At 60.1% G+C, this 57,671-nt stretch carries 52 protein-coding genes (2 of these 52 running past the window's edge); 25 read left to right on the plus strand and 27 right to left on the minus strand.

Features of this window, described 5'->3' with window-relative positions; translation table 11 throughout:
• Nucleotides 1–1,550: the 3' portion of a PglL family O-oligosaccharyltransferase gene (locus tag ACJ8J5_RS14760; protein WP_414104542.1), read on the plus strand. The gene continues 133 nt to the left of window position 1, outside the view; the window shows 1,550 of its 1,683 coding nt (coding positions 134–1,683); its start codon lies off the left edge, out of view; its stop codon occupies nt 1,548–1,550.
• A gap of 60 nt (nt 1,551–1,610) precedes the next feature.
• Here the strand turns inward: ACJ8J5_RS14760 and ACJ8J5_RS14765 are convergent, their stop codons facing one another.
• From ACJ8J5_RS14765 to csrD, 10 genes are all read right to left on the minus strand, one after another.
• On the minus strand, nt 1,611–2,360 hold the full coding sequence (locus ACJ8J5_RS14765) for a CDP-diacylglycerol diphosphatase (protein WP_394948097.1): 750 nt from the start codon (nt 2,358–2,360) through the stop codon (nt 1,611–1,613).
• Between the two features lie 120 nt (nt 2,361–2,480).
• Nucleotides 2,481–3,926: a metalloprotease TldD gene (tldD, locus tag ACJ8J5_RS14770; RefSeq protein WP_025304416.1), complete on the minus strand. Its 1,446-nt coding sequence runs from the start codon at nt 3,924–3,926 to the stop codon at nt 2,481–2,483.
• A 25-nt stretch (nt 3,927–3,951) separates the two neighbouring features.
• The gene (nit1, locus tag ACJ8J5_RS14775) at nt 3,952–4,794 is read right to left on the minus strand and encodes a deaminated glutathione amidase (protein WP_414104543.1); all 843 of its coding nucleotides are present in this window, start codon (nt 4,792–4,794) and stop codon (nt 3,952–3,954) included.
• On the minus strand, nt 4,791–8,594 hold the full coding sequence (gene yhdP, locus ACJ8J5_RS14780; RefSeq protein ID WP_414104544.1) for an AsmA2 domain-containing protein YhdP: 3,804 nt from the start codon (nt 8,592–8,594) through the stop codon (nt 4,791–4,793). The genes nit1 and yhdP overlap by 4 nt, the downstream gene beginning before the upstream one ends.
• A gap of 87 nt (nt 8,595–8,681) precedes the next feature.
• On the minus strand, nt 8,682–10,151 hold the full coding sequence (gene rng / locus ACJ8J5_RS14785) for a ribonuclease G (protein WP_025304418.1): 1,470 nt from the start codon (nt 10,149–10,151) through the stop codon (nt 8,682–8,684).
• Between the two features lie 38 nt (nt 10,152–10,189).
• A complete protein-coding gene (locus ACJ8J5_RS14790; RefSeq protein WP_004936921.1) occupies nt 10,190–10,774 on the minus strand; it encodes a Maf family protein in 585 nt (194 codons plus the stop codon).
• A gap of 10 nt (nt 10,775–10,784) precedes the next feature.
• Nucleotides 10,785–11,273: a rod shape-determining protein MreD gene (mreD, locus tag ACJ8J5_RS14795; RefSeq protein WP_004936918.1), complete on the minus strand. Its 489-nt coding sequence runs from the start codon at nt 11,271–11,273 to the stop codon at nt 10,785–10,787.
• On the minus strand, nt 11,270–12,286 hold the full coding sequence (gene mreC, locus ACJ8J5_RS14800; RefSeq protein ID WP_025304420.1) for a rod shape-determining protein MreC: 1,017 nt from the start codon (nt 12,284–12,286) through the stop codon (nt 11,270–11,272). Before mreC ends, mreD begins: the two co-directional genes overlap by 4 nt.
• A gap of 94 nt (nt 12,287–12,380) precedes the next feature.
• Entirely contained in the window at nt 12,381–13,424 is a 1,044-nt protein-coding gene (gene mreB / locus ACJ8J5_RS14805; RefSeq protein WP_003855260.1) for a rod shape-determining protein MreB, read from the minus strand.
• A 413-nt stretch (nt 13,425–13,837) separates the two neighbouring features.
• On the minus strand, nt 13,838–15,772 hold the full coding sequence (csrD, locus tag ACJ8J5_RS14810) for an RNase E specificity factor CsrD (RefSeq protein WP_414104545.1): 1,935 nt from the start codon (nt 15,770–15,772) through the stop codon (nt 13,838–13,840).
• Between the two features lie 204 nt (nt 15,773–15,976).
• On the opposite strand from csrD, the gene acuI reads away from it, so the two are divergent.
• The 11 genes from acuI (at nt 15,977) to fis (ending at nt 25,713) form a co-directional block, all read left to right on the plus strand.
• A complete protein-coding gene (gene acuI / locus ACJ8J5_RS14815) occupies nt 15,977–16,954 on the plus strand; it encodes an acrylyl-CoA reductase (NADPH) (RefSeq protein WP_004936902.1) in 978 nt (325 codons plus the stop codon).
• A 156-nt stretch (nt 16,955–17,110) separates the two neighbouring features.
• On the plus strand, nt 17,111–18,112 hold the full coding sequence (msrP, locus tag ACJ8J5_RS14820; RefSeq protein ID WP_025304423.1) for a protein-methionine-sulfoxide reductase catalytic subunit MsrP: 1,002 nt from the start codon (nt 17,111–17,113) through the stop codon (nt 18,110–18,112).
• Complete coding sequence (gene msrQ, locus ACJ8J5_RS14825; RefSeq protein WP_414104546.1) at nt 18,113–18,712, plus strand: protein-methionine-sulfoxide reductase heme-binding subunit MsrQ; 600 nt, start codon at nt 18,113–18,115, stop codon at nt 18,710–18,712.
• Between the two features lie 287 nt (nt 18,713–18,999).
• Complete coding sequence (gene aroQ, locus ACJ8J5_RS14830) at nt 19,000–19,452, plus strand: type II 3-dehydroquinate dehydratase (protein WP_004936891.1); 453 nt, start codon at nt 19,000–19,002, stop codon at nt 19,450–19,452.
• Nucleotides 19,453–19,484: 32 nt separating this feature from the next.
• The gene (accB, locus tag ACJ8J5_RS14835) at nt 19,485–19,952 is read left to right on the plus strand and encodes an acetyl-CoA carboxylase biotin carboxyl carrier protein (RefSeq protein WP_004936889.1); all 468 of its coding nucleotides are present in this window, start codon (nt 19,485–19,487) and stop codon (nt 19,950–19,952) included.
• A gap of 12 nt (nt 19,953–19,964) precedes the next feature.
• Entirely contained in the window at nt 19,965–21,314 is a 1,350-nt protein-coding gene (accC, locus tag ACJ8J5_RS14840) for an acetyl-CoA carboxylase biotin carboxylase subunit (RefSeq protein WP_019453177.1), read from the plus strand.
• Nucleotides 21,315–21,466: 152 nt separating this feature from the next.
• Nucleotides 21,467–21,709: a YhdT family protein gene (locus tag ACJ8J5_RS14845; protein ID WP_043141891.1), complete on the plus strand. Its 243-nt coding sequence runs from the start codon at nt 21,467–21,469 to the stop codon at nt 21,707–21,709.
• Entirely contained in the window at nt 21,699–23,144 is a 1,446-nt protein-coding gene (panF, locus tag ACJ8J5_RS14850) for a sodium/pantothenate symporter (protein ID WP_049208301.1), read from the plus strand. The genes ACJ8J5_RS14845 and panF overlap by 11 nt, the downstream gene beginning before the upstream one ends.
• An 11-nt stretch (nt 23,145–23,155) precedes the next feature.
• On the plus strand, nt 23,156–24,037 hold the full coding sequence (gene prmA / locus ACJ8J5_RS14855) for a 50S ribosomal protein L11 methyltransferase (RefSeq protein ID WP_016930246.1): 882 nt from the start codon (nt 23,156–23,158) through the stop codon (nt 24,035–24,037).
• A gap of 393 nt (nt 24,038–24,430) precedes the next feature.
• Nucleotides 24,431–25,435, plus strand: coding sequence for a tRNA dihydrouridine synthase DusB (gene dusB / locus ACJ8J5_RS14860; protein ID WP_025304426.1), 1,005 nt, complete (start codon nt 24,431–24,433; stop codon nt 25,433–25,435).
• A complete protein-coding gene (gene fis / locus ACJ8J5_RS14865) occupies nt 25,417–25,713 on the plus strand; it encodes a DNA-binding transcriptional regulator Fis (protein WP_000462905.1) in 297 nt (98 codons plus the stop codon). Before dusB ends, fis begins: the two co-directional genes overlap by 19 nt.
• 451 nt (nt 25,714–26,164) lie before the next feature.
• Here the strand turns inward: fis and ACJ8J5_RS14870 are convergent, their stop codons facing one another.
• Nucleotides 26,165–26,506: a hypothetical protein gene (locus tag ACJ8J5_RS14870; RefSeq protein ID WP_016930249.1), complete on the minus strand. Its 342-nt coding sequence runs from the start codon at nt 26,504–26,506 to the stop codon at nt 26,165–26,167.
• Between the two features lie 249 nt (nt 26,507–26,755).
• On the opposite strand from ACJ8J5_RS14870, the gene lpxO reads away from it, so the two are divergent.
• The 4 genes from lpxO (at nt 26,756) to ACJ8J5_RS14890 (ending at nt 34,331) form a co-directional block, all read left to right on the plus strand.
• A complete protein-coding gene (gene lpxO, locus ACJ8J5_RS14875; RefSeq protein ID WP_025304427.1) occupies nt 26,756–27,661 on the plus strand; it encodes a lipid A hydroxylase LpxO in 906 nt (301 codons plus the stop codon).
• Between the two features lie 303 nt (nt 27,662–27,964).
• Nucleotides 27,965–28,885, plus strand: a complete 921-nt coding sequence (lpxP, locus tag ACJ8J5_RS14880) for a kdo(2)-lipid IV(A) palmitoleoyltransferase (RefSeq protein WP_016930250.1) — start codon at nt 27,965–27,967, stop codon at nt 28,883–28,885.
• A gap of 113 nt (nt 28,886–28,998) precedes the next feature.
• Complete coding sequence (locus tag ACJ8J5_RS14885; RefSeq protein ID WP_414104547.1) at nt 28,999–29,694, plus strand: CTP synthase C-terminal region-related (seleno)protein; 696 nt, start codon at nt 28,999–29,001, stop codon at nt 29,692–29,694.
• A 698-nt stretch (nt 29,695–30,392) separates the two neighbouring features.
• Nucleotides 30,393–34,331: a non-ribosomal peptide synthetase gene (locus ACJ8J5_RS14890; RefSeq protein WP_414104548.1), complete on the plus strand. Its 3,939-nt coding sequence runs from the start codon at nt 30,393–30,395 to the stop codon at nt 34,329–34,331.
• Between the two features lie 43 nt (nt 34,332–34,374).
• Here ACJ8J5_RS14890 and ACJ8J5_RS14895 read toward each other — a convergent pair whose 3' ends face one another.
• Together ACJ8J5_RS14895 and ACJ8J5_RS14900 are read right to left on the minus strand one after the other, a co-directional pair.
• The gene (locus tag ACJ8J5_RS14895; protein ID WP_004936833.1) at nt 34,375–35,064 is read right to left on the minus strand and encodes an LrgB family protein; all 690 of its coding nucleotides are present in this window, start codon (nt 35,062–35,064) and stop codon (nt 34,375–34,377) included.
• A complete protein-coding gene (locus ACJ8J5_RS14900) occupies nt 35,057–35,479 on the minus strand; it encodes a CidA/LrgA family protein (protein WP_004936830.1) in 423 nt (140 codons plus the stop codon). The genes ACJ8J5_RS14895 and ACJ8J5_RS14900 overlap by 8 nt, the downstream gene beginning before the upstream one ends.
• Nucleotides 35,480–35,619: 140 nt before the next feature.
• Here ACJ8J5_RS14900 and ACJ8J5_RS14905 point away from each other — a divergent pair, with 140 nt between their 5' ends.
• Complete coding sequence (locus ACJ8J5_RS14905) at nt 35,620–36,507, plus strand: LysR family transcriptional regulator (protein WP_025304429.1); 888 nt, start codon at nt 35,620–35,622, stop codon at nt 36,505–36,507.
• 76 nt (nt 36,508–36,583) lie between these two features.
• Here ACJ8J5_RS14905 and ACJ8J5_RS14910 read toward each other — a convergent pair whose 3' ends face one another.
• From ACJ8J5_RS14910 to ACJ8J5_RS14930, 5 genes are all read right to left on the minus strand, one after another.
• The gene (locus ACJ8J5_RS14910; protein ID WP_033636184.1) at nt 36,584–38,233 is read right to left on the minus strand and encodes a Na+/H+ antiporter; all 1,650 of its coding nucleotides are present in this window, start codon (nt 38,231–38,233) and stop codon (nt 36,584–36,586) included.
• A 197-nt stretch (nt 38,234–38,430) separates the two neighbouring features.
• Complete coding sequence (locus tag ACJ8J5_RS14915; RefSeq protein ID WP_025304431.1) at nt 38,431–39,792, minus strand: NCS2 family permease; 1,362 nt, start codon at nt 39,790–39,792, stop codon at nt 38,431–38,433.
• 317 nt (nt 39,793–40,109) lie between these two features.
• Nucleotides 40,110–40,517: a VOC family protein gene (locus tag ACJ8J5_RS14920; RefSeq protein ID WP_193402389.1), complete on the minus strand. Its 408-nt coding sequence runs from the start codon at nt 40,515–40,517 to the stop codon at nt 40,110–40,112.
• Nucleotides 40,518–40,564: 47 nt separating this feature from the next.
• Nucleotides 40,565–41,233, minus strand: a complete 669-nt coding sequence (locus tag ACJ8J5_RS14925; protein WP_197836277.1) for a glutathione S-transferase family protein — start codon at nt 41,231–41,233, stop codon at nt 40,565–40,567.
• Nucleotides 41,230–41,673: a lipocalin-like domain-containing protein gene (locus ACJ8J5_RS14930; RefSeq protein ID WP_334273866.1), complete on the minus strand. Its 444-nt coding sequence runs from the start codon at nt 41,671–41,673 to the stop codon at nt 41,230–41,232. The genes ACJ8J5_RS14925 and ACJ8J5_RS14930 overlap by 4 nt, the downstream gene beginning before the upstream one ends.
• Nucleotides 41,674–41,869: 196 nt before the next feature.
• Here ACJ8J5_RS14930 and bhsA point away from each other — a divergent pair, with 196 nt between their 5' ends.
• On the plus strand, nt 41,870–42,130 hold the full coding sequence (gene bhsA, locus ACJ8J5_RS14935) for a multiple stress resistance protein BhsA (RefSeq protein ID WP_025304435.1): 261 nt from the start codon (nt 41,870–41,872) through the stop codon (nt 42,128–42,130).
• A 149-nt stretch (nt 42,131–42,279) separates the two neighbouring features.
• Nucleotides 42,280–43,029: a 3-oxoacyl-ACP reductase family protein gene (locus ACJ8J5_RS14940; protein WP_025304436.1), complete on the plus strand. Its 750-nt coding sequence runs from the start codon at nt 42,280–42,282 to the stop codon at nt 43,027–43,029.
• 48 nt (nt 43,030–43,077) lie between these two features.
• Here the strand turns inward: ACJ8J5_RS14940 and ACJ8J5_RS14945 are convergent, their stop codons facing one another.
• A complete protein-coding gene (locus ACJ8J5_RS14945; RefSeq protein ID WP_060434693.1) occupies nt 43,078–43,554 on the minus strand; it encodes an Rrf2 family transcriptional regulator in 477 nt (158 codons plus the stop codon).
• 157 nt (nt 43,555–43,711) lie between these two features.
• Between ACJ8J5_RS14945 and ACJ8J5_RS14950 the strand changes: the two genes are divergently transcribed.
• Both ACJ8J5_RS14950 and ACJ8J5_RS14955 read left to right on the plus strand, forming a co-directional pair.
• Nucleotides 43,712–44,092, plus strand: coding sequence for a hypothetical protein (locus ACJ8J5_RS14950; RefSeq protein WP_060434695.1), 381 nt, complete (start codon nt 43,712–43,714; stop codon nt 44,090–44,092).
• 11 nt (nt 44,093–44,103) lie between these two features.
• The gene (locus ACJ8J5_RS14955) at nt 44,104–44,799 is read left to right on the plus strand and encodes a class I SAM-dependent methyltransferase (RefSeq protein ID WP_060434750.1); all 696 of its coding nucleotides are present in this window, start codon (nt 44,104–44,106) and stop codon (nt 44,797–44,799) included.
• Nucleotides 44,800–44,847: 48 nt separating this feature from the next.
• Here ACJ8J5_RS14955 and ssb1 read toward each other — a convergent pair whose 3' ends face one another.
• Nucleotides 44,848–45,381, minus strand: coding sequence for a single-stranded DNA-binding protein SSB1 (gene ssb1 / locus ACJ8J5_RS14960; RefSeq protein ID WP_063988542.1), 534 nt, complete (start codon nt 45,379–45,381; stop codon nt 44,848–44,850).
• Nucleotides 45,382–45,658: 277 nt separating this feature from the next.
• Here ssb1 and uvrA point away from each other — a divergent pair, with 277 nt between their 5' ends.
• Together uvrA and ACJ8J5_RS14970 are read left to right on the plus strand one after the other, a co-directional pair.
• On the plus strand, nt 45,659–48,487 hold the full coding sequence (uvrA, locus tag ACJ8J5_RS14965) for an excinuclease ABC subunit UvrA (RefSeq protein ID WP_147823175.1): 2,829 nt from the start codon (nt 45,659–45,661) through the stop codon (nt 48,485–48,487).
• A gap of 229 nt (nt 48,488–48,716) precedes the next feature.
• Entirely contained in the window at nt 48,717–49,769 is a 1,053-nt protein-coding gene (locus tag ACJ8J5_RS14970; RefSeq protein ID WP_043139692.1) for an NAD(P)-dependent alcohol dehydrogenase, read from the plus strand.
• Nucleotides 49,770–49,801: 32 nt separating this feature from the next.
• On the opposite strand, the gene maa is transcribed toward ACJ8J5_RS14970, so the two are convergent.
• The 5 genes from maa to ACJ8J5_RS14995 form a co-directional block, all read right to left on the minus strand.
• Nucleotides 49,802–50,359: a maltose O-acetyltransferase gene (gene maa / locus ACJ8J5_RS14975; RefSeq protein ID WP_147823173.1), complete on the minus strand. Its 558-nt coding sequence runs from the start codon at nt 50,357–50,359 to the stop codon at nt 49,802–49,804.
• A 151-nt stretch (nt 50,360–50,510) separates the two neighbouring features.
• Nucleotides 50,511–50,864, minus strand: a complete 354-nt coding sequence (locus ACJ8J5_RS14980; protein WP_025304442.1) for an MmcQ/YjbR family DNA-binding protein — start codon at nt 50,862–50,864, stop codon at nt 50,511–50,513.
• Nucleotides 50,865–50,868: 4 nt separating this feature from the next.
• On the minus strand, nt 50,869–51,285 hold the full coding sequence (locus tag ACJ8J5_RS14985; protein WP_004936779.1) for a secondary thiamine-phosphate synthase enzyme YjbQ: 417 nt from the start codon (nt 51,283–51,285) through the stop codon (nt 50,869–50,871).
• A 126-nt stretch (nt 51,286–51,411) separates the two neighbouring features.
• Entirely contained in the window at nt 51,412–52,605 is a 1,194-nt protein-coding gene (locus ACJ8J5_RS14990) for an amino acid aminotransferase (RefSeq protein WP_049195296.1), read from the minus strand.
• Nucleotides 52,606–52,685: 80 nt separating this feature from the next.
• Complete coding sequence (locus ACJ8J5_RS14995; RefSeq protein WP_038874314.1) at nt 52,686–53,159, minus strand: Lrp/AsnC family transcriptional regulator; 474 nt, start codon at nt 53,157–53,159, stop codon at nt 52,686–52,688.
• A 215-nt stretch (nt 53,160–53,374) separates the two neighbouring features.
• Between ACJ8J5_RS14995 and ACJ8J5_RS15000 the strand changes: the two genes are divergently transcribed.
• Nucleotides 53,375–54,142 (plus strand): transporter substrate-binding domain-containing protein, encoded by a 768-nt coding sequence (locus tag ACJ8J5_RS15000; protein ID WP_060434701.1) that lies wholly within the window; start codon nt 53,375–53,377, stop codon nt 54,140–54,142.
• Nucleotides 54,143–54,186: 44 nt separating this feature from the next.
• On the opposite strand, the gene alr is transcribed toward ACJ8J5_RS15000, so the two are convergent.
• A complete protein-coding gene (alr, locus tag ACJ8J5_RS15005) occupies nt 54,187–55,266 on the minus strand; it encodes an alanine racemase (protein ID WP_414104549.1) in 1,080 nt (359 codons plus the stop codon).
• Between the two features lie 17 nt (nt 55,267–55,283).
• Complete coding sequence (dnaB, locus tag ACJ8J5_RS15010; RefSeq protein WP_025160134.1) at nt 55,284–56,708, minus strand: replicative DNA helicase; 1,425 nt, start codon at nt 56,706–56,708, stop codon at nt 55,284–55,286.
• Between the two features lie 167 nt (nt 56,709–56,875).
• On the opposite strand from dnaB, the gene ACJ8J5_RS15015 reads away from it, so the two are divergent.
• Nucleotides 56,876–57,671, plus strand: partial view of a quinone oxidoreductase gene (locus ACJ8J5_RS15015; protein WP_173889856.1) — the 5' portion only. Its footprint extends 188 nt past the window's final position; only the first 796 of its 984 coding nucleotides appear in the window; the start codon lies at nt 56,876–56,878; its stop codon lies off the right edge, out of view.

Here is a 57,671-nt window from a genome sequence, read left to right on the forward strand (position 1 = left end):
TGGCCTGGGCCGTCATGGCGCTCACCACGCTGATAGTGACGTTCACCGTTTGCCTTGGCCGTACCCGTCTTTCGCTGACCCCCACCGCACGCCTGTTGCTGCTCGGCATCGCCGTGCTGGCGCTGCCGCTGCTGTATACTCGCTCCGAGTGGCGCGAAGACGCCCTGTGGCGCTGCGCCGGTCTGCTCGGTGGTTGGCTTTTCTATGTCGCCTGCCTGCAGCTGCGCCTAACCCCCAGGCAGCGCAACCTGTTGCTGTACGGTCTGCTGTTCGCCGTCGGCGTTCAGGCACTGCTGGCGGCTCTGCAACTGTTCGCCCCCACGCTGGCTTGGGTATCCCCTAACGGCAGCCGGGTCTACGGCGTCTTTCAGCAACCGAACGTGCTGGGCAGCTTTATCGCCACCGGGTTGGCTTTGGCGCTCTGGCAGCTGCTGGCTCCCCTCTCTGCGCCAACGCGGCGGCGGCAAATCCCGCTGCTCGCGCTGCTGGCCGCTTTCTCAGCCCTGCTGGTGCTGATCCAGTCGCGCGCCGCCTGGTTGGGGGCCGCATTGGCGGCGCTGCTACTGCTGTGGCGCTTTGCCCGCCACCGCACGCTCGAAAGCCGCTGGGCGGGTGGCGCGCTGCTGCTGGGCGCCGCGATCGGTCTGACGGTGCTGTTCACCGGCTTTGGCCTGGATGGCCGCGCAGGTCTCATCGCACGCGAAGGTTCTAATTATTCACGTCTGACCATGCTGCAAGACACCGTCGCCATGATTTTCGCCAAACCGCTGCTGGGCTGGGGCTATGGCGGCTTTGAATACAGCTTCGCGCACTTCCGCCTGCAGACAATGCCCTGGCGAGAAGTGCTGGAAGTCGCCGGGCATCCGCACAATGAAATCCTGCTGTGGTGGGTTGAGGGCGGCCTGCCGGCGCTGGCAGGTATCGCTATCGTCATCGTCGCCGGCGCGCTGCTGCTGAAACGCGCCTGGCAACGGGATCGCGAAGCGCCGGCCGGTGCGCGCGTCGGGCTGTTTCTGGTGCTGCTGCCAATGTTGATACACACCCAACTGGAATACCCTTTCTATCTGTCTGCGCCGCATTGGCTGGCGTTTCTGCTGCTGCTGGCACTGTTGGACGGCCAAACCGGCGCCCCACGCCCGCTGCCGTTAGCCAAAGCCCTGAGTCTGCCTGTAGCAATGGCGGCGCTCGGCGTGTTAGTGATGGCGGTCTTCGCCTGGCAAGGGCGCATGGCGCTCACCCAATCGGAGCGCACGATGCTGGCCACCATCGACAGCATCGAGCAGATGCCGCCGCCGGCCGCCTGGATCTATCGGGAGCGCAAAACGTTCGACGAGCAATCTCACGCGCTGCTGGTCTATAACCAAACGCGCGATGATGCCCTGTTGACCGGCTATCGGCAGTGGGCCAATGCCTATCTGCAGCGCCGTATCGACGCCAACGTCTACGCCACGCTGATCATGATCTTGCGCTATCAGGGGGATCAGGCACAAGCCGAGGCTCGCCTGCGGGAAGCCGCTTTTCTGTTTTCTCGGGATGCGCGGTTCAGGTAGGGACAACAAGGTGAGAGCGAGACCTCGTCGCTCTCACCTGTGTCATTTTATGTAGCAAAATCAACGCGGCAATATCGCGCACTCTTTATCCAGCAGCGACTCTACCGACGCGCGGTTGCCAACGTCCCAGCCGCGCTTCGAGGCCAGCAAGATAAAACCCCGTTGGCCGGCAAACGTGGTGGGCACTAACGCCACGCCATATTCCGCCAGCTGCGGCGGCGACAGATGGAAATAATCCGCCAGATCCTTAATCGGGTAAATGCCCATCGCGGTTGGCTGCATCACGCGTCGGGCATAGTAAGTGTGGCGCAACAGCTTATCCGGCAAAGGCCGCCATTGTTCCTGTATGTAGGGGCGTTCCGCCTGCAATTGACGCCGAACATCTTCGCGCAGACAGGTCAGGTGAATATGCAATTGGTTCTGGCTACGGCCGTAAGCGGAGTTGATCGCCATGCCCAACATATCATCCGGCACCGGCCCGCCATACTCGGCGGCCAACCGGTAACGCATCAGCCATGCATAGCCAAAATAGTCCGTCCGTTCCCCGGCCAGCAGCTGCGGGCTTTCAATACCGGAGAGCGGCGCCGTCGGCACCAGGATGAAGTGATAGGGATAACGCGGGTTTTGCAGCACGCTGAAGCCTTGCGCTTTCCCCTGCGGCATATAAATCTGCTCACACGGGGCCGGATCGCGCTTTTGCTGATAGTTGGCCATGCAGAGCTTATCGACCACGCCCCACAGCGCATCGGAACGGGCGCACCCCGTCAAGGAGAGAACCCCCAGCACCAGCAGCCAACGCCGGGTAGACACACCAAAGCACGCCATCGTCATCTTTCTCGGCATCATCGCCGCACAGCACTCTTTGCGCGAGCGAGAGAAAACTCAAAATGGGGAATGAACAAGGGGCCAATGCGGCCCCTTGAGGAAAAATTACGCCGTGCCGCCGACGGTCAGCGTGTCCAGTTTCAGCGTCGGTTGGCCGACGCCCACCGGCACACTCTGGCCTTCCTTGCCGCACACACCCACGCCTTTATCAAGCGCCAGATCGTTGCCGACCATCGAAATCTGCTGCATCGCCTCGATGCCGGAGCCGATCAGCGTCGCCCCCTTCACCGGCTTGGTGATACGCCCTTTCTCGATCAGATAGGCTTCGGTGGTGGAGAACACGAACTTGCCGGAGGTGATGTCCACCTGGCCGCCGCCAAAGTTCGGCGCGTACAGGCCGTACTCGACGCTGGCGATGATCTCTTCCGGCGTCGATTGGCCCGCCAGCATGTAGGTGTTGGTCATGCGCGGCATCGGCAGATGCGCATAGGACTCGCGGCGGCCGTTGCCGGTCGGGGCGACGCCCATCAGCCGCGCGTTGAGCTTGTCCTGCATGTAGCCTTTCAGCACGCCGTTTTCGATCAGTACGTTGTACTGGCCCGGCACGCCTTCGTCGTCGATCGCCAGCGAGCCGCGGCGCCCTTGCAGGGTGCCGTCATCCACCACGGTGCACAGCTCGGACGCCACCAGCTCGCCCATATGGCCGCTGAACACCGAGGTGCCGCGCCGGTTGAAGTCGCCTTCCAGGCCGTGGCCCACCGCCTCGTGCAGCAGCACGCCTGGCCAGCCGGCCCCCAGCACCACCGGCATATTGCCGGCCGGCGCCGCCACTGCGCCAAGATTGACCAGCGCCATGCGCACCGCCTCTTGGGCATAGATATCGGCGCGCACCTCGCCGTCGACGGCTTCCAGGAAGTAGTCATAGCCGAAACGGCCGCCGCCGCCGCTGGAGCCGCGCTCACGCTTGCCGTCCTGCTCCACCAGCACGCTGACGGAAAGGCGCACCAGCGGGCGAACGTCCGCTGCCAGCGTGCCGTCGGTGGCGGCTACCAGCACCTGCTCGTAAACGCCGGTGATGCTGGCGTTCACTTCCTGCACCCGCGCATCGGCGGCGCGCGCCACCTTGTCGACGCGGTGCAGCAGAGCGATTTTCTCTTCGCGCGGCAGGCTTTGCAACGGATCGAGCAGCGGGTACAGCGCCTGATAACCGATTTCGCCCAGAGTATGCGCCCGCCCGTCGCCCTGCTCGCGCACGATGCTGCGCGCCGCCTGGGCGCTTTGCTGCAGCGCATTCAGGGTGATCTGATCGGCATAGGCGAAGCCGGTCTTCTCGCCGCTGACGGCGCGCACGCCGACGCCCTGATCGATATTGTAAGAGCCATCCTTGATGATGCCGTCCTCGATCACCCAGGCTTCGTGATAGCTGGACTGGAAATAGAGATCGGCATAGTCGATACGGCGTTCTGCCAGTTGACCCAATACCCTGTACAGGTCTTGATGACTCAGCTTGTTGGTAGCGAGTAACTGCTCACTGACAAACGTCAGGCTCATAATGGTTTCACTCTTGATTGGAGGATTACTTGTCAGACGGCGCCGTCAGCGACGTCTGGAATCGGTTGTGCTGCAGCACCGGCATCTGCGCACGAATATTTTTCAGGCTTGCGGCGTCCACACGCACCTTCAGTGCCGCCACGGCGTCCGCGTTCTCGGCCAACACCTTGCCCCAGCCGTCGACAGCCATCGAGTGGCCCCAGGTGCGGCGGGTCGGCCCGTGGCGCCCCACCTGCGCCGGCGCCAGGATCATGCACTGGTTCTCGATCGCTCGGGCGCGCAGCAGGATTTCCCAATGCGCCTCGCCGGTTACCCGCGTAAAGGCCGCCGGCACCGAAATCAGTTCGGCGCCCTGCGCCCGCAGCGCCTGGAACAGCGCAGGGAAGCGCAGATCGTAACATATGGTCATGCCCAAACGCCCGACCGGCGTATCCACCACCGTCAGGTACTGCCCGTGCTGGTAGGTATCCGACTCGCGGTAATGGCCGTGCGCGTCGTTGATGTCCACATCGAACATGTGCAGCTTGTCGTAGCGGGCGCGGATCTCGCCCTGCTCGTCGAACAACAGGCTGCTGGTGGTGATAAGCTCCGGGTTCTCACGGCTGACGAGCGGCATCGAGCCCACCAGCAACCACACGCCATAACGGCGCGCCAGTTCGCGCACCGCGTTCTGCAGCGGACCATCGCCCTGTTTTTCCGCCTGTTGGCGATAGGCCGCGGAGTTGGCGAACAACAACGCGTTCTCCGGCGTCATGACCAGTTTTACCCCGGCATTGAGCTGCTTGATCTGCTGTTCAATCTGGGCCAGGTTATCGCGCACCTGATCGCCACTGCACAACTGCAACAACGCAACGTTAGCATTCCTCATGACGCCTTATCCTCCTTTGCCTTACGAAGTACCTCATTGATCTTCGGCTGGTCGAGATCGCCGCCGATATGGTAGCGAATCAGCGAAATCTTGCTCCACAGCGGCCCCAGCACCTGCGAGGCGGCAAATACCGCCGCGCCGACGATCGGGTTGACGACAAACGCCGTGGCCACGCCGACGGTCGCCGAAATCGCCGGCGCCACCACCGCCTCCATATCGATGCGGCGGCGCGCCAGATCGATCTGGCCGTTCATAGCGATATCCGCCGCCAGGCCGTCGATCAATAGATTATCAGTATGCATTATGCCATCTTTCAGCCAGGCGGTACTGCGGATGGAATCAAAGTAGAAGCCTTTGCCAAAGGTATCGCTGAAATCGAACTGCAGCTTGCGCAGCAGGGCGTCGAAGCTGACCAGCCGCAGCAGCTGACCGGCACGGCCACCGCCCATACTGTCGATTTCACCCTTGCCCATCTTGACCTGCAGCGCACCGCTCAGCGTATCGACCCGTGGCTGCCACGGCGTGCCATGCCAGTACAGATCGAAATCCACGTCATAAGGCGCGCCCTTAAGCGGAATGGTGATGTCGAAGAAGGCGGCGGTTTCATCGATCTTGCCGCCAAGCAGCTTGCCTTTCAGCGAGCTGCGCTCTTCCTGCGCATTTTGTTTCCACAGGCCGGTGGCGGTCATGCGCCCTTGGCCGGTATCGACCAGGCCGTGATCCAGCGTCAGGGTATCGCCCCGATTGGTCAGATCCGCCTCGACCCTGCCGAGGTTCTGCCCCAGCACCCAGCACGATTTGCAGCGCAGCATCAACGAAGGCCAGTCGCGGAAGGAAACGTTCTCGGTCGACGGCGGCGGCGTGCCCGCCGCGTTTTTCGTCTCTGCGAACTGCGGGTTGTAATACAGGTAGTTGATATCGGCGCGCCACGGCCCGCGATCGGCCACCCGCAGGCTACCATCCACTTCGTCGCTCTTGGCGCTCACCAGGGTAGCGCCAAGCTGTTTCTCGGCCGACAGCGTCAGCTTATGCCAGGCCTGGCCGCCCAACAGCAGCTGCGGCGTGGTCAGCGCCACGGTGGTGGGGAAGCTGAAACCGCCCACCTGACCGCTGCCGCCGCCCTGTTTCAGCGCCGGTGCCAGCAGCGCCAGCCACTGCTCGCCGTCCAGCGCCGGCAGGTTCAACGTCATCGACTTGCCGGCCGGCAGAGGCGGGGTGCCGCCCCCGTTGGTTTGCCAGGCGGCGCGCGCCAGGTTCACCTGTTTTTTATCGAAGTTCCATTCGCTGTTGAAGCGGTTCTGTTTGCCCGCGCTGCCGGTCAACATAAAGCCGTTCAAACCGCCTTTGACCTTGACGTTCACCGGCAGCGCCTCTCCCGACGCCTTGTCCAGTGGCGAAGGTAAGTGACTGCTCACTTTCTTCAGGTCTGCGTCAAGGCCGATATCGTAGCTGGCCGAGCCCTGATGCGGCAGCGTGATGGCCACCTGGCTCTGCCAGGGCGCACTGCCGCTGAGCGCATCGGCGGCCTCTTTTGGCAGGCCGGGGAACTTGCCCGGCTGCCAGTCTCCTTTCAGACCGACGTTGACCTTGTAGTCACGCTCGCCTTCCTGCGTAGTGAAGTTGACCGCCACCGGTTGCCCGAACCAGTTGGCCGACAGGGTGTCGCTCTCCAGATTGCCATTGTCGAAGCGGAACTTGCCGCTGAGCTTCTGCAGCTCGCTTTCCAGCGGTTTTATCAGCAACGAATTGTTGTTCAGCGCCACTTCACCGGTGGCTCTGACCTGCTCGCCGTCCAGGGGGATATCGAGATGTAAGCGCCCACTGACATCACCGCCAATCTGCAGCTGATCCAGCGCCGCCCCCAGCGAATCGTGCAACGGTGTCTGCATGAAGTAGTCATGTACGTCGCTGCCCGCACCCGCGACTTCGGCGTCGATCAGCAACCGCTCTTTCAGGTAATCCGGGATCACCGCGCTGATATTTTTGCCCGCCACCTTGCCCAAGCGGGTTTGCGGCGCATGCATCCACAGCCCCTCGTTGGCGAAATCGAGATCGATCGCCAAATCGGTCAGCGCCGGCCAGCCCGGTTGGAACTGGAAGGTGGCGTGACGCAGCGGTACGAAGACTTCGAACTGCCCTTCGTTTTTGCGGTACGGGAAATGCTGCGGATCGCCGGAATAAATCAGCGTGGCGTTATCCACCTGGCCGCCCTGAATGGCGCCGCCCAGGTAGTCCACCAGATGCTTGCCCATCAGCGGTTCCGGGAAATAGCGCCAGGCGTCGGCGCCGTCATACAGGCGGATGCCCGCCAGGATATTCAGCCACGGATCGCCCTTGGCCGGCTGCTGATAACGGAAATCGCCGTTGACCCACAGCGACTTCGCCTTGACGTCCAGCCCCTGACTCGCCAGCTCCCAGCCTTGATCGTTGTAACGCCAGGTCAGCGCGCCACGCGCGCTGCTGATTTCAAGCGGGGCGCGGAACATGTCGCCGTAAGGCAGGGTGCTGTCGGTGAGCCCCAGCGTCAGGCGGCCGTTCTCCACCCCGCCACTCAACGCGCCGGAGAAGTGGTTGACGCCCGGCAGCAGTTCCCAACGCTGCCAGCTGACATCGCGCCACAGCGCCTGAAAACGGCTCTTTTCCGGCTGCTTGAGCGGGATGTCCAGCGCCAGCGCTTCCATCTTCCCCTGCGGCTGCAGATCGTTCCAGCGATCGAGCACGTCCGGGCTGAGGAACGAGAAGGTCGGCAGCAACGCCGATAGACGCTCCAACTGAAGATGGGTCGCGCGCACCCGCAGCTCTTCATTCTGCGCCGGCCCCATAAATTCGGTGTTTTCCGGCAGCCACAGCGCAGAAAGCGCGCCCTGCGGCCAGGCCTGGCCGTCGGTGCTCAACCGCAGCTGCGGCACGTCGAGCTGCCAACCGGTGCCCTGGCGGCGCAGCGACAGCGCCAGATTGTCTACGTCCAGCCGGTGCTGCGCGGCGCCGGTATTCCAGTTGGCCGCCCCCTGCTTGAGCAACGCATGGCCGCCGGCGATCTCGCCGTTTTGCACCTGCAGCCAGGCTGCCAGGCTGAAGTCTGCGCTTTCCAGCCCGGTGTTGGCGCGCAGCCAGCGGGTAAACCAGGGTTTCATGTCGATGTTATCGGCCTGCAGATAGACCGTGCCGGTGTCCAGCAGGCCCTGATTATCGCGCAGGTCCATGCGCAGCTGCACCACGCCGTGTTGGCCGTTCAGCGTCGACAGGCTGATCTGCCCCTCGGCGCGGTGGCGATCGCGGCCGTTGAGCCAGGTCAGCTGAGGAATGTCGAATTCGGCGCGCGCGCCGGCGGGCGTCAGGAACGAGATACGGCTGTCGCGCAAATCGAAGTGATCGAGCTGGCGCAGCATCAGATCGCTGATTTTGCCCGGCTCAAGGCCGTCGCCCTCACGATCGCCGCCCAGCGTGGCGTTCAGATCGAGGCGGAATTGATAGAAGGTCAGATCGCGGAACTGCCAGCGCCAGTGCAGCAGCGATTGCCACACGTCCAGCGCCAGCGTCACGCGTTCGATATGCACATCGCTTTTGGGCAGCGTAACGCTCAGGTTACGCACTTCAAGCTGTGGGCCGAACGTTTCCCAACTGCCCTGCACGAAGTCCATTCGCACAGGCACGCCGGACAGCTTCTCCACCTGCGCCAGCAGTTGGGGACGGTAGTCGTTCAGCTTCGGCAGCATCAGGCGCAGCCCGCTGATCAGCAGCGCCACAATCACAATTAGGGTGGCGCCTGTTGCTAACAGAATCCCAGGCAGTCGCCTCACGCAGTTCTCCTTGATCCGCTGCCTGGCAACGGGAATATCTATGCACTGACGGGCCCGGCGTGCGGGCCCCTACCGATGTCGGACGGGCTACATCATGACGACGTCGAACTGCTCCTGGCTGTACAACGGTTCGATCTGCACCTTCACCTGTTTGCCGACGAAGATCTCCACTTCGGCCAGCGCATGCGACTCTTCGCTCTTCAGCGCTTCGCCAACCGCCGCGGAGGCGTACACCAGGAAGCGATCGGAATCGTAAGCATGGTGCACGCGTACAATCTCGCGCAGGATCTCGTAGCACACGGTTTCCACCGTTTTCACGGTGCCGCGCCCATTGCAAGTAGGACAATCGTGACAGAGCACATGTTCAATGCTTTCACGCGTGCGTTTACGCGTCATTTCAACTAAGCCTAGCTGAGAGAAGCCGTTGATCGTGGTTTTTACCCGATCTTTACTCAATGCCTGCTCCAGCGAGTGCAGCACCCGGCGGCGATGCTCTTCGTTGTTCATATCGATAAAGTCGATGATGATAATGCCGCCCAGGTTGCGCAGCCGCAGCTGGCGCGCGATGGCCTGCGTCGCCTCGATGTTGGTATTGAAGATGGTTTCGTCGAGGTTGCGGTGGCCGACGAAGGCGCCGGTATTGATATCGACGGTGGTCATCGCCTCGGTCTGATCGATGATCAGATAGCCACCGGACTTTAGCTCAACCTTGCGCTCCAGCGCGCGCTGGATTTCGTTTTCCACGTCGTACAGATCGAAAATTGGCTGGCTGCCGGTGTAGAGTTCGAGCTTGTTGGTAATGTCCGGGATGTACTCGCCGGTAAACTCCACCAACAGATCGTGCGTCAGCCGCGAATCGACGCGAATGCGATCCAGCGCCGCGCCGGCGAAATCGCGCAAGATGCGCTGCGCCAGCGCCAGCTCGCCGTACAGCTTGTATTTGGTCTGGTTGCGCTTCTTGCGCTCCATCACCTTGGTCCACAGGCGTTTGAGGAACGCGGCATCCTGCGCCAGCTCTTCCTCGCCGATGCCTTCCGCCGCGGTGCGGATAATAAAGCCGCCCAGCTCGTCGCAGTGCGGCGCAACGATGGACTTCAGGCGCTCGCGCTCGGCTTCGCTGTCGATGCGCTGCGAAACGCCGACGTGCGCCGCGCCCGGCATGAAGACCAGATAGCGCGAAGGCAGCGTAATGTCGGTAGTCAGACGCGCGCCCTTGGTCCCGAGCGGATCTTTCACCACCTGCACCATCAGGTCTTGCCCCTGGCGCACCAGCTCGGCGATATCGCGCACATGAAAGTTTTTCCGCTCGTCGCCGGCGACGCATTCGGTATGCGGCATGATGTCGGAGGCGTGCAGGAAGGCGGCCTTGTCCAGGCCGATGTCGACGAACGCCGCCTGCATCCCCGGCAGGACGCGGCTGACGCGCCCTTTATAGATATTGCCGACGATGCCGCGTTTGGATTCGCGTTCGATATGAATCTCTTGCAGAATGCCGCCATCGATATAGGCGACCCGCGTTTCAGACGGTGTGATATTAACCAGTAGCTCAGCTGTCATGCCTTCTCCTCAGAGCCGGTCGATAATGGCAGCGCCCATCAACCGGTTCTTACATCACGTAATGCGACAAAATTACTGAGCAGCTCATGTGTTTCGACCAGCGGCAGACCGACCACCGCGTGATAACTCCCGGTTATCGTTCTGACGAAACAACCACCCTTTCCTTGAATTCCATAGGCGCCCGCTTTATCCATCGGTTCGCCCGTAGCAATATAGTCGCGGATATCCTGTTGTGACAGGCTGCGGAACGTCACGTCGGTCACCACCAGCTGGCAGCGCACGTCGTGGCGATCGGCGATCGCCACCGCCGTCATCACCTGATGCTGTTTGCCCGACAGAGCCGCCAGCATGTCCGCCGCATGGGCTTCGTCGCGCGGCTTCTCCAGCACCCGGCCGTTGAGCACCACGATGGTGTCTGCGCCCAGCACCGGCCGATCTTCCTGCGCCAGCGCCACGCCCGCCTTGGCCTTGTCCTGCGCCAGACGGCGCACATAGGCCTCTGCGGCTTCGCCTTCCCGGCGCTGCTCTTCGGTATGCGTCAGCAGAATGTCAAACGACACGCCCAACAGGGTCAACAGTTCACGTCGACGTGGGGAGCCGGAGGCCAGATAAAGCGAAGTCATTGATATACCCTTACTGTACGGCGAACTGACGGCGGATTTTGCGCATCAACAGGAATAACCACGGCCACAAAATGCCGTTTACCACACTACTCCAGAATACCTCTGGGCGGAAAGAGACGTTGATCACTAAAAACTCAGCCCAGAACACCACCACATCCATCGACAGCGACAGCAGCACGACGATCAGCGCCTGTTGCCACAGCGCCATATTGCGGAACAGTTGGAATTTGAACGCCACCAGATAGGCGATGATGCCCAGCGCCAGCGCGCGTACGCCCAGCGTAGAGCCGAGGATCAGATCCATAATCAACCCCAGCACGAAGCCGGTACCGACGTTGACACGATGCGGCAAGGCCATTACCCAGTAGATCAGGATCAGCACCAGCCAGGAAGGCCGGAACATGTAGATCTGCTCCGGCCACGGCATGATTTGCAGCACCAACGCCACCAGGAACGACAGCCAGATGATCCAGCGCCCGTGGCTGCGGTAACTGTTCATTGCACCACTCCCGCCGCGGCAGGCTGAGCCGATGGCGTAGCGCCGGCGGGTTGCGGCGCCACGCCGGTGGCCGGTGCGGGCAGCTGCGGCCCAACGGAACCGGCAGGCGGCAACACCTGCGGCATCATCTGCATCAGGCGCTCATTGGCGACGCGGTGCACTTCGTCCGGCGGCAGCGGCATGTCGCCGTTGCGATCGGCGCCCCACAGCAGCAGCAGGTAGCGCAAGCGCTGCAGACCGGCGGTCGGCCGCGCCTGAATCACGGTGTAAGCGCGCTGATTGTCGACCTTGACCGAGGAAACGACCGCCACCGGATAGCCTTCCGGGAAGCGGCCGCCGAGGCCGGAGGTCACCAGCACGTCGCCAACGCGGATATCGGTGTTGTTCGGCAGATGCTCCAGTTGCAGATCGTCGGCGCAGCCGCTGCCCGCGGCGATCACTCGAATATCGTTACGCAGCACCTGAATCGGCAGCGCGTGCGAGGCATCGCAGATCAGCAGCACGCGGCTGGTCACCTTCGCCACCGCCACGACCTGGCCAACCACGCCCTTGTCGCTGATCACCGGCTGGCCTTCATAGACGCCGTTGTCCGACCCTTTGTCGATAACGACCTGGTCGCTATACGGATCGGAACCGGTGGAGATCACCTGGGTGACCATCTTGTGTTCGTCCTGGCGCAGCGGAGAACCCAGCAGCTCGCGCAAGCGGGCGTTTTCCTGCTTGAATTGGCCAAGAAGAAGAATATCGCTGTTTTTCAGCAGCAGTTCCTGCCGCAGAGCGCGGTTTTCCAGCTCCAGCTGTTGGCGGGTGGCCAGCGTCTCTGACACGCTGTCCAAAACTTTACGTGGCCCGTTGGCCAGAAAATAGAAAGGGCTGACTGCGGTGTCCATGTAGTTGCGTATCTTCACGAACGTGCCGAGCCGGCTGTCGGCAACGATCAGGCCAATGGCCGCAATCACCGCCAAAAAAAGTCGCAGTTGCAGGGAAGGCCCCCTGCTAAAAATCGGCTTCATAAATTATGCGAGTTCCTCGACAACAGAAAGAGGAACCGTACCCGATTTTCGCTGTGCGCATTCATCCGATACGATTCCTCCTTCCTGGGGCTGACTATTCTTCGCTGAACAAATCGCCGCCGTGCATGTCGATCATTTCCAACGCCTTGCCGCCACCGCGCGCCACGCAGGTCAGCGGATCTTCCGCCACCACGACCGGAATGCCGGTTTCTTCCATCAGCAGGCGATCGAGGTTGCGCAGCAGCGCGCCGCCGCCGGTCAATACCATGCCGCGTTCGGAAATGTCGGAGGCCAATTCTGGCGGGCACTGCTCCAGCGCAACCATCACCGCGCTGACGATACCGGTCAGCGGCTCTTGCAGGGCTTCGAGGATTTCATTGGAGTTCAGGGTAAAGCCGCGCGGTACGCCTTCAGCCAGGTTACGGCCGCGCACTTCGATTTCGCGCACTTCGTCGCCCGGATAGGCAGAACCGATTTCGTGCTTGATGCGCTCTGCGGTGGCTTCGCCGATCAGCGAGCCGTAGTTGCGGCGCACATAATTGATGATGGCTTCATCGAAACGGTCGCCGCCGATGCGCACGGAAGAAGAGTACACCACGCCGTTCAGCGAGATCACCGCCACTTCAGTGGTACCGCCACCGATATCCACCACCATGGAGCCGGTCGCTTCGGAGACCGGCAGACCTGCGCCGATCGCCGCCGCCATCGGCTCTTCAATCAGGAACACTTCACGCGCGCCGGCCCCTTGGGCGGACTCGCGGATAGCGCGGCGTTCAACCTGGGTCGCGCCGACCGGCACACAGACCAGCACGCGCGGGCTTGGGCGCATAAAGCTGTTGCTGTGAACCTGTTTGATAAAGTGCTGCAGCATTTTTTCAGTCACGAAGAAATCGGCGATCACGCCGTCTTTCATCGGGCGAATAGCCGCGATGTTGCCGGGGGTGCGGCCCAGCATCTGTTTGGCGTCATGACCGACGGCCGCGACGCTCTTTGGGGAGCCGGCACGATCCTGACGAATGGCAACCACCGAAGGTTCATTCAGTACGATGCCTTGCCCTTTAACATAAATCAGGGTATTGGCGGTACCCAAGTCGATGGACAAGTCGTTGGAAAACATGCCACGAAATTTCTTAAACATAACGAAAGGATAATCCTGCAAGCTGGGGGCGGAAAATAAAATCCGCCTACTTTACCAACCACACGAAGCAGCGACAAGGCGCAAAAACGTTCTACTTCGGTGAAAAATAGTCTGTATTGTTTCTGCTCGAATGCACGGAAATTGGATGAGGCCTGAATTCCCTGAACAAAGGCTCAGTTTACCACCCTGTCAACGCACGAAACGGCGTAACACAGCTCATAAAATCTAACATATTCCCTGATTGCCGCCGATGGTAAGCACCTACCAACGCCAACCAGATAAAAGCTGACAAGAGCCTATCTCAAATAGGCGTCGTTGTCGCAGGCAGATTGGAGAAAACTCCAAAATGACGGGTGACATGGCCCAGATGGATCCGGCGCTCATTCTACGTCAATTTTTGTCCGGCAATCAGCTTAAACACGATAACGACGTGAATATTTTTTACGCCCCGCGTCGATAGGTTCCGGCGATGCGAAAAAGTCGCCCTGCCCGCCGTGGATCCCCCGCTCTTTCAGCGTCTGCCATTCGTTGCGCGTACGTACGCTGGCGGCGAACACCTGAGCACGCGTGCCCGCGCAGGCGCCGGTCAGGCTCTGCACGAACAGCTGGTTTTCGTCCCGCTTATCGATGCTCCGCACCAGCCCCGGGTGGAGCTTGACGATCTCCACCTGCAGCGACTTGATATAGGACGTACTGACCACGGTTAAACCCGCTTTGGACACCGCGAGACGGCAGCCCAGCCCTGACAACAGCCTCAGCACCGGACGCAAACGGTCGATATGTTGACACACATCTGCCTCCGCAAGTTCAATCAGAATTCGCCGACGTTGGCTTTTTTCGCATTGCAACAGCGTATCGCGCAGCCAGCGCTGGAAAGAGCGCTGCAAAATCGAGTCCACGCACAGCGGAAACGCCAGCGTTTCCTCGGGCCACTGCGCCAACAAGGGAATGATGCGGCTCACCTGTTGGCGATCGTAACTCTCCGCCAACCCCAACTGCTGCACCAGCGGCATATATTCCGCCGGCAGCAATTCCTGGGTGCCGTCATAGATCCGGCTCATGATCTCACGATGGTGCACCTCGCCTTCCACGGTCACCGCCGGTTTCTGATACAGCCGCGGGCCGCCGCGCGCCAGCACCTGTTCCAGCAGCGTGCGCCACTTGACGCTGCCGCGCCCCTTTTCCGGCACCTGGCTGTCGTACACATACCACCCGTTTTCGCCCTGCAGCGTAGCGTGGCGCGTCGCCTGCTCCGCATAGTCGATTACCTGCTCGGTGGTTTGACCGCTGCGGTACGCCACGATGCCGATGTGCAGGAAGGCCTCGCGATCGATCAGCGCCGTGGAAGGCAAGGCATCGATGGCGTTGACCAGCTGTGAAGCGATGCCGTCGGCTTCCTTCAGGGTTCGATGCGGCAACAGTACGGTAAAATCGCTGTGGAAGTAGCGCGCCAGCAGCGCCGACGGGTAGCGCATCACGAAGGTAGACAGCAGGTTGACCAGCGAATACATCAGCTCTTGCACCGCCATGCTGCCGTGCGTCTCGCGCAGGGTCTCGAAGTCGGGCAGCCACACCATCATCACGATGCCGTGCGAGCCTTCATCTTCCAACTGAGTGGTCAATTGATTATCGAAAAACAGGCGATTATTCAGCCCGGTTTTGGCATCCTGCGCGGCGAAGGCGCGGATCAGCGTATCGACCCGGCTCCGCTCTTCCCGCGCTTCCGCCAGATCGGCCAGCAGGCGGTCGAGCGCGCCGCTGACGTTGGCTGGCCACTCACGCACGTCGCCCTGCATGACGTTTTCACGCTCGCCGTTCAGAATGCGCCGCGCACGGCGTTCCAGACGATCTTCGCCGTCGGCCTGCTCACGCAGCCAGCGCAGGCTGAACAGCAAAACCACCACCATGACGACGATCGACAGCGTGACGGCGGCGGTGGATTGCAGCGTGCGCACGTCGCTGGCGAAGGGATCGAGGTAGGTGATGTGCAGCGTACTGCCCGGGTGCTGCAACAGAGTTCGCGAGACCTGACGATAGCCGTTCAGCGCATCCCAGGGCTCTTTTTTCAGCGTCGGCAATTTATAGTCGAGGAGCTTGCTGGTACCGGCCTCTACGCGGATCGACACAATGCCGAGCGGACGCATGACAATCGGCAACCATTTCTCCTGATCGCGCGGCGATTCCTGCAACATGGCTTGATCGAGAGAGGTGACCAGCGAATCAAAGCGGCGCTCCTGGCGATCCTGGGTAACGTAAAAGAAGCTGTATGAGCATCCCATCAGCATCAAAAACATCGCCAGCGCGACCAACAGAGTGATCAATGCAGAGAGTTTGGTGGTAAATCGCATCCCTGTGCCTTGTCCGCTATGGTTAAGTGAGTGTTCACCCTTTAGCTAAAAGGGGCCGTCCAACCCTAACAAGCCTTGCCGAGGAATTAAACCTGCAAGCGCCGTTTTTGTCCTTTATCAGGACTTGGGCCGCTTATTATGCATATAGTCAAATAAATGTGATTCAGCCATTGATAGAAAAGTGTAAACGAGAGGAAGAGTGACATGCGTGCACTGTTATTGGAACAACAAGACGACCAAACTCTGGCTCATATCAAAGATATCGGCAGCGATCGGTTGCCGGAAGGCGATGTCACCGTCGACATCAACTGGTCAAGCCTGAACTATAAAGATGCGCTGGCGATCACCGGCAAAGGCAAGATCGTGCGCAACTTCCCGATGGTGCCGGGCATCGACTTCGCCGGCACCGTGCGCCACAGCCGCGACGATCGCTTCAAAGAGGGGCAAAGCGTGGTGCTCACCGGTTGGGGCGTGGGCGAACACCATTGGGGCGGCCTGGCCGAGCAGGCGCGCGTCTCCGGTGAGTGGCTGGTGCCGCTGCCGAACGGCCTGGATGAGCGCAAGGCGATGATCATCGGCACCGCCGGCTTTACCGCCATGCTGTGCGTGATGGCGCTGGAAGAAGGCGGCGTACACCCGGACGACGGCGATATCCTGGTCACCGGCGCCAGCGGCGGCGTGGGCAGCACCGCCATCGCCCTGCTGGCGGCGCTGGGTTACCGGGTGACCGCCATCAGCGGCCGCGACAGCAATACCGAGTACCTGAAAGCACTCGGCGCCAAAGAGGTCATGTCGCGCGATGGCTATATCGACACGCCGCGCCCGCTGGAGAAACAGCTGTGGGCCGGCGCGGTGGACACCGTCGGCGACAAACTGCTGGCGCGGGTGCTGGCGCAGATGAACTATAACGGCACCGTCGCCGCCTGCGGCCTGGCGGGCGGTTATCAACTGCCGACCACCGTGATGCCGTTCATTCTGCGCAACGTGCGCCTGCAGGGCGTGGATTCGGTGCATACGCCGCTGCACCGCCGCCAAACCGCCTGGGAACGGCTGGCCGGCATTCTGCCGGACAGCTTCTATCAGCAGGCCACGCATGAAATCGCCCTCGAGCAGGCGCCGGCCACCGCCGCCGCACTGCTGAACAACCAAATCACCGGCCGCACCCTGGTGAAAATCCGCTGACCTTCTCCCCCCGGCAACGGGGGGTTCGCCCGCATCTGCGAAATTTCATATTTTCCCGCGCCCCCTCGCTTCCGGCCGGCTTTAACGCCATGCTTATTTCATGAAGACCCGTCAGCCGCTCGCGGACGGCGGGCATCAGTCGCGGAGAGCATAAGCATGAACAAACACCCGAAATTAACTGAGGCCGACGTCACGCCGGAGAGCGTGTTCCACCAGCGGCGCAAGGTGCTGCAGGCGCTCGGCATCACCGCCGCTACGCTGGCGCTGCCTACCGGCGCGCAGGCGGACCTGCTGTCGTGGTTCAAGGGCAACGATCGCCCCAAGGCGCCGCCGGGCAAAGCGCTGGAATTCAGCAAACCGGCCGCCTGGCAGGCGCAGCTGGCGATGACGCCGGAAGACAAGGTCACCGGCTACAACAACTTCTATGAGTTCGGTCTCGACAAAGCCGATCCGGCCGCCAACGCCGGCGGGCTCAAGACCGAAGGCTGGAAAGTGCGCATCGACGGCGAAGTGGCGAAACCGATCACGCTGGATATCGACGATCTGATGAAGCGTTTCCCGCTGGAACAGCGCATTTACCGCATGCGCTGCGTCGAGGCCTGGTCGATGGTGGTGCCGTGGATCGGTTTCGAACTGGGCAAGCTGCTCAAGCTGGCTGAACCGAACAGCAACGCGCGCTACGTGGCCTTCCAGACGCTGTACGATCCGGAGCAGATGCCCGGCCAGAAAGATCGCTTTATCGGCGGCGGCCTGAAATATCCCTACGTCGAAGGGCTGCGGCTGGACGAGGCGATGCATCCGCTGGCGCTGCTGACCGTCGGCGTGTACGGCAAAACTCTGCCGCCGCAAAACGGCGCGCCGCTGCGGCTGATCACGCCGTGGAAATACGGTTTCAAAGGCATCAAATCGATCGTGCATATCCGTTTGGTACGCGATCAGCCGCCGACCACCTGGAACCAATCTGCGCCGAACGAGTACGGTTTTTACGCCAACGTGAATCCGCACGTCGATCATCCGCGCTGGTCGCAGGCCACCGAGCGTTTTATCGGCTCCGGCGGCATTCTCGACGTCAAACGGCAGCCGACGTTGCTGTTCAACGGCTATGCCGATCAGGTAGCGTCGCTGTATCGCGGCATGGATCTGCGGGAGAATTTCTAAGTGCACCTGACGCCTGTTCATATCCAATGGCTGAAAGCCGCCCTGCATCTGGCGGCGTTTTTGCCCTTTCTCTGGCTGGTGTTGGCGGTGGATCAAGGCTGGTTCAGCGCCGATCCGTCCAAGGACATTCAGCATTTTACCGGCAGGATGACGCTGAAACTGCTGCTGGCCACGCTGATGATCGCCCCGCTGGCGCGCTATGCCCGTCAGCCGCTGCTGATCCGCTGTCGCCGTCTGGTGGGGCTGTGGTGCTTTGCCTGGGGCACGCTGCACCTGATAAGCTACTCCACGCTGGAACTGGGGCTGAGCAACCTCGGCCTGCTGGGCAGCGAGCTGGTGAACCGCCCTTATCTGACGCTCGGCATCCTCACCTGGCTGATCCTGCTGGCGCTGGCGGCCACGTCAACGCTGTGGGCAATGCGCAAGCTGGGGGCCAAATGGCAAACGTTGCACAACTTCGTCTATCTGGCGGCGATCCTCGCCCCCATCCACTACCTGTGGTCGGTCAAAACATTCTCCCCCCAGCCGTTCATTTACGCGCTGTTGGCGGTGGCGCTGTTGGGCCTGCGTTACAAGAAATTCCGCGCCTGGTGGCGCTGAATCGCGCGGCGGTGCGCGTTATTGGCGCGGAAAAACGCGCGCCGCCGGCGGGAACTTTTTCTGTGTTCCAGCGCTCATATTCCTGTCACGGATCCCCCAGTTCCTCGATTTGGGGTTGAATATCTTCGCTGATAAGACCAGTATTTAGCTGCGAATTGCTACGATATCGTTATAATGCCCGACCTTGTTTCTGTTCTCAGGGTGAATTTGCCCCTTAACAGGTGACAAATCGGTAACATCGGGTTATTTTCTACGATGATGGTTTTATTGCCGGAGATACCAGCACAATGGCGGATAAGTTTCACATTTTGCTTCTGAACGGCCCCAATCTCAATCTGCTGGGGACGCGTGAGCCGGAGAAGTACGGCAGCACGACGCTGACAGAGATTGTTAACGGATTGGAAAACCAGGCATCCGCATTGGATATTACCCTGAGCCATCTGCAATCCAACGCCGAGCATCAGCTGATCGATCGCATTCATCAGGCGCGCGGCAACACCGATTTCATTCTGATAAACCCGGCGGCGTTCACGCATACCAGCGTGGCGCTGCGCGATGCGTTGCTGGCGGTGCAGATCCCGTTCATCGAGATCCACCTGTCCAACGTGCACGCCCGCGAACCTTTCCGCCATCACTCTTATCTCTCAGACGTAGCGGTAGGCGTGATTTGCGGCCTCGGCGCGGATGGCTACGCTTTCGCTTTACAGGCAGCGGTTAACCGTCTGTCGAAAACCCACTAATTGCTCCACAAAAAGAGTACGGAATCACACTCATGGATATTCGTAAAATCAAGAAACTGATCGAACTGGTTGAAGAATCAGGTATTTCTGAACTGGAAATCTCTGAAGGCGAAGAATCGGTTCGCATCAGCCGTGCCGCACCGGCGCAGGCTTATCCCGTCATGCAGCAGGCCTACGCGATGCCGGCACAGCAGCAGCCAGCCCTGGCTACCGCCGTTGCCACCGCGCCTGCGGCAGAAACCCCTGCAGCACCGGCGGCCGTGAGTGGCCATGTCGTTCGTTCCCCAATGGTAGGCACCTTCTACCGCACCCCAAGCCCGGACGCGAAAGCCTTCGTGGAAGTGGGCCAGAAAGTGAACGCCGGCGATACCCTGTGCATCGTTGAAGCCATGAAAATGATGAACCAGATCGAAGCGGACAAGTCCGGCGTCGTGAAAGCCATCCTGGTGGAAAACGGCCAGCCGGTCGAATATGACGAGCCGCTGGTCGTCATCGAATAACGAGGCGCCCCCATGCTTGATAAAATTGTTATCGCCAACCGCGGCGAGATCGCGCTTCGCATCCTGCGTGCCTGTAAAGAATTGGGCATCAAGACCGTTGCGGTTCACTCCGCGGCCGACCGCGATCTGAAACACGTTCTGCTGGCCGACGAGACCGTCTGCATCGGTCCTGCGCCATCGGTAAAAAGCTACCTGAACATCCCGGCCATCATCTCGGCGGCGGAAATCACCGGCGCCGTGGCGATCCACCCGGGCTACGGCTTCCTGTCGGAGAACGCCGACTTCGCCGAGCAGGTTGAACGCTCCGGCTTCATCTTCATCGGCCCGAGAGCCGAAACCATCCGCCTGATGGGCGACAAGGTTTCCGCGATCAACGCCATGAAAAAAGCCGGCGTGCCCTGCGTACCGGGCTCCGACGGCCCGCTGACCGACGACATGGATAAAAACCGTGCCTTCGCCAAGCGCATCGGTTATCCGGTGATCATCAAGGCCTCCGGCGGCGGCGGCGGTCGCGGCATGCGCGTCGTGCGCAGCGACAAAGACCTTGAGCAGTCCATCAACATGACGAAAGCGGAAGCCAAAGCGGCTTTCAACAACGACATGGTGTACATGGAAAAATACCTGGAGAATCCGCGCCACATCGAGATTCAGGTATTGGCCGACGGCCAGGGCAACGCCATCTATCTGGCCGAGCGCGACTGCTCCATGCAGCGCCGCCACCAGAAAGTGGTCGAAGAGGCGCCGGCGCCGGGCATCACCAGCGAAATGCGCCGCTACATCGGCGAGCGCTGCTCGAAAGCCTGTGTGGAAATCGGCTACCGCGGTGCGGGCACCTTCGAGTTCCTGTATGAAAACGGCGAGTTCTATTTCATCGAAATGAACACCCGTATTCAGGTAGAACACCCGGTTACCGAAATGATCACCGGCGTGGATCTGATCAAAGAGCAGCTGCGCATCGCTGCCGGTCAGCCGCTGTCGATCAAACAGGAAGAAGTGAAGATCCACGGCCACGCGGTAGAATGCCGCATCAACGCCGAAGATCCGAACACCTTCCTGCCGAGCCCGGGCAAGATCACACGCTTCCACGCGCCAGGCGGTTTCGGCGTGCGTTGGGAATCTCATATTTACGCCGGTTATACCGTACCGCCGTACTATGACTCCATGATCGGCAAACTGATCACCTTCGGCGAAAACCGTGACGTGGCGATAGCCCGCATGAAAAACGCCTTGGCTGAACTGATCATCGACGGCATCAAAACCAACGTTGAGCTGCAGCAGAAGATCATGAACGACGAAAACTTCCAGCACGGTGGCACCAACATCCACTATCTGGAGAAGAAGCTGGGTCTGCAGGAAACCTAAGGCAGCCACGCAGCATCGTCTGACGAAAGGCCGGTTAATCACCGGCCTTTTTCTTTGGCGCTGCCGCCAGTAACGGCTTGGCAAAACGCCGTCATGCCGTAAAATTCCCTACCTTTGATGAATCCATCACCGTAAACCTATGGGAGACACGGATGGACAAACGCTTTATTCAGGCGCACCGCGAAGCGCGCTGGGCGCTGGGGCTGACGCTGCTCTACCTGCTGGCCTGGGGGCTGGCAGCCTACCTGCCGGACAGCGCCATCGGCGTCACCGGCCTGCCGCACTGGTTCGAAATGGCCTGCCTGCTGGTCCCGCTGCTGTTCACCGGCCTGTGCTGGCTGATGGTGCGCACGGTGTTCCGCGACATTTCGCTGGAGGACCGCGATGCAAACTGAAGTGATCCTGCCGCTGGTCGCCTACCTGTTGCTGGTATTCGGCCTGTCGGTGTATGCCTACAGCCGCCGCCAGAGCGGGAATTTCCTCAGCGAATACTTTCTCGGCAACCGCTCGATGGGCGGCTTTGTGCTGGCGATGACCTTGACCGCCACCTACATCAGCGCCAGTTCGTTTATAGGCGGCCCCGGCGCCGCCTATAAATACGGCCTGGGCTGGGTGCTGCTGGCGATGATCCAGCTACCGGCGGTGTGGCTGTCGCTCGGCGTGCTGGGCAAGAAATTCGCCATCCTGGCGCGGCGCTACAACGCCATCACCCTCAATGACATGCTGTATGGCCGCTACCAGAGCCGCCTGCTGGTGTGGCTGGCCAGCCTTAGCCTGTTGGTGGCGTTCCTCGGCGCCATGACGGTGCAGTTTATCGGTGGCGCCCGCCTGCTGGAGACCGCCGCCGGCATTCCCTACGACACCGGCCTGCTGATCTTCGGCATCAGCATCGCGCTGTACACCGCCTTCGGCGGCTTCCGCGCCAGCGTGCTGAACGACGCCATGCAGGGGCTGGTGATGCTGCTCGGCACCGTACTGCTGCTGGTGGCGGTGATCCACGCCGCCGGTGGGTTGCACAGCGCGGTGGACAAGCTGCAGCAGATCGATCCGGCGCTAGTGTCGCCGCAGGGCGGCGATCAAATCCTCAGCCTGCCGTTTATGGCGTCGTTCTGGATCCTGGTGTGCTTCGGGGTGATCGGCCTGCCGCACACCGCCGTGCGCTGCATCTCTTACAAAGACAGCAAGGCGGTGCATCGCGGCATTCTGCTCGGCACCGTGGTGGTGGCGGTGCTGATGTTCGGCATGCACCTGGCCGGCGCGCTCGGCCGCGCGGTCTTGCCGGACCTCAAGATCCCCGATCAGGTGATCCCGACGCTGATGATCACCGTGCTGCCGCCGTACGCCGCCGGGATCTTTTTGGCGGCGCCGATGGCGGCGATCATGTCGACCATCAACGCCCAGCTGCTGCAATCCTCCGCCACCATCATCAAGGATCTCTATCTGGGCGTACGCCCACAGCAGATCCACAACGAGCGGTTGATCAAGCGCTTCTCCAGCCTGACCACGCTGATCCTCGGTCTGCTGGTGCTGCTGGCGGCCTGGCGGCCGCCAGAGATGATCATCTGGCTCAACCTGCTGGCTTTCGGCGGGTTGGAGGCGGTCTTCCTGTGGCCGCTGGTGCTGGGCCTGTATTGGGAACGCGCCAATGCTCAGGGAGCGCTTAGCTCAATGGTGTCGGGTGCGGTATGCTATACGCTATTGGCCAGCTTCAACCTGCAACCGGCGGGGCTGCATCCTATCGTGCCTTCGCTGTTGCTCAGCCTGTTGGCGTTTTATCTCGGTAACGTCGTCGGCGAAAAGCGCCGGGCGGCGTCATCATTACCCTCTTAAAGAGAATTGCTATGCCTTGGATCCAACTCAAACTGAACACCACCGGCAGCCAGGCGGAAGACCTGAGCGACGCGCTGGTGGAAAGCGGCGCCGTGTCGGTGACCTTCCAGGACACCCACGACAACCCGGTGTTCGAACCGCTGCCGGGTGAAACCCTGCTGTGGGGCGATACCGACGTGATCGGCCTGTACGACGCCGAAACCGATATGGCCGAGGTGGTGGCGATGCTGGAACAGCACCCGCTGCTGGGCGCCGGTTTCCGCCACAAGATAGAACAGCTGGAAGACAAGGACTGGGAGCGCGAGTGGATGGACAACTTCCACCCGATGCGCTTCGGTGAGCGCTTGTGGATCTGCCCGAGCTGGCGCGACGTTCCCGATCCCGACGCGGTTAACGTGATGCTCGATCCGGGCCTGGCGTTCGGCACCGGCACCCACCCGACCACCGCGCTGTGTCTGCAGTGGCTGGACGGCCTCGATTTGGCGGGCAAAACCGTCATCGACTTCGGCTGCGGTTCCGGCATCCTGGCAATCGCCGCGCTGAAGCTGGGTGCGGCGCGCGCTATCGGCATCGACATCGATCCCCAGGCCATTCAGGCCAGCCGCGACAACGCACAGCGTAACGGCGTTTCAGAGCGTCTGGAGCTGTATCTGCCGAAAGACCAGCCGGCGGACCTGCTGGCGGACGTGGTGGTCGCCAACATCCTCGCCGGCCCGCTGCGCGAGCTGGCGCCGCTGATTGGTTGCCTGCCGAAGGCCGGCGGTCATCTGGGGCTGTCCGGCGTGCTGGCCAGCCAGGCGAGCAGCGTAGCGGAAGCCTACGAAGAGAAGTTCACGCTCGATCCGGTCGCCGAGCGCGAAGAGTGGTGCCGTATCACCGGCCGCCGCAAGTAAGCGTCACGGTCTATTGCCCCCTCATCCACCGGCCCTGCGCCGGTGGTTTTTTTTTGTCCGGCGATCGCCAGACGGACGAGACAAAATTTTATGCAATTTTTTGCCGTTCAACGACGGATCGCCCTGACAATGCGCCTTCCAGACAGGCTATACCAGCAAAAATAGCGGGCGAATGCAGATAATATTCTGCACAAAGGCGAATATTTTGCCGCACACAAAATAAGCACTTTTCGTCAACTCATTGTAAAATATATATAATATTTTTATGAATCGCCGCGTAGCGCATTTTTCGCCCTAATACAGGGCCAATTGGTTAAAGTTTGGCCTTTCATCTCGACGCAAAAATGCGTAATATACGCGCCCTTGCGGACACAGTATGGTCACTCTTTGTCTATGCGCATTGGACACCACCAGCTTACTAATTGCCTGATTGCGGCCCCGATGGCCGGTATTACAGATCGCCCGTTCAGAACCCTCTGTCATGCAATGGGTGCTGGGATGGCTGTATCCGAAATGCTCTCCTCCAACCCGGAGGTGTGGCGGACGGATAAGTCGCGTCTGCGTATGGTGCATAGCGATGAACCAGGGATCCGCTCCGTGCAGATTGCCGGATGCGATCCTGATGATATGGCCGCCGCCGCGCGTATCAACGTGGCCAGCGGCGCGCAGATCATCGACATCAATATGGGATGCCCGGCCAAAAAAGTGAACCGGAAGCTTGCCGGGTCCGCTTTGTTGCAGTACCCGGATCTGGTTAAACGGATCCTCCACGCGGTGGTTGACGCGGTGGATGTGCCGGTAACGCTGAAGATTCGCACCGGCTGGGCGCCAGAGCATCGTAACTGTGTAGAGATTGCCCAACTGGCCGAAGACTGTGGTATTCAGGCCCTGACGATTCACGGCCGAACCCGCGCCTGTCTGTTTAACGGCAACGCGGAATACGACAGCATTCGGGCAGTTAAGCAGAGTGTTTCCATTCCGATTATCGCGAATGGGGATATTACTGACCCGCATAAAGCCAGAGCAGTGCTCGACTACACCGGGGCCGATGCCCTGATGATAGGCCGCGCTGCTCAGGGGAGACCCTGGATCTTCCGGGAAATCCAGCATTATCTGGACACTGGGGAGTTGCTGCCGCCGCTGCCGCTTGGCGAGGTGAAGCGCTTGTTGATTGGGCACATTCGGGAATTGCACGGCTTTTATGGCCAAGGCAAGGGATTCCGGATTGCTCGTAAGCACGTGTCCTGGTATCTCCAGGAACACGCTCCGAATGACCAGTTTCGGCGCACATTCAACGCCATAGAGGATGCCAGCGAACAGCTGGAGGCGTTGGAGGCATATTTCGAAAATCTTAGCGTAAAAAAAGAGCTGACAGAACTATGTTCGAACAACGCGTAAATTCTGACGTACTGACCGTTTCTACCGTTAACTCACAAGATCAGGTGACTCAAAAGCCTCTGCGTGACTCGGTTAAACAAGCACTGAAGAACTATTTTGCTCAACTGAACGGTCAAGACGTAAATGACCTGTATGAGCTGGTACTGGCTGAAGTTGAACAGCCACTGTTGGACATGGTGATGCAATACACCCGTGGCAACCAAACCCGCGCAGCCCTGATGATGGGCATCAACCGCGGCACGCTGCGCAAGAAGCTGAAAAAATACGGCATGAACTGATACTAGTCAGTTAACGTGTTGAAAAGGCGCTTTATCTCATTTGATAAGCGCCTTTTTCTTTGTCTGATTTATGCCTACATTGGCGGGGCTTTGCGCGGAATGCGCTTATCAATATATCCGGCAATGAAATAGCAAATACCCGCCACGGCCGCGACCATCACGGAGCGCTTCCACCCGTCCAACTCCACACCCAGGCTATCCAGCCCGCTCAACACCCCAAACACCAGCAGACCCAAGATAACCGATGCTCTGCCTGTCCAGGTTGGTGAGGGTGTAAATAAACGCCTTACCCAGTGGGATCTCATAGAGCTTCCTCCTTGCTTACGATTGAGTCGCCAATCGATGAAGAATACTCTCACGTTTTACTCGGGGCGACAAAGCGGGGGCATAGGCTCTGGTTTGCGGGCAATAAAAAAGGCCGCAGCGCGGCCCTTGGGGTAAAGCGGAGACCTTATTCGGTCGCTTTGTTCTTGAGGCTTTCCGCCCCTTGCTTGGTCTTGTCCCAAGCCTTCTCCGTACCCTGTTTGGTGGAGTGCCAGGCCTTTTGCGAGCCTTCGCTCACTTTGCTGCCGACGCTGTCGCTCTTGCCTTCGGCGGCGTGCTTGGCTTTCAGCTTCAGCTCTTCACCCTTGTCCTGAGACTGGTGCAGCTTTTCTTTGGCGGTATCCGCCCCTTTATGCGCCTCAGCGACGACCTCGTTGCTGGCGTGAGCGGCGGTGTCGGTCGCAGTTTCAGCAGCGAACACCGGGGAAGCGAGCAGCAGTGCAGACAAGGCAATGATTGATTTCTTCATAAGTCCCTCTTTTCTCAGATACGTGCCATTCGTCATGAAACAAGATGGCATGAAATGCCCCTTGAACGATTTAAGAATAGGACTAAAACCAAAAAAATCGATACAAAATTTTATTACCAACGGTTTTATTGATTTTTTATGCCACCAAGCAGTATGAGCGGGGGAAAGCGCACGAAAAAGTTAAATTTTTCCTGTCACAAAACTATAATTTGTACGAATTTTTAACAAGCACCAACAGGGATGGATTCTATGGTTGCCGCGATCATTATCGGCATTTTTATCATCAGCTTCCTCTACGCACACTCCCGCGGCAAAGAGAAACAAAAGCTTACCCGCCAACTGTTCGATCACTCCACCTTTATGGGGCCGATCAACATGTTTATGACCGGCTTCTCCCGTTTGCCCGCCAAACAGCCCTATTTCGACGAAAAAGGCTTCCCGGAGCTGCAGACGCTGACCGACAACTGGCAGGTGATCCGCGAGGAAGCCGTGCGCTTGCAGGATCACATCAAAAAGGCGCAGTCGCACAACGACGCCGGATTCAACACCTTCTTCAAGCGCGGCTGGAAACGTTTTTATCTGAAGTGGTACAGCGACAGCCACCCTTCGGCGCAAACGCTGTGCCCGAAAACCGTCGAGCTGCTCAACCGCATCCCGTCGGTCAAGGCCGCGATGTTCGCCGAGCTGCCGCCCGGCAGCCATTTAGGTAAACACCGCGATCCTTACGCCGGCTCGGTGCGCTACCATCTGGGGCTGATGACGCCCAACGACGATCGCTGCTTCATCGAGGTCGATGGCGAGCAGCACAGTTGGCGTGACGGCGAGGCGGTGATCTTTGATGAAACCTACGTGCACTGGGCGCAGAACGCCACCGATCAGACGCGCATCATTCTGTTTTGCGACGTCGAACGGCCGATGAAATGGCGCTGGGCGCAGGCGGTCAACCACTGGGTCGGCGCCACGCTGATGTCGGCAGCCAGCTCGCCGAACGACGATCAGGACCGCACCGGCGGCATCAACCGCATCTTCAAGTACGTCAACGCAGTGCGCGATGCCGGCCAACGCCTGAAAGCGCGCAACCGCCGTGGTTACTACCTGCTGAAGTGGCTGGTGATCGTCGCTATTTTCGCCGCCATCATCCTCCCCAGCCTGTAAACCGTCGCCAATCGTCAACACAGGGGCAACGCGAATGAGAATATTCGCATGCCCCTCTTCCGCCACACCCCGTACCCTGTGTTAACATACACGTTCCTAGAGCCGCCTCCGCTGGCCAACAGCTATCCCTCCGAAGCCTGATAGCAGCGCAAACCGCCCTTCGAATGTAAATGTTTAGTCAATTATGGAATTCCGACTAAACCCTGGCCGTACCTGGGTGTCTGAGTAGTCGTATCGCTATCGAGTGGAACCTTTATATGCGTTACAGCTTGCTGCCCCTTTTAACGTATAAAAAGAGTTTCTATGAAATCAGCCAAAGCATTTCAACTGGCCTTGCTGCACCCGCGCTACTGGTTAACCTGGTTCGGCCTCGCCCTGCTGTTCCTGCTGGTCCAGCTCCCCTACCCGTTGCTCAATCGGCTGGGAGTGTGGATGGGGCGTACCTCGATGCGATTTCTCAAACGCCGCGTCACCATCACTCGTCGCAACCTCGAGCTGTGTTTCCCCGAGATGGACGAAGCGCAGCGCGAGCGCAAGGTGGTGGGCAACTTCGAATCGCTCGGCATGGGCCTGTTGGAAACCGGCATGGCCTGGTTCTGGTCGGATAAACGCGTCAAACGCTGGTTCAACGTCTCCGGCATCAACCACCTCAAAATGGCGCAGCGCGACGATCGTGGCGTGCTGGTGATCGGCGTGCACTTCATGTCGCTGGAGCTGGGCGGCCGGGCAATGGGCCTGTGCCAGCCGATGATGGCGATGTACCGTCCGCACAACAATAAAGCGATGGAGTGGGCGCAGACCAAAGGCCGCATGCGTTCCAACAAGGCGATGATCGACCGCAAAGATCTGCGGGGCATGGTGCACGCGCTCAAGCGCGGCGAGGCGGTATGGTTCGCGCCGGATCAGGACTACGGCCCGCGCGGCAGCGTATTCGCCCCGCTGTTCGCCGTCGATCAGGCCGCTACCACCAGCGGCACCTTTATGCTGGCGCGCATGGCCAACCCGGCGCTGGTGCCGGTGGTGCTGATCCGCCGCGAAGGCGGCCGCGGCTACGACCTGCTGATCCAGCCGGCCCTGGAAGACTATCCACTCAGCGACGAACAGGCGGCGGCGGCTTACATGAACAAAGTGATCGAGAAAGAGATCATGCGAGCGCCGGAGCAATACATGTGGCTGCACCGCCGTTTCAAAACCCGACCGGCTGGTGCGCCCTCGCTGTACTGACCTTTTTTTTCAGCCCGGCCAATGCCGGGCTTTTTTGTGCGCCACCTTTAAAAAACGGCGGCTCGACACTCTACTTTCCTGTAATCTCCTTCTTTACCCGCACAGGAACGGAAATGATGAAAGCTCAAGTTCGCATTGCTCTGGTCGGTGATTACAACCCGCAAGCCGTGGCCCATCAGGCCATCCCCGTGGCGCTCCAGCTCACCGCCGCCCATCTCGATATTGACGTGCAGCCCCAGTGGCTACCGACCGAAACCTTGATCTCCCCCGAAACGCTGCAAAATTTCGACGCCATCTGGGTGGTGCCAGGCAGCCCGTATCGTTACGATGACGGCGCCTTTATGGCGATCCGTCATGCGCGGGAAAACGACGTGCCGTTCCTCGGCTCCTGCGGTGGTTTTCAATACGCCATCGTCGAATACGCCCGCAACGTGATGGGCTGGCACGACGCCGGCCATGCGGAAACCGACAGCGGTGGCCGGCTGGTGATCGCCCCGCTGAGTTGCTCGCTGGTGGAAAAAACCGGCGACATCGTTTTTCAGCCCAAGACCCGCGTCGCGCAGGCCTACGGCAGCCTGAACACCCATGAAGGCTACCACTGCAACTTCGGCGTGAATCCGGAATTCGTCGCCGATCTTAAGCGCTTCCCGCTGATGATCAGCGGCCACGACACCGAAGGCGACGTGCGCGCCATCGAACTGCCGGGCCGGCGTTTTTACGTCGCCACGCTGTTCCAGTCGGAACGCGCCGCGCTGCGCGGCGAGCTTTCACCGCTGGTGGTGGAACTCGTCAAAACCGCCGCCAGCTAACTCGCTCTTTCCTCCCCACATACCGGGGTACTGCGGCGCAACGAGACACCGTTCGCGTTGCGCCTTTTCATGTCGAATTTCAATCAGCGACAACGCCTTCCATTATTATCTCATTAAAGTTAATCAATTAATCATCCAATAACAGATCATTCATCTCAGTTTAATTTAATCGTCATACTAACATGGCCGTTAACCGCAAAATTAACGATTGAAGAAATACATAAAGTGGCAATAAACGTTACTTTCATTATTTCGCTTAGAATAATATATGATAAGAAATTCTTTATAATTTTTTATGATTCAGTCTGTTGTCCCAGCCAGAGAAGCGAAAGCCCATATTCCCCCCAATAACTGCTCTATCTTCCGCAACCAGTTATCGTCATACTTCCTTATACCAACAAAAAATAAAATACATCAAAAACAGTTGGATAGATAAACACACATTAACCAAATCCTCGTAAAAACAGTAATCCACGATTGGCAGCCTATAAAAAACAGCAAGAAAATCAGATTAAAAATAAATGATATCGAAATAATTAATTAAAAAATCACTACAAATGTAATAATTTAGCTGAACTATTAAAAATATTTAATGTAAAACCGGGCTAATTTAAAAACCACCTTTTATAATGTTCGAGTACTTGGCTACGACTCACTTTATTTAATTCGCTTAATTCCTTATTTTTGGAGGTGGTTCCGTGTCCGCTTATTCCCTGACGACCGTGCAACAAGCCGTGTGGCTAGATCAATCTTTAAACCCCGACATACCCTTATATAACGTTGGGTGTTTATGGCGCGTAGAGCGCGAGATTTCGCTGCCGCTGTTTCAAGAGGCCATACGGCAAATACAGCAACAACATGATGCGCTGCAAACCACGCTGAAAGAAACGCCGCAAGGCATTACTCAGGAACCCCGCGACCGGGCCTATATCGACCTGCACTACCACGATTTTTCGCGCAGACAGGATGCCGTCGGCCAAGCGGAAGCGCACCTTCGCTCTCAATTCCTGCAGCCTTATTCACTATATGACGGCCTGCTCTGGCGCTGCCATCTGGCCAAAATCGGCGAATCCAGCACGCTATGGCTGCTGGCTTCCCATCACCTGATTGCGGACGGCACCTCAATTTCTCTGCTGAGCAAAATGATCATGGAGCGCTATAAACAATTAAAAATAGGGGTAAAAAACGAATCCCCCCGCTCACGTTACCAAGACTTCGTCACCAGCGATCGAACCTATCAGCAATCGCCACGCTACGAGCGCGATCGTGATTTTTGGTTGGAACGCTTCATCAACTCGCCCCCTTCCATGCTGGAGCGCCGCCAAAATCACTGTGAGCAGCAAACCTACCCCAGCAGCCAGATAATCAAGCGGCTGCCACGCGAGCGTTTCCTTCAGTTGGAGCAATACGCCGCCGCACAGGGCGGTTCTGCGATGCATTTTTTGAGCGCTCTGCTAGCCACGTGGTTCGCCCGGATTTGGCAAACCGATCAATTCACGCTGGGCGTGCCGGTACATAACCGCAGTACCGCCGAACATAAGCAAACGCTGGGCATGTTTTCCTCGATGATCCCACTGCGCATCACGGTCGATTCGCAGCAACCCTTCGGCCACTTACTGCGGCAAATCGGCAGTGAGCTGCGCCAGTGCTATCGCCACCAGCGTTTCCCCATTGCCGAACTCAACCGCCATCTGAATCTGCATCAGCAGGGGCGGCGCCAGCTGTTCGATATCAGCTTTTCACTGGAAGTTTTCCCGACCGACATCGAACTGGAAGGCAGCCAGTTCAAGGTTGAAAACCTGCACCACGGTCAGGAACAGTTGCCCCTCGGCATCTACCTGCGCCATTACCATCCGGGTGACGATCCGCTGCTGGAGTTCAACCTCAATCAGGCCTGGTTCAGCCAGGAAGACGGTGAACGCATCGCCGCACGCATACTGCACCTATTGGACACGCTGCTGGATGGCGATCCGGCGCTGCCGCTGGGGCAGTTACCGCTGCTGTTGCCACAGGAAAGACAGCAAATCTTTCATCAATGGAATGACACCCAACAAACATGGGCAGACATGCCGCAAGGCATACATCAATTCCTGGAACGACAGGCCGCGCTGACGCCGGAGGCGCCGGCGCTGTGCTACGAAAACCTCGAGATCAGCTATCAACAGCTGAATCAACAGGCTAATCGATTGGCCGCCTTTCTCCGGCTGCAGGGCTTACAGCCTGACGATCGCATCGCGGTATGCGTCAGCCGCAGCCCGGAGATGGTGATTGCCCTCTACGCCATTCTGAAGGCTGGCGCCGCCTACGTACCGCTCGATCCCGACTATCCACAGGACCGTCTACGCCACATGCTGCAAGATTGCGGCGCCAGATTCGTTCTGATCGACGATGGCGGCGAACACGCGCTGCACCCGCTGCGCGATATCGCCGTACCACGGTTACATCTGCAGCGTGAAAGCTACCTGTGGAGACAAACGCCGGATGGCAACCCACCGCCGCTGGCCGCCGATCTGCAGCGCAGCCTGGCTTACGTGATCTACACCTCCGGTTCAACGGGAAAACCTAAAGGGGTGATGAACGAACACCGCGGGGTGATCAACCGCTTACTGTGGATGCAACAGGCTTATCCACTGACGCCGGATGATGTTGTGCTGCAGAAAACGCCGTTCAGCTTCGACGTCTCTGTCTGGGAATTTTTCTGGCCGATGATGGTCGGCGCCCGACTGGCCATCGCCAAACCTGGCGGTCACCAGGAACCGGATTATCTCAGCGCCTGCATCGCACAACACGGCGTCACCACGCTGCATTTCGTTCCCTCGATGCTACAGCTGTTTTTACGCCACGGCGATATGGCGCAGTGCGCTCCCCTGAAACGCATTATGTGCAGCGGCGAAGCATTGCCGCTCGCCACGGTACAACGCTGCCTGCAGCAGTTGCCGCAGGCGGAACTGCACAATCTCTACGGCCCGACAGAAGCTGCCGTTGACGTTTCCAGCTGGCAATGCCTGCCCGATGATCCACGTCCCTTGGTACCGATCGGTAAACCGATTGCCAATACCCAGCTCCACATTCTGGATGACCAACTGCAGCCGTTGCCGCCTGGCATCGCCGGCGAATTGCACATCGGCGGTATTCAGGTTGCCCGTGGCTATCTGAACCGCGCAGAGCTGAGCGCCGAGCGATTTATCGCCGATCCCTTCAGCCCTGAGCCACAGGCTCGCCTGTATAAAACCGGCGATCTGGCTCGCTGGCTGCCGGATGGCAACATTGAGTATCTGGGCAGAAACGATTTCCAGGTCAAAATCCACGGTCTGCGTATTGAGTTAGGTGAAATCGAGCAGCTGCTCAGACAGTATCCGGGCGTTGAAGACGCTGCCATTCTGACACGGGAAGACGAGAGCGGCGGCAAGCGTCTGATAGCCTATGTCGTCGCCCCTGAGCAAGGCGCCGGAGCCACCGAATGGCGTCGGCAATTGCAGCAGCATCTGCCGGACTTTATGGTGCCATCCTGTTTTATCCGGCTTGATGCTTTCCCGCTGTCGCCCAACGGCAAACTGGATCGCAAGGCTTTACCGGCACCTGCCAACATGCTGGAAACCGCCGCTTATGAGGCCCCGCAAGGCGAGCTGGAACTGCAGCTTGCCGAACTGTGGAGCGAACTGCTCGGCACAACGCGCATTGGCCGTGACGATGACTTCTTCGCGCTGGGCGGCCATTCGTTGCATGCCATTCAACTGCTGGTCAAACTCAAGCGATATGGGCATTCGTTAGGCATTAAAACGCTGTTTGCTCACCCGACGCTGCGCGGTCAAGCCCGTATTATCACCGACGGCGTCCCCGCAACGGCTCCCGTCACCTCAGAGCCTTTGCAGCAGTTGTTGACGCGTCTGAATCAGGCCAGTTTTACCTTTAAACAGGTAGAGCGCCTGAACCATGCTATCAGCCCCGACAGCGTCTGGATGATCCACCCTGCCGTCACCGGTTGCGATGTTTACCGCGATCTGGCGAACTATTTGGAAAAGGATTTCAATGTGTTAGGCATCAACAATTACAACCTGTTTCAGCAACCACACATCTCTTCACTGCGCGAGCTGGCGTCGTATTACCTCGGCCATATGCGGCTGTCGCTGGCGCGCCCCGTGCGTCTGTTGGGTTGGTCGCTAGGAGGGCTGATCGCACTGGAGATGGCTGCTCAACTGGAAAGCCAGGGCTATCGCGACATCCAGCTGTTCCTGCTGGATACTTTCTACCGAACCCCGTTCCAAATTCGCAGCGAGCCGGGCATGCTGGCGGCGATGCTGGCCATGTTGGGTATTGACGGCGAGGCCGCCGAGCGGGCCTTAAAGGCAGAGCCGACGGAGCTGGCATTGGCGAAGCAAACGCTCAGCGCACCGTTGCAACATGCCCGCATCACGCTGTTCAAAGCGACCGAACATGCAAACCTGAATATCACCGGCCTGGGTGATGAGCGGGAACTGCTGGCGATTGCCGACAATGGCCTGTCGGCAATCAGCCAACATCTGCAGGTGCATCCGCTGGCCTGCAACCATCACTCTATTATCTTCAGCCACGAGGAAATAGGACGCGCCTTGCGACAGTCGTCGCGCACGCCGGCGATGCTCGGCAATCTTCCCTGACGCTATACGGTCTGCGGCGTTGTTCGCTGCAGACCGCCCCCTCTTACCACATCAGCCGGCCGATCAATGGCGCGGCCACGACCGTAATGATGCCGGCCAGCATCATCACCAAACTCGACACTACGCCCTCCTGCGGCCCCAGCTCATAAGCGCGAGCGGTGCCGGCACCGTGCGACGAGGCGCCAAATCCGGCGCCCTTCGCCAGACGGCTGCGCACCGCCAGCCGCAAAAACAAAATATCCCCCACCGCCATGCCGAACACCCCGGTGATCACCACGAACAGCGCCACCAGATCCGGCTGCCCGCCCATCTGTTTGGCGGCCTCCAGCGCGAACGGCGTGGTGATCGACCGCACCGCCAGGCTGCGCTGCACCTCTTCCGGCAACGTCAGCAGGCGCGCCAGCCACACCGAGCTGTACACCGCCACCAGCACCGCGGTCGTTACGCCGGCGGTCAGCGATAGCCAGTGGCGGCGGATGATATGCAGGTTCTCATACACCGGCACCGCGAAAGCGATGGTTGCCGGCCCCAGTAGCCACAGCAGCCAGTGAGTTTCACCAATATAGTCCTGATAGGAGATGTGGGTGACCACCAGCAGCAGCACCAGGATCATTGGCGTCAGCACCAGCGGCATCAGCAACAGCGTGCGCCGGCGGCGATACAGCTTCTTGTTGGCGAAGTACAGCGCCAGCGTCGCCAGAAAACAGGCCAGGCTAAGGATAAAATCATTCATGACGCTGCTTCCGACGCTGCAGCCAAATCTCCAGCCGATACACCCTGTCCACCACCAGCCCGGTGGCGCCCAACGTCAGCATGGTGCTGACCGCGATCACCAAAAAGATCTTCCAGCCCTCGACCATCAACAGCTGGGCATAGTTGACCACCGCCACCACCGCCGGCACGAAAAACAGCAGCATTTCCGCCAGCAGCCAGCGGGAGCCGGCCTTAACCCAGCTCAGCGGCAGAATGCGCAGCAGGATTAGCGCCAGCAGCATCAACATGCCGACGATATTGGCGGGGAGCGGCAGGTGGAATTGTTGCACCAGACGATCGGCGATCAGGAACAGCGCCGCATACAACGCCACCTGAATCGGCACCTGCAAGCGGGTCAGCAGGGAGGGGGCAACGCGGCGTAACGCCAGAGACATGAAAGATGACCTCAAACAATAAATTAACGGCCTACAGTATACGCAGCCGGGAAACCACGCCTGAAATGAATTAAAATTATCGACATCATGCCGTCCGGGAATAGTTTCCCGCCGGTAGCGTCCCCAAGGAGAACCCTAACGTGGATGTCCGCACCCTGCGCTACTTCGTTGAAGTGGTGCGCCAGCAAAGCTTCACCCGCGCTGCGGAAAAACTGTTCGTCACCCAGCCCACCATCAGCAAGATGCTGCGGCATCTGGAGGAGGAGCTGGAGTGCACGCTGCTGATCCGCGAAGGCCGCAAACTGCGCCTGACCGACAGCGGCCAGGCGGTGTATCAGCGCGGCCTGACGATCCTCGACGAATTCCGGCAACTGGAGGCGGAGCTGGAAGACATCAGCTCGGTGAAAAAGGGCGTGCTGCGGCTGGGCATTCCGCCAATGGTGGGCAGGCAGATCGCCGATCTGATCCGCCGCTTTCGCCAAACCTACCCCGGTATCGAATTGAAGATTTCCGAGCTGGGCGGGCTGTCGGTCGAACAGGCGGTGATGTCCGGCGAACTGGATCTGGCGATGACGGTGTTACCCTTCGATTCGGAACAGCCGCTGACCTTTCTGCCGCTGCTGGGCCATCCGATGTGCGTAGTGGCGCCGCGCACGCCGCAGTGGCTCAACCGCACCCGCATCAATATCGCCGAATTGGCCGACAGCCCGATCCTGATTTATAACGAAGACTTTGCGCTTTACAAGATGCTGATGAAGGCGTTTCGCCAGGCCGGTTTTGAACCGCAAATCGCGGTGCGCAGCGGCCAATGGGACTTCCTCGCCTCGATGGTGCAGGCCGGCGTGGGCATCGCCATGCTGCCGGAGCCGGTTTGCCGCTGGCTGGACAAGGAAAACCTGGTCTGGCTGCCGCTGGAGCCGCGCATGGAGTGGAAAATCGGCCTGATCTGGCGTCAGGGCAGCTACCTGTCGCACAGCGCGCAGGCCTGGATCGCCTGCTGCCGCGACTATTGGCCGCCGCTCAAGTAGCCAAAAAACAAGGGCCGCACAGGCGGCCCTTCAGGACAGAAATAAAGAGGAAAAACGTTAATTCCTCCTCTGAGGTTTAGCCTTCGCGCTCGATCAGCAGCGCTTCGAGCAGGTCGAGATCGTGCAGCAGTTTTTGCAGCGTCTCGTTGCTGATTTTCTGCGTGGCGCGCAGATGGTACAGCTCGCCGCGCTCGGCGCGCAGCGCCGTCAGGCGGAAACGCCGCTCGAGGTTTTCCATCGCCAACGCATTCTCGATATCGTCTTTCGACGCGATGCGCCGCCGCAGCATGCCCGTCACCCGCGAGCTGACCTCTTTCAACACCTGCGGGTCGAGGTTTTCTTCGGTATCGGCAACCAGGCGCTCTTCCATTTTATTCACGCTTTCGATCGCCACCTCGGCCGCCATGGCGATCGCCATGCGCTCTTCCTGCTTGCTGGCGCTCTTGTCGGCCACCTGCACGCCGCGCAGCAGCAGCGGCAATGCCAGCACGCCGACAATCAGCGACAGCAGGATCACCCCGGCGGCGATAAACACCAGCTGATAGCGCGCCGGGAAGGCGGTGCCGTCACTTAGCAACAGCGGTATCGACAGCACGCCGGCCAGGGTAATCGCCCCGCGCACCCCGGCGAACGACGCCACCCACAGCTCACGCGTGCTGTAGTCGCCAAACTGCAGCGGGCGCTTTTTCATAAAGCGGTTGCTGGCCTTCTTCATCACCCACAGCCAGGTGAAACGCAGCACCAGCAGCGCGGCGTAGATAGTGGCCACGTCGGCGAACAGGTACCAGGTCTGGATGGTCGGATCCAGCTCCGCCTGCAGGATAGAGGTTTCAAGAATGCCCGGCAGCTGCAGGCCCAACATGATGAACACCATGCCGTTGAACACGAACTCCAGCATCGCCCATACGCTGTTGGCGCGCAGGCGCATCGCCAGCGGCGCGTTGCGGATCACGCCGGATTGGCTGATGGTCATCCCCGCCGCTACCGCCGCCAGGATGCCGGAGACGCCGATGTGTTCGGCGATCAGGTAAGAAGCGAACGGCAGCAGCAGCAGGAATACGATTTGGGTCGCCGGATCGTCGCCGCTCCAGCGGCTCATCACCCGCAGCGATTTACTGTAGGTCCAGGTGACCGCCACGCCGGCCAGCAGGCCGCCGATCGCCACTTTGAGGAACTCGAGGGTCGCGCCGCCCACGGTGAACACCATGGTGCCCATCGCCACCGCGATGGCGAATTTGAGCGATACCAGGCCGGACGCGTCGTTCATCAGCGCCTCGCCCTCGAGCACGCCCATGATCGGCTTGGGAATCCGCCCTTTGCCGACGATGCCGGACAGCGCCACGGCATCGGTCGGCGACAGCACCGCCGCCAGCGCGAAGGCCGCCACCAGCGGAATGCCCGGCACCATGGCGTAGATCAGATAACCGACGCCGACCACGGTGATCAGCACCAGCACCAGCGCCAGGCCGAGAATTTCACGCCCGTGATGCAAGAACTCGCGCGTCGGCGTTTTCCAGCCGTCGGCGAACAGCAGCGGCGGGATGAACAGCACCAGGAACAGTTCGGGATCAAAGTCGACGTGCAGCCCGAAATGCGGCCAGGCCAACAGGGCCCCGATGGCGATTTGCATCAGCGGCAGCGGCACCTGGAACGGCAACATGCGCGTCACCACCCCGGACAGGGAGACCACCAGGATCAAAATGAGGATTGTAAAAAAGATTTCCATGCTTTCCTTAGACTCTACGATTCAGACGACATCGGCTCAGGGCCTGCGTTGGTCCCGATAGTAGATCACTTTTTTTACAGCCGTTAAAGCTTGTTGTGCCTTTCAAAACGCGGTGCAGAGCAGAAGAAGACTTATCTTAAGAAGGGAATTGCCGTCACAGGCTCCCCCGCCCGATGGGCGAGGGAAACCCAAGAGGCTTAAATCGCCCAGCCGCCGGCGTAGAACGCCACCAGCGCCACGGCGATCAGCACGGTGCCGATGTTCAACTTGCGCCATTCGCCGGAGAAGATGCGGCCGATGACCAGCGAGCTGAAGCCCAGCATGATGCCGGTCACGATGTTGCAGGTCAGCACGATGAACACCGCGCACAGCAGGCCGGCCATTGCGTCGACGAAGTCGTTGAAGTCCAGCTTGGTGACGTTGCTCAGCATCAGCAGGCCGACGTACATCAGCGCCGGCGCGGTGGCGTAGACCGGCACCAGATAGGCCAGCGGCGACAGGAACAGGATCAGCAGGAACAGGATGCCGACCACGGTGGCGGTCAGGCCGGTTTTGCCGCCCGCGGCGGTGCCGGCAGCGGACTCGATGTAGACCGCGGCAGGCGCGGCGCCCACCAGGCCGGAGAAGATGCTGCTCAGGGAATCCGAGGTCAGCGCCTTGCCGCCGTTGATGATCTGCCCGTCTTTATCCAGCAGGTTGGCCTGCCCGGCCACCGCGCGGATGGTGCCGGTGGCGTCGAACACCGCAGTCATCACCAGCGCCAGCACGCTCGGCAACACCACCGGCTGCAACGCGCCCATGATATCCAGGCTGAAGATCAACGATTTGCCGTCAGCGTCCGCCAGGCTCGGCATGGCGAACAGCCCCTGGTATTTCACCGCCGGATCGACGATCAGGCCGATGATGGAAATGGCGATGATCACCAGCAGAATGCCGCCGGGCACGCGCAGCTTCTCCAGGCCGAAGATCACCGCCAGGCCGACCAGCGTCATCACCACCGGGAAAGAGGTGAACGCGCCGAGCGCCACTGGCAAGCCATCCAGCGGGTTCTTCACCACCAGACCGACGCCGTTGGCGGCGATCAGCAGCAGAAACAGACCAATACCGATACCGGTGCCGTGCGCCACGCCCATCGGCAGGTTGCGCAGGATCCAGGCGCGGATGCCGGTGACCGAGATGACGGTAAACAGCACGCCCATCACGAACACCGCGCCCAGCGCCACCGGAATGCTGATGTGCTGGCCCAGCACCAGGCTGAAAGCGGTGAAAGCGGTCAATGAAATCGCACAGCCGATGGCCATCGGCAGGTTAGCCCACAGCCCCATCAGCAGCGAGCCCAGCCCGGCCACCAGGCAGGTGGAGACGAACACCGCCGCCGGCGGGAAGCCCGCTTTGCCCAGCATGCTCGGCACCACGATCACCGAGTACACCATCGCCAGGAAGGTGGTCAGTCCCGCCACCACTTCCTGTCGCACGCTGCTGCCGCGTGCGGAAATTTTAAAATAGCCATCAAGCCCGCCGGTTGGTTTTGCGGCGTGGTTCGCTTGAGAGTTCGACATAGGTTACTTCCCCTGTGTTTCATGAATCGGCCCGTCGCAGCAGGCCTGTCATCTCGCCCGCGCCCGATCGTCACGTAATCGTTTACGTCACGTTCCGCTTCCTTGCCCTTCCGTCGCACCGCCAACGGCAATGCGCACCAAGGCAAACGTTTAACTCGCAGCGCGCGGTACGGGTAATTTATGGTGGTTTATTCAAGGCAAACGATTATCCTGCCTTCCATAGCGTCTAATCAACTAAAGATCGCGGCAATTTATGCAGAAAGTGGCGAGAATGGCGTCTGCACGATAAAACCGGGGCGAGGGACGCCCCGGCGAGATTATTGCGCCTGTACCGCAGCGGGATCCATATACATCAATTCCCAGATATGGCCGTCCAGATCCTGAAAGCCGTGGCCGTACATCATGCCGTAGTCGCGCGGCTGATGATAAGTGTTGCCGCCGCCGGCGATCGCCTTGCGCACCAGTTCGTCCACCGCCGCCCGGCTGGGTTGCGACAGGCATACCAGCACTTCGGTGGCCTGTTTGGCGTCGCCGATCGGGTTCGGGGTAAACATCCTGAATTTGTCATGGGTCAGCAGCATCACGTAAATCGTGTCGCTGACCACCATGCACGCGGCGGTATCGTCGGTAAATTGCGGGTTGAAAGCGAACCCCAGGTGGGTGAAAAACGCCATCGAGGCGGGCAGATCGCTGACGGGCAGGTTAACGAAGATTTGCGTAGCCATAGGCTACCTCCGATGAAGAATGACCCCATCGAGTATAGCCCATCCGCTTAACTCAGCAGGTCGTAAGGGCCGCCCTGCTCCAATGCCCGCTGGTAGGCGGGCCGGGCATGAATGCGCTGCAGGAAGCCGCGCAGTTTCGGGCAATTGTCCAACGCGCCGCGCGCCGCCATCGCCTCCAGCGGGAAGCTCATCTGAATATCCGCCGCGCTGAAATCGTTGCCGACAAACCAGCTGCCCTTGTTCAGGTGCTGTTCGAGGTATTCGCAGTGCGGCGCGATCTGTTTGTCGAGGTATTCGCGCTGCACGCCCTTGCCGATCGCGCCGGCCATCGGCCGCAGCAGCCAGGGGATCGGCGGCTGGCCAAGGCGGCTGAACACCAGCTTCATCACCAACAGCGGCATCAGCGATCCTTCGGCGTAGTGCAGCCAATAGCGATACTGCTGGCGCGCGTGGAAGTCGGTCGGCATGAACATGCCCTGCGCGTCATAGGCTTCCTGCAAGTATTCGATGATGGCGCCGGATTCCGCCAGCGTCAGATCGCCGTCGACGATCACCGGCGATTTGCCCAGCGGATGGATCTTTTTCAGCGCCGCCGGCGCCAGCAGGGTCTGCGGATCGCGCTCGTAGCGTTGCACCTGATAGGGCACGCCCAGCTCTTCCAAAAACCACAGAATGCGCTGCGATCGCGAGTGGTTGAGATGATGAACAATGATCATGACGAAGCCCCTGTCCGCTGCCACACCAGTTCGCCAACCTGCACGCCGTTGCCGAGCGGCAAGGGCACCGTGCGCAACGTCAGCCGATCGCCGCTGAAAGCGTAAAAACGCACCTGACGGCTGCCTACCCAATTGGGGAACGAACAGCCTTCGACCTGATGCACCACCCGCTGTTCGCTTTCCTCCACCTGATAGTGGCCGAAGTAGCAAATCATATTGATGAAGGCGGCGCGGATCTCCCGCTCAGACCCCTGCGTCAAATCGTCGGCGGCGAAACGCGGCCGCACGGCGCTATACAGCTGCGCCGCCATCGTGCCGTTGGCCTCATAGTGGATGCGCCCCAACACCTGCTCGCCCAGCGGGTAATTCAGCTCGCCGTTCTGGTTTTTGAACACCGACGACACCAGCGCCCAGCTGCCGATAAACGCGTTTACCGTCATTACGCTTCTCCGGTTAAAGATCCTCTGTAAAGGGTAGTGGCGATTTTTACCGCGCGCCAGCGGGTGAAAAAACAATCAGTTTATTTGACAGAGATACTCAAAACTCTCCGATTTTTTATTCACACCCGGTGCACTACTATTTAACACATCGAGAGGCAACGGGCTCTCACCTAACAAATACTCTGAGGAACACATCATGAAAAACGTCAAAATTTTTGCTACCGCTGCGCTGCTGGCTACCGCTTCTTTCGCTACCTTCGCCGCTGACCTGCCTTCCAGCCAACCCGCTGCAGACGCCCAAAAAATCGGCGTAGTCTCCGTTAGCGGCGCCACCAACCTGAGCGCGCTGGAAAGCGAACTGGCCAGCAAAGCCGCCGCGTCGGGCGCCAGTTCCTACCGCATCGTCGCCGCCGGCGGCCAGAACAAACTGTACGGCACCGCAGAAATCTTCAACTGATCGTCGAACAGCCAACCGACGGAAGAAAGAAGCCCCGCAAGGGGCTTTTCTCGTTGTGGGCAGGCAAAGCTCTTTGTGAACAGTGGCCGCCGGACATTTCACCGATACTGGGAATAACGCCTTACCCTCACCCACTTTGGAGAAATAACATGACCACAGCACATCCTCTGCAAGGCAAAGTCGCATTCGTCCAGGGCGGCTCACGCGGCATCGGCGCCGCCATCGTGAAACGGTTGGCGAGTGAAGGGGCCGCGGTCACCTTTACCTACGCCGCCTCGGCCGATCGCGCCGAAGCGGTGGCAAGCGCCGTTACCGCCGCCGGCGGCAAAGCCCTCGCCATCAGGGCCGACAGCGCCGATGCGGCGGCGCTGCAGCAGGCGGTGCGTCAGGCCGTCAGCCACTTCGGCAACCTGGATATTTTGGTGAACAACGCCGGGGTGTTTACACTGGGCAGCACCGAAGCGCTGGCGCTGGACGATCTGGATCGCATGCTAGCGGTCAACGTGCGCAGCGTGTTCGTCGCCAGCCAGGAAGCGGCGCGCCACATGAATGACGGCGGGCGCATCATCCACATCGGCAGCACCAACGCCGAGCGTGTGCCGTTCGGCGGTGCGGCGGTGTATGCGATGAGCAAATCGGCGCTGATCGGCCTGACCAAAGGCATGGCGCGCGATCTCGGCCCGCGCGGCATCACCGTCAATAACGTGCAGCCCGGCCCGGTAGACACCGAGATGAACCCGGACGCCGGCGAATTCGCCGATCAGCTCAAGCAGCTGATGGCGATCGGCCGCTACGGCAAAGATGAAGAGATCGCCAGCTTCGTCGCCTACCTCGCCGGCCCGCAGGCGGGTTACATCACCGGCGCCAGCCTGAGCATCGACGGCGGCTTCTCGGCGTAACCATTCTTCGATGCAAAAAGCCCCGCAAGGGGCTTTTTTAATGGCGAATTACGCTTCGGTACCGTCGCCGTCAATGCAGACCACCGCGCTTTCGTTCGTCCCCACAGGGAAATGGCGGTCAAAGCGATCCTTCAGATCCTCCAGGGTGATTTCGGCAAAGCGCGCCAGCAGCGCCTGCTCGGCCTCATCCAGCACGTTGCCCAGCGCCTGATTTACCGCCGCCTCCACCGCACATTCCGGATGCTGTTCCCCACCGCCGATGGCGAACAACTGCTTAACGCCCACCGCCCGGTAGATATCGAGCAGGCTGATGTTCCGCAGATCGTCGGCGATACGCCACCCTCCGTGATGGCCCTTTTCCGACGCAACGAAACCGGCATCACGCAGGCCGGCCAAGGTGCGTCTGACGACGGCGCTGTTGGTGCCCAGCATCGCGGCGATCTGTTCCGAGGTGTAAACCCCCTTGTGGCGCGCCATATGCAGTAACACGTGCAGCATGCGCGAAAGCTTGTTGTCCTGACGCATTCCCATCTTCCTTTCAGCTCAGCATATTCTCGTATCTTACAATGATACGAAAGATTGACAACGGCGAATATCACGTGCTTTTATAGGTTACATGAAATAACCGGCGTTCTCTTGGGCGCTGAAAACCCATTGCACCATGACCTCGTAAGGAATAATGATGACTCCCGTATCGGCTTCAGATCTCTCGGTATGCCTGATGATCGCGCTGGCGTCGGCCAGTATTTCCATGACCCTGACACAAACCGAACTCTTCACGGCGCTGCGGGCCTGGGCGGCGCGCAAAAATGCCCTGCTGGGCCATTTGTTCCAATGCTTTTACTGCATGAGCCACTGGGTGGTGATTGCAGGAATGCTGGTTTACCGCCCGGCGCTGTTGCACAGCGGCATCGGCCCGATCGATTGGGTGATGACCGCCTTCATCGTGCTCACCGTCACCACCTTTATCAACGGCCTGCTGTTTAAAGTATTTCAGGCGGCTGTGCGCACTCATGTGATGAAACACGAGGCGCAGCACATGTTGAATTCGCATGAGCAGTGATGAGGCCGCGCATGAACCAGAACACCAATGACATTTTCAACGGCGAATTCTCCCGCCGGTATGACGCCGGCAACGCGCGCTTCAATACGATTAGTGACAATCTTCACTTTTTGATTGTGCTGCTATTGAAGGATTTGCCCGTCAATGCTCACATCCTGTGTGTTGGCGTAGGAACCGGTACCGAGATGATCCATTTGGCCCGCCAGAACCCGAGCTGGCGTTTCACCGGCGTGGATCCTTCCGCCGACATGCTGGCGGTGTGCGCTGCCAAGCTACGGCAGGCGGAGATTGGCGAACGCTGCACGTTGGTGGAGGGCTATCTGCAGGATCTGCCGAGCGTGCCAGATTACGACGCCGTACTGTGTCTGCTAGTGACCCATTTTATTCTCGATGACGCGCGTGGCGACCTCTATCGCCATATGGCGTCACGGTTAAATACCGCAGGCCGGGTGGTGATTGCGGAAATTTCCGGTGATACGACGGCGGCGGATTTTGACCAGCACCTGGCCAGCTGGGCCGCCATGCAGTCTCTTGACGGTCAAACTCCGCGCACGCCGGTTGAGCTCCGAGCCCAGTTGCAGCAACGGCTGTTGCTGCTGCCGCCGGAACGCACCGAACGGTTGATCGCCGAAGCCGGATTTTCTCCGCCGCAGCGTTTCTTCCAGTCGTTGCTGATCCACGCTTGGACGGCCCGTAAATCGGCATAAAAAAACCCCGCCTAAGCGGGGTTTTTCGCGATCTTTTCCAGGCGAACCTTAGAACGGAATATCGTCGTCGAAATCCATTGGTGGTTCGTTGCTGCTGGCCGCCGGAGCGCTGTTCTGCGCCGGGCGAGACTGCTGCTGGCCGCCGCTGAACTGGTTGCCGCCCTGTGGCTGCTGAGGCTGGCCCCAACCGCCCTGGCCGCCGGCAGATTGACCGGCCGGTGCGCCGCCGCCCTGACGGCCGCCCAGCATCTGCATGGTACCGCCAACGTTAACCACCACTTCGGTGGTGTATTTTTCCACGCCGGACTGATCGGTCCATTTACGCGTCTGCAGGGAGCCTTCGATGTAGACCTGAGAGCCTTTACGCAGGTATTCGCCCGCCACTTCGGCCAGTTTGCCGAACAGCACGACGCGGTGCCACTCGGTCTTTTCTTTCTGTTCGCCGGTCGCCTTGTCACGCCAGCTTTCGGAGGTCGCCAGGGTAATGTTGGCCACTGCGCCGCCGTTCGGCATGTAACGGACTTCTGGATCCTGACCCAGATTCCCGACCAGAATTACTTTGTTTACGCCTCTGCTGGCCATGAGCACTTCTCCCGATGATTGATTTCTACACAGTATAAACGCGTCAGTTTACCACGCTGAGTACGAAACCACACCCGTGTTGATAAGTGCGAATTGCATTCCAGAATTGTCTTTTCGATCGACCTTGTTGCATTCTCATACTGGATATTCATTCAGGTTTTTTTGTGTCATAATTATGCGTTTCGACCTGGCTGTGCCGGTTTTTTGCGAGATCCATCACAAAATCCCCCGCAAAAATCGCGACAGGCGCGGTGTATCATCAAGACGGGAAGTGTAAATGGACAATATCGAAGTTCGTGGTGCTCGAACCCATAATCTGAAAAACATCAACCTGATCATCCCGCGTGACAAACTGATCGTCGTCACCGGCCTGTCCGGTTCCGGCAAGTCTTCGCTGGCTTTCGATACGCTGTACGCCGAAGGGCAGCGGCGCTATGTCGAATCACTCTCCGCCTATGCGCGCCAGTTCCTGTCGCTGATGGAAAAACCGGACGTCGACCATATTGAAGGCCTGTCGCCGGCGATCTCCATCGAGCAGAAATCCACCTCGCACAACCCGCGGTCCACGGTCGGCACCATCACCGAGATCCACGACTACCTGCGCCTGCTGTTCGCCCGCGTCGGCGAGCCACGCTGCCCGGATCACCATGTGCCGCTGGCGGCGCAAACCGTCAGCCAAATGGTCGATAACGTGCTGAGCCAGCCGGAAGGCAAGCGCCTGATGCTGCTGGCGCCGGTAGTGAAAGATCGCAAGGGCGAGCACACCAAAACGCTGGAAAACCTGGCCGCCCAAGGCTATATCCGCGCGCGCATCGACGGTGAAGTGTGCGATCTGTCCGATCCGCCGAAGCTGGAGCTGCAGAAAAAACACACCATCGAAGTGGTGGTCGATCGCTTCAAGGTGCGCGACGACATGGCGCAACGCCTGGCCGAATCGTTCGAAACTGCGCTGGAGCTGTCCGGCGGCACCGCGGTGGTGGCGGACATGGACGACGAAAAAGCGGACGAGTTGCTGTTCTCCGCCAACTTCGCCTGCCCGATCTGCGGCTACAGCATGCGCGAGCTGGAACCGCGCCTGTTTTCCTTCAACAACCCGGCCGGTGCCTGCCCGACCTGCGATGGCCTGGGCGTGCAGCAGTTCTTCGATCCGGAGCGCGTGGTGCAAAACCCCGAGCTGTCGCTGGCCGGCGGCGCGATCCGCGGCTGGGATCGCCGCAACTTCTACTATTTCCAGATGCTGCGTTCACTGGCGGAGCACTATGAGTTCGACGTCGAAGCGCCGTTCAACACCCTGAGCGCCGACGTACAGAAGGCGGTGCTGAGCGGCTCTGGCAAAGAGTCGATCGAATTCAAATACATCAACGATCGCGGTGACACCACCGTGCGCCGCCATCCGTTCGAAGGCGTGCTGCACAACATGGAGCGCCGCTATAAAGAGACCGAATCCAGCGCGGTGCGCGAAGAGCTGGCGAAGTTCATCAGCAACCGCCCTTGCGCCTCGTGTCACGGCACCCGTCTGCGTGAAGAAGCGCGCAACGTGTTCGTCGAAGACACCACGCTGCCGGAAATCTCCGATCTGAGCATCGGCCATGCGATGACCTTCTTCCAGAACATGAAGCTCAGCGGCCAGCGCGCCAAGATCGCCGAGAAAGTGCTGAAAGAGATCGGCGATCGCCTGAAATTCCTGGTGAACGTCGGCCTGAACTACCTGTCGTTGTCCCGTTCGGCGGAAACGCTCTCCGGCGGTGAAGCGCAGCGTATTCGTTTGGCCAGCCAGATTGGCGCCGGCCTGGTGGGCGTGATGTACGTGCTGGATGAGCCGTCGATCGGCCTGCACCAGCGCGATAACGAACGCCTGCTGGAAACGCTGATCCACCTGCGCAACCTCGGCAACACAGTGATCGTGGTGGAGCATGACGAAGACGCCATCCGCGCCGCCGACCACGTGATCGACATCGGCCCCGGCGCCGGCGTGCACGGCGGCCAGGTGGTGGCAGAAGGCACCGTCGACGACATCATGGCGCAGCCGGAATCGCTGACCGGCCAGTTCCTCAGCGGCAAGCGCGAGATCGCCATTCCCGCGCAGCGTGTGCCGGCCGATCCGACCAAAGTGTTGAAGCTGAGCGGCGCGCGCGGCAACAACCTGAAGGACGTGACGCTGACGCTGCCGGTCGGTCTGTTTACCTGCATCACCGGCGTGTCCGGCTCCGGCAAATCGACGCTGATCAACGATACGCTGTTCCCGATCGCCCAGCGCCAGCTTAACGGCGCCACCATCGCCGAGCCGGCGCCGTTCCGCGAAGTGACCGGCCTGGAACATTTCGACAAGGTGATCGACATCGATCAGAGCCCGATCGGCCGTACGCCACGCTCCAACCCGGCCACCTACACCGGTATCTTCACCCCGGTGCGCGAGCTGTTCGCCGGCGTGCCGGAATCGCGCAGCCGCGGTTATACGCCGGGCCGCTTCAGCTTCAACGTCAAGGGTGGGCGCTGTGAAGCCTGCCAGGGCGACGGGGTGATCAAGGTCGAAATGCACTTCTTGCCGGACATCTACGTGCCGTGCGACCAGTGCAAGGGCAAGCGTTATAACCGCGAAACGCTGGAAGTGAAGTACAAGGGCAAGAGCATCCACGAAGTGCTGGAGATGACCATCGAAGAAGCGCGTGAGTTCTTCGACGCGGTGCCGGCGCTGGCGCGCAAGCTGCAAACCCTGATGGATGTCGGCCTGTCCTACATCCGCCTCGGCCAGTCGGCCACCACGCTCTCCGGCGGGGAGGCGCAGCGCGTCAAGCTGGCGCGCGAGCTGTCGAAACGCGGCACCGGCCAGACGCTGTATATCCTCGACGAACCGACTACCGGCCTGCACTTCGCCGATATCCAACAGCTGTTGGCGGTGCTGCATCAGCTGCGCGATCAGGGCAATACCATCGTGGTCATCGAGCATAACCTGGACGTGATCAAGACCGCCGACTGGATCGTCGATCTGGGGCCGGAAGGCGGCAGCGGCGGCGGCGAGATCCTGGTCGCCGGCACGCCGGAAACCGTGGCCGAGTGTGAAAAATCGCACACCGCGCGCTTCCTGAAACCGCTGTTGAACAAGTAATATCGCCAACGTGCGGGCCGTCGTTCAGGCGACCCGCACGCTGACCCGTTTCATTGCAATCAAACAGAAACGGGCAAGATTTCGACATTTTCAGGCATTTCCCTCCGCACTCACCGCTTTTATCATCAATGTTCCCTCGGCGGCCGCCCTGTCTGATTCAGGCCGCATCTTACCGGCACTCCGCTGCCGGCCAAGCGTTGTCCCCCCTACATTGATAACTGGAGCGACCATGAACATTACCCATGCCTATGCCGCGCATGATGCGAAGTCTGCGCTGGTGCCTTTCGATTACCCACCCCGCGCCCTGCGCGACCACGATGTGCAAATTCAGGTGTTGTTCTGCGGTGTCTGCCATTCGGACCTGCATCAGGCTCGCAACGAATGGAGCAATACGATTTACCCGGTAGTGCCGGGCCATGAAATTGTCGGGCGCGTCAGCGCCGTCGGCGGCCATGTCTCGCGTTACCGGGTCGGCGATCTGGTCGGCGTCGGTTGCATGGTGGATTCCTGCCGCAGCTGTCCGAGCTGCGATGAGGGGTTGGAACAGTATTGCGAGAACGGCTTTACCGGCACCTATAACGGCCAGGATCGCCAGACCGGCGCCGTCACCTATGGCGGCTACTCCACCAATCTGGTGGTAGATCAGGACTTCGTGCTGCGCGTGCCGGAAAATCTCGATCCGGCCGGGGTCGCGCCGCTGCTGTGCGCCGGCATCACCACCTATTCGCCGCTGCGCCAGTGGGGCGCGGGGCCAGGCAAAAAGGTCGGCATCGTCGGCCTCGGCGGGCTGGGGCACATGGGCGTCAAACTGGCGCGGGCGATGGGCGCGCACGTGGTGCTGTTCACCACCTCGCCGTCGAAAATCGAAGACGCCAAGCGCCTCGGCGCCCATGAAGTGGTGATTTCGCGCAACCCGGATGAGATGGCACAGCACGTTAATAGCTTCGACTTCATCCTCAACACGGTAGCGGCTCAGCACGATCTGAACCCGTTCCTCAACTTGCTGCGCCGCGACGGCACCCTGACGCTGGTCGGCGCGCCGGAGCACGATCATCCGTCGCCGCAGGTGTTCAACCTGATCATGAAGCGCCGCCGCATCGCCGGTTCGCTGATCGGCGGCATCGCGGAAACGCAAGAGATGCTGGACTTCTGCGGCCAACACGGCATCACGTCCGATATCGAGCTGATCCCGATGCAGCAAATTAATGAGGCCTATGAGCGCATGCTGAAAAGCGACGTGAAGTACCGCTTCGTGGTGGATATCGACTCGCTGCGAGCCTGATGACAGCGGGCGCCCGGCGGCGCCCGTTTTTTTTATAGCTGCTTGATGACCCTGGCCGGGTTGCCGCCCACCACGCAGTTGGCCGGCACGTCTTTGGTCACTACCGCGCCGGAGGCCACGACCGCATTATCGCCGATGGTCACGCCCGGATTGATCACCGCGCGCCCGCCGATCCACACGTTGTTGCCAATCTTGACCGGCTTGCCGAACTCCGCGCCGCCGGCGCGGGTCTCGGCGTCCAGCGGATGGGTGGCGGTGTAGATATGCACGCCCGGCGCCAGCAGGCAGTTGTCGCCGATATGCACCTCGCACACGTCGAGGATCACGCAGTCGAAATTGGCGTAGAAGTTCTTGCCGAGATAGATGTTATAGCCGTAGTCGCAGCGGAACGTCGGCTCAATGGTGCCGCCCTGATAGCCGCCCAGCAGCTCGTCCAGCCATTGTTTGCGCAGCTCGCCCTCTTCCGGCGAGGAGTGGTTATAGCGATGCGTCAACTGGCGCGCGCGCCGACGTTCGCTGCGCAGCAGGTTATCACCGGCGTCGTACAGCTCCCCGGCGATCATCTTGCGCTTTTCTTCGCTGATGGCCATGTCGGCCTCCTTAATCTTATCCGCGTTTCTTGAATGCCCAAGCGTAGCCGTTTTTTCTGACGACAAAAAGGGAACGTTCCCAATTTAAAGCCGCGATCACGATTTAACACGAAAAAGCAGGAGAAAAACGGGCGGTGCCGCCGCCCGGCAATCAGGCGCGCAGTTCCTGGCGCACGTGTTCGGGCAGGCCTTCCACCACCAGCTGATAGGAGCTGTCGATCAGCGTATAAAACTGCGAGTTCGGCAGGTTGCCGTCGAGAAACACCGTATTCCAGTGCGCCTTGTTCAGGCCGTCGCAGGCGACGATCTCCGGGTGGTGCTCGCGCAGGCTTTCCGCCAGCTCCGGGCTGGACTTGATTGCCAGCGCCGGCCGCCCTTCGACCTCGCACACCATCGCGAACATCACGTCGCCCACCTTGATCTGGCTGGCCTGCCACTGGTTCTGGTCGCTCTGCTCCGCGCCCGGCTTCGCCATGCAGTACTCCAGCAATGCGCTGTTATTCATTGGGTTATTCCCCCTGTAATGTGGCCACAATACGGCGTGCTCCGCCGTGGATGCGGTGCTCCCCCAGCCAGATGCCCTGCCATGTGCCCAACATCAGCCGCCCGTGCCTGACGGGCAGCGTCAAGGAAGCGCCCAGCAGCGAGGATTTGATGTGCGCCGGCATGTCGTCCGGCCCTTCGTAGTCATGCTGATAGGGTGCGTTTTCCGGCACCTGGCGCAGGAAATGCTGCTCCATATCGGCTCGCACCGTGGGATCGCAGTTCTCGTTGAGCGTCAGCGAGGCCGAGGTATGCTGCAGCAACAGATGCAGCAGGCCGGTTTGCAGGCGGTGTAAGTGGGTTAACTGGTTGACGATCTCGTCGGTAACCAGATGAAAGCCACGCGCTTTTGCGCTGAGGATTAGCGTTTGCTGATGCCACATGAGTGAGCGCCCCTCAATCAGTATATTCTCTCTCCGGTTTGCGGCAACTTCGGCAGCGCGCCGGCAATAAAAAAGGAGCGATATCGCTATCGCTCCCCGATGAACGTCCGTTCAGACTAACAGGCGTTACTGCACCGCGGCAAACGCCTCGGCCACCTGACGCACGTTGTTGTGGTTCAGGCCGGCCACGCACATGCGGCCACTGTGGATCAGGTAGACGCCGAACTCTTCACGCAGGCGATCGACCTGCGCCGCGCTGAAGCCGGTGTAGCTGAACATGCCGCGCTGAGCCAGCAGGTAATCGAAGTTGCGCTGCGGCAGCGCGCTCTTCAGGGTGTCCACCAGCGCGTGACGCATCTCGAGAATGCGGGTACGCATGCTCTCCACTTCGTCCAGCCATTGGGTTTTCAACTGGGCGTCGTTCAGCACCTTGGCCACCAGCTGCGCGCCGAAATTCGGCGGGCTCGAGTAGTTGCGGCGCACGGTGGCCTTCAGCTGGCCCAGTACGCGCCCGGCCGCCTCTTCGCTTTCGCACACCACCGACAGGCCGCCGACGCGCTCGCCGTACAGCGAGAAGATCTTCGAGAACGAGTTGCTCACCAGGCACGGCAGGCCGGCCGCCGCGATGGCGCGAATGGCGTAGGCGTCCTGCTCCATGCCGCCGCCGAAGCCCTGATAGGCGATGTCGAGGAACGGAATGATTTCACGCTCGGCGATCACCTTGACCACCTCATCCCACTGGGCAGGGGTCAGGTCGGAACCGGTCGGGTTGTGGCAGCACGGGTGCAGCAGCGCGATGCTGTGCTTCGGCAGCTGTTTCAGCGCGGCGAGCATGGCGTCGAACTTCACGCCCAGGCTTTCGCTGTCGAAATACGGATAGGTATTCACCTTGAAACCGGCACCGCTGAAGATGGCGACGTGGTTTTCCCAGGTCGGATCGCTGACCCACACCTGCGAATCCGGGAAGTAGCTTTTCAGGAAGTCGGCACCCACTTTCAACGCGCCGGAACCGCCGACGGTCTGAATGGTGGCGATACGCCCCTGCTGCAGCATCGGGTGCTGCGCGCCGAACAGCAGTTGCTGGATGGCGGAACGGTAGGGTTGCAGCCCTTCCATCGGCAGGTATACCGAGGCGCCGTGCTCGACGCTGTTCAACTGCGCTTGCGCCGCAGCGACCGCCCGCATCTGCGGAATGATGCCCTGCGCATCGTAGTACAGGCCGATACTCAGGTTTACCTTGTGCGCGCGCGGGTCTTGTTTGAATTTTTCCATCAGCGACAGAATGGGATCGCCGGCATAGGCGTCAACGTTCTGGAACACGGGGTTTTTCTCCTGGTTTATTTATTGTGGTTTGGGCACAGCGTTACGTTCCTAATATAGACGGAAAACCGCATTCGGTTTTAGCTTTCTCGCGCCACCGGCAATAAACCGTTTTCCTTGATGCGATTGAGCACCACCGCCGTTTTGATATGCGCTACGCTTTTGTGCGGCGACAGCGTCTGACTGATGAATTCGCTCAGCGCCGGCAGGTCTGCCACCGCCACTTTCAACAGGTAATCGGCGTCGCCGGTAGTCTTGTAAGCGTCAAGGATCGCGTCCACGTCCTCCAGCATCTGATGAAAGCTGTCGATCTGCTCCTGCGCGTGCGTGATCAGGCTGACTTCAATCAGCCCCACCAGCCCCAGGCCGACCGCCTCCGGCGCCAGCCGCGCGTGGTAGCCGCGGATCAGCTGCGCCTGCTCCAGGCTGATGCGCCGCCGCGAACATTGGGAGGCCGAGAGCCCCACCAGTTCGCTCAGCTCCTGATTGGTCAAACGGCCGTTGGCCTGTAACAGCGTCAGGATTTTCATATCAAAATCGTCAATGTTGTACATAGCCACCTGTAAACTGTGTTAATAAATGTTGACGTTACAGCCTACCAGTTTTTTTACCGTTGCCGACGTCACACCCTGGCGCTTGAATCGCGTACAGCAGCAACGCCCGGCGTTTTCGCCGGTAAGCGGCATAAAAAACGGCTAACTCATGCAGACAAACGACAATTAACGGCGAAGTAACGCATAAAACCACGAATGTATAAAAAGGACGCCAGATGAAAAAGCTACTCCCCCTCGCGCTGCTGCTCGCCGCCGGCAGCGCCAGCGCGCAATCCCACCTGGACAAAGTGCTGCAGCAAAAGACCCTGGAGGTCTGCACCACCGGCGACTACAAGCCCTATACCTTCCTCAAGGAAGACGGCAGCTATGAAGGCATCGACATCGACATGGCGCAATCGCTGGCCAAGAGCCTGGGCGCCAACGTGAAGTGGGTGAAAACCAGCTGGAAAACTCTGACGCCGGACTTCGCCTCCGGCAAGTGCGACATCGCGATGGGCGGCATCTCCGTCACGCTGGAGCGGCAAAAACAGGTGTTCTTCGCTGACAAGCTGGATACCGACGGCAAAATCCCGCTGGTGCGCTGCACCGACGTGAAGAAATACCGCACTCTCGAACAGATCAACAAGCCGTCGGTGCGTCTGTTGGAACCGGCGGGCGGCACCAACGAAGCCTTCGTGCACGCCTATCTGCCGAAGGCCAAACTGACGCTGACGCACGACAACATGAGCATTTTCCAGCAGTTGGTGGACCGCAAGGCGGACGTGATGATCACCGACGCTTCCGAGGCGCTGTACCAGCAGAAGCGCTATCCGAAGCTGTGCGCGGTGAATCCGACCAAACCGATGCAGTACGGCGAGAAGGCTTACATGCTGCCGCGCGACGATCTGAGCTGGAAACTGTATGTGGATCAGTGGCTGCACCTGGCCAAGGCGACCGGCGAGTATCAGAAGGTTATCGACAAGTGGTTGGCGGTAAAGAAGTAACCCGCTGAGAAACGGGGCCGACGCGCGTCGGCCCCTGCGGCGCATCAGTCGCCGATGTATTCCATCGCCACACGCTGCGTGAGCTTGGTGATCAGTTCGTAAGCGCTGATGCCGGTGCAGGCGGCGATGCGTTCGACCGGCAGCGCCTGGCCCCACAGCACCGCTTCATCCCCCACCTTATCGGCGGCGTCCGGCCCGAGATCGACCGAAATCATGTCCATCGACACCCGGCCTACAATCGGCACTTCGCGGCCGTTGATCAGGATCGGCGTGCCGGTCGGCGCGCTGCGCGGGTAACCGTCGCCGTATCCCATCGCCACCACGCCCAGCCGGGTATCGCGCGGGCTGACCCAGGTGCCGCCGTAGCCGACCGCTTCGCCGGCCTTGTGCTCGCGCACCGCGATCAGGCTGGATTTCAGGGTCATCGCCGGCTGCAGACCATGCTCGGCGCCGCTGCCGTTATCCAGCGGCGACACGCCGTACAGAATGATGCCGGGGCGCACCCACTCGTTGTGGGCGTCCGGCCACAGCAGCGTGCCGCCGGAGGCGGCGACCGAACGCTGGCCCGGTTTACCGCGCGCGAACTGCTCAAAGCAGGCGATCTGTTTCAACGTGGTGTCGGACTCCGGTTCATCGGCGCGGCTGAAGTGGCTCATGATATTGACCGGCTGCGCCACGTTGCGGCAGGCGCACAGGCGCTGATAAAACGCCTCCGCGTGTTCGGGGCGCACCCCCAGCCGATGCATGCCGGTATCGAGCTTCATCCACACCGGCACCGGGCGCGCCAGCTCGGCCTGCTCCAGCGCTTCGAGCTGTTCGATGCTGTGCACCGCGGTTTCGATGTTGTTCGCCACCAGCACCGGCAGATCTTCGGCACTGAAGAAGCCTTCCAGCAGCAGGATCGGTTTGACGATGCCGCCGGAACGCAGCATCAGCGCCTCGTCGATGCGCGCCACGCCGTAGCAGTCGGCGTCTTGCAGGGTGTGTGCTGTTTCCAGCAGGCCATGTCCATAAGCGTTTGCTTTCACAACGGCAATCAGGCGGCTTTGCGGCGCCTGGCGGCGCACCTGTTGCAGATTATGTCGCAGAGCGCGGCGGTCGATTACAGCGGTTGCCGCTTTCATTTCAGTTCCTTAGCTGATTATTCGTCATCGTATTGTGGCCCCGCGTAGTTGTCGAAACGCGACCACTGGCCGTTAAAGGTAAGGCGCACGGTACCGATCGGGCCGTTACGCTGCTTACCGATAATAATTTCCGCGATCCCTTTCAGATCGCTGTTCTCGTGATACACCTCATCACGATAGATGAACATAATCAGGTCGGCGTCCTGCTCGATAGAGCCGGATTCACGCAGGTCGGAGTTAACCGGGCGTTTGTCGGCGCGCTGCTCCAGGCTACGGTTCAGCTGCGACAGCGCCACCACCGGCACCTGCAGCTCTTTCGCCAGCGCCTTCAGCGAGCGCGAAATCTCGGCGATCTCCAGCGTACGGTTGTCGGACAGGGCCGGCACGCGCATCAGCTGCAGGTAGTCAATCATGATGAGGCTAAGCCCGTCGTGCTCGCGGAAAATGCGCCGCGCGCGCGAGCGCACTTCGGTCGGCGTCAGGCCGGAGGAATCGTCGATGTACATGTTGCGCTTCTCCAGCAGGATACCCATGGTGCTGGAAATGCGCGCCCAGTCCTCGTCGTCGAGCTGGCCGGTACGGATGCGCGTCTGATCCACGCGCGACAGCGACGCCAGCATACGCATCATGATCTGCTCGCCGGGCATCTCCAGGCTGAAGATCAGCACCGGTTTTTCCTGGGTCATCGCGGCGTTTTCGCACAGGTTCATGGCGAAGGTGGTTTTCCCCATCGATGGACGGGCGGCGACGATGATCAGATCGGACTTTTGCATGCCCGCGGTTTTCTTGTTGAGGTCCTGATAGCCGGTATCGACCCCGGTCACGCCGTCGTGCGGCTGCTGATACAGCTGTTCGATGCGCGACACGGTGTCTTCCAGGATGCGTTCGATGCCCTTCGGGCCTTCGTCTTTGCTGGCGCGGTTCTCGGCGATTTGGAATACGCGGGATTCCGCCAGATCGAGCAGGTCTTCGCTGCTGCGCCCCTGCGGATCGTAGCCGGCGTCGGCGATTTCGTTAGCCACCGAGATCATTTCGCGCACCACCGCGCGCTCGCGCACGATGTCGGCGTAGGCGCCGATGTTGGCGGCGCTCGGGGTGTTTTTCGACAGCTCGGCCAGGTAGGCGAAGCCGCCGACCGAGTCCAGTTCACCCTTCTGCTCGAGCGATTCGGACAGGGTGATGAGGTCGATAGGCTTGCTCATCTCCAGCAGACGCTGCATCTCGGTAAAGATCAGGCGATGTGGGCGGCTGAAGAAGTCGTTGGCGACCACGCGCTCCGCCACGTTGTCCCAGCGCTCGTTATCCAGCATCAAACCGCCCAACACCGACTGCTCGGCCTCCAGCGAGTGCGGCGGCATCTTCAGCCCTTCCATCTGACGATCTCTGGAACGCTCTCTGGTTTCGTCCGCGTTTGTTTTGTTGGTTGGTTTTTTTCCTGCCATGAAACGTAGTCTTTATCCGGTTGCGAATGAAGGATCTTGACGCGAGAGTATACGTGATTTTTGCGTCATAACCGATGCAAAAAAGGTATTGAATCCCGCACGGGTGAACTGGATCTCCGATACTAAAAAGAATAGGGTGAAATCAGACACCCAAACGAGGTAACGATATGGCCAAGCGCATTCAATTCTCCGCCACCGGCGGGCCGGAAGTCTTGCAATACGTTGATTTTACACCGCTCGATCCCGCCGCCGGCGAAGTGCAGGTCGAGAACAAAGCGATCGGCATCAACTACATCGACACCTATGTGCGCAGCGGGCTGTACGCGCCGGCGAGCCTGCCGAGCGGCCTCGGCACCGAGGCGGCCGGCGTGGTGGTCAAGGTTGGCGCCGGCGTCAGCGCGATCAAACCGGGCGACCGGGTGGTGTATGCGCAGTCGTCGCTCGGCGCCTACAGCGAGATCCACAACGTGCCGGAAGAGAAAGTGGCGCTGCTGCCGCACAACCTGAGCTTTGAGCAAGGCGCCGCTTCTTTCCTCAAAGGGCTGACGGTGCACTATCTGCTGCGCCAGACCCACGAAGTGCAGCCGGGTGAAGTATTTTTGTTCCATGCCGCCGCCGGCGGCGTCGGGCTGATCGCCTGTCAGTGGGCCAAAGCGCTGGGCGCGCGCCTGATCGGCAGCGTCGGCTCCGACGAAAAGGCCGCGCTGGCGAAACAGGCCGGTGCATGGGCCACCATCAACTACCACAAAGAGGATATCGCCCAGCGGGTGGCAGAACTGACGCACGGCGAGAAGGTCGGCGTGGTGTACGATTCGGTGGGGCAAAGCACCTGGCAGGCCTCGCTCAACAGCCTGAAGCGGCGCGGCCTGATGGTCAGCTTCGGCAACGCGTCCGGCCCGGTGACCGGCGTCGATCTGGCGCTGCTGAATCAGAAGGGCTCGCTGTACGTCACCCGCCCTTCCC

The organism is Serratia sp. CY43202 (genome assembly GCF_052168755.1).
Lineage (GTDB): Bacteria > Pseudomonadota > Gammaproteobacteria > Enterobacterales > Enterobacteriaceae > Serratia > Serratia bockelmannii.

Coding starts and splice junctions, on each gene's coding strand:
- ACJ8J5_RS14790 (WP_004936921.1), bottom strand. CDS start 10,774: ATGACTTCGCTTTATCTGGCCTCCGGCTCCCCACGTCGACGTGAACTG.
- dusB (WP_025304426.1), top strand. CDS start 24,431: ATGCGCATTGGACACCACCAGCTTACTAATTGCCTGATTGCGGCCCCG.
- ACJ8J5_RS14930 (WP_334273866.1), bottom strand. CDS start 41,673: ATGACGGTAAACGCGTTTATCGGCAGCTGGGCGCTGGTGTCGTCGGTG.
- csrD (WP_414104545.1), bottom strand. CDS start 15,772: ATGCGATTTACCACCAAACTCTCTGCATTGATCACTCTGTTGGTCGCG.
- acuI (WP_004936902.1), top strand. CDS start 15,977: ATGCGTGCACTGTTATTGGAACAACAAGACGACCAAACTCTGGCTCAT.
- uvrA (WP_147823175.1), top strand. CDS start 45,659: ATGGACAATATCGAAGTTCGTGGTGCTCGAACCCATAATCTGAAAAAC.
- ACJ8J5_RS14920 (WP_193402389.1), bottom strand. CDS start 40,517: ATGGCTACGCAAATCTTCGTTAACCTGCCCGTCAGCGATCTGCCCGCC.
- ACJ8J5_RS14845 (WP_043141891.1), top strand. CDS start 21,467: ATGGACAAACGCTTTATTCAGGCGCACCGCGAAGCGCGCTGGGCGCTG.
- nit1 (WP_414104543.1), bottom strand. CDS start 4,794: ATGAGGAATGCTAACGTTGCGTTGTTGCAGTTGTGCAGTGGCGATCAG.
- ACJ8J5_RS15000 (WP_060434701.1), top strand. CDS start 53,375: ATGAAAAAGCTACTCCCCCTCGCGCTGCTGCTCGCCGCCGGCAGCGCC.
- accC (WP_019453177.1), top strand. CDS start 19,965: ATGCTTGATAAAATTGTTATCGCCAACCGCGGCGAGATCGCGCTTCGC.
- ACJ8J5_RS14995 (WP_038874314.1), bottom strand. CDS start 53,159: ATGTACAACATTGACGATTTTGATATGAAAATCCTGACGCTGTTACAG.
- ACJ8J5_RS14970 (WP_043139692.1), top strand. CDS start 48,717: ATGAACATTACCCATGCCTATGCCGCGCATGATGCGAAGTCTGCGCTG.
- fis (WP_000462905.1), top strand. CDS start 25,417: ATGTTCGAACAACGCGTAAATTCTGACGTACTGACCGTTTCTACCGTT.
- lpxP (WP_016930250.1), top strand. CDS start 27,965: ATGAAATCAGCCAAAGCATTTCAACTGGCCTTGCTGCACCCGCGCTAC.
- prmA (WP_016930246.1), top strand. CDS start 23,156: ATGCCTTGGATCCAACTCAAACTGAACACCACCGGCAGCCAGGCGGAA.
- mreC (WP_025304420.1), bottom strand. CDS start 12,286: ATGAAGCCGATTTTTAGCAGGGGGCCTTCCCTGCAACTGCGACTTTTT.
- ACJ8J5_RS14940 (WP_025304436.1), top strand. CDS start 42,280: ATGACCACAGCACATCCTCTGCAAGGCAAAGTCGCATTCGTCCAGGGC.
- lpxO (WP_025304427.1), top strand. CDS start 26,756: ATGGTTGCCGCGATCATTATCGGCATTTTTATCATCAGCTTCCTCTAC.
- ACJ8J5_RS14910 (WP_033636184.1), bottom strand. CDS start 38,233: ATGGAAATCTTTTTTACAATCCTCATTTTGATCCTGGTGGTCTCCCTG.
- maa (WP_147823173.1), bottom strand. CDS start 50,359: ATGGCCATCAGCGAAGAAAAGCGCAAGATGATCGCCGGGGAGCTGTAC.
- ACJ8J5_RS14980 (WP_025304442.1), bottom strand. CDS start 50,864: ATGAATAACAGCGCATTGCTGGAGTACTGCATGGCGAAGCCGGGCGCG.
- ACJ8J5_RS14900 (WP_004936830.1), bottom strand. CDS start 35,479: ATGTCTCTGGCGTTACGCCGCGTTGCCCCCTCCCTGCTGACCCGCTTG.
- ACJ8J5_RS14955 (WP_060434750.1), top strand. CDS start 44,104: ATGAACCAGAACACCAATGACATTTTCAACGGCGAATTCTCCCGCCGG.
- tldD (WP_025304416.1), bottom strand. CDS start 3,926: ATGAGCCTGACGTTTGTCAGTGAGCAGTTACTCGCTACCAACAAGCTG.
- ACJ8J5_RS14870 (WP_016930249.1), bottom strand. CDS start 26,506: ATGAAGAAATCAATCATTGCCTTGTCTGCACTGCTGCTCGCTTCCCCG.
- alr (WP_414104549.1), bottom strand. CDS start 55,266: ATGAAAGCGGCAACCGCTGTAATCGACCGCCGCGCTCTGCGACATAAT.
- dnaB (WP_025160134.1), bottom strand. CDS start 56,708: ATGGCAGGAAAAAAACCAACCAACAAAACAAACGCGGACGAAACCAGA.
- panF (WP_049208301.1), top strand. CDS start 21,699: ATGCAAACTGAAGTGATCCTGCCGCTGGTCGCCTACCTGTTGCTGGTA.
- msrP (WP_025304423.1), top strand. CDS start 17,111: ATGAACAAACACCCGAAATTAACTGAGGCCGACGTCACGCCGGAGAGC.
- ACJ8J5_RS14895 (WP_004936833.1), bottom strand. CDS start 35,064: ATGAATGATTTTATCCTTAGCCTGGCCTGTTTTCTGGCGACGCTGGCG.
- ACJ8J5_RS14950 (WP_060434695.1), top strand. CDS start 43,712: ATGACTCCCGTATCGGCTTCAGATCTCTCGGTATGCCTGATGATCGCG.
- accB (WP_004936889.1), top strand. CDS start 19,485: ATGGATATTCGTAAAATCAAGAAACTGATCGAACTGGTTGAAGAATCA.
- mreB (WP_003855260.1), bottom strand. CDS start 13,424: ATGTTTAAGAAATTTCGTGGCATGTTTTCCAACGACTTGTCCATCGAC.
- ssb1 (WP_063988542.1), bottom strand. CDS start 45,381: ATGGCCAGCAGAGGCGTAAACAAAGTAATTCTGGTCGGGAATCTGGGT.
- rng (WP_025304418.1), bottom strand. CDS start 10,151: ATGACAGCTGAGCTACTGGTTAATATCACACCGTCTGAAACGCGGGTC.
- mreD (WP_004936918.1), bottom strand. CDS start 11,273: ATGAACAGTTACCGCAGCCACGGGCGCTGGATCATCTGGCTGTCGTTC.
- ACJ8J5_RS14945 (WP_060434693.1), bottom strand. CDS start 43,554: ATGCGTCAGGACAACAAGCTTTCGCGCATGCTGCACGTGTTACTGCAT.
- ACJ8J5_RS14925 (WP_197836277.1), bottom strand. CDS start 41,233: ATGATCATTGTTCATCATCTCAACCACTCGCGATCGCAGCGCATTCTG.
- ACJ8J5_RS14985 (WP_004936779.1), bottom strand. CDS start 51,285: ATGTGGCATCAGCAAACGCTAATCCTCAGCGCAAAAGCGCGTGGCTTT.
- aroQ (WP_004936891.1), top strand. CDS start 19,000: ATGGCGGATAAGTTTCACATTTTGCTTCTGAACGGCCCCAATCTCAAT.
- ACJ8J5_RS14885 (WP_414104547.1), top strand. CDS start 28,999: ATGATGAAAGCTCAAGTTCGCATTGCTCTGGTCGGTGATTACAACCCG.
- bhsA (WP_025304435.1), top strand. CDS start 41,870: ATGAAAAACGTCAAAATTTTTGCTACCGCTGCGCTGCTGGCTACCGCT.
- ACJ8J5_RS14915 (WP_025304431.1), bottom strand. CDS start 39,792: ATGTCGAACTCTCAAGCGAACCACGCCGCAAAACCAACCGGCGGGCTT.